At 42.9% G+C, this 57,671-nt stretch carries 57 protein-coding genes and 2 tRNA genes (1 of these 59 running past the window's edge); 12 read left to right on the top strand and 47 right to left on the bottom strand.

What is annotated here, in order from left to right; all coding sequences use genetic code 11:
• On the top strand, positions 1–1,399 hold the 3' portion of the coding sequence (locus RWX26_RS01570) for a TrkH family potassium uptake protein (RefSeq protein ID WP_002931387.1). The gene continues 41 nt to the left of window position 1, outside the view; 1,399 of the gene's 1,440 nt are visible here — the last part of the coding sequence; the start codon falls outside the window, past its left edge; the stop codon is at positions 1,397–1,399.
• A 50-nt stretch (positions 1,400–1,449) separates the two neighbouring features.
• Here RWX26_RS01570 and yidD read toward each other — a convergent pair whose 3' ends face one another.
• The 14 genes from yidD to RWX26_RS01500 form a co-directional block, all read right to left on the bottom strand.
• Positions 1,450–1,704 carry a membrane protein insertion efficiency factor YidD gene (gene yidD, locus RWX26_RS01565; protein ID WP_080560800.1) on the bottom strand — a complete coding sequence of 85 codons (255 nt, stop codon included), beginning with the start codon at positions 1,702–1,704 and terminating at the stop codon, positions 1,450–1,452.
• Positions 1,701–2,429 carry a pseudouridine synthase gene (locus tag RWX26_RS01560; protein WP_002931389.1) on the bottom strand — a complete coding sequence of 243 codons (729 nt, stop codon included), beginning with the start codon at positions 2,427–2,429 and terminating at the stop codon, positions 1,701–1,703. Before RWX26_RS01560 ends, yidD begins: the two co-directional genes overlap by 4 nt.
• The gene (scpB, locus tag RWX26_RS01555; protein WP_002894610.1) at positions 2,416–2,985 is read right to left on the bottom strand and encodes an SMC-Scp complex subunit ScpB; all 570 of its coding nucleotides are present in this window, start codon (positions 2,983–2,985) and stop codon (positions 2,416–2,418) included. The genes RWX26_RS01560 and scpB overlap by 14 nt, the downstream gene beginning before the upstream one ends.
• The gene (locus RWX26_RS01550; protein ID WP_002931394.1) at positions 2,978–3,688 is read right to left on the bottom strand and encodes a segregation/condensation protein A; all 711 of its coding nucleotides are present in this window, start codon (positions 3,686–3,688) and stop codon (positions 2,978–2,980) included. Before RWX26_RS01550 ends, scpB begins: the two co-directional genes overlap by 8 nt.
• 2 nt (positions 3,689–3,690) lie before the next feature.
• On the bottom strand, positions 3,691–4,422 hold the full coding sequence (xerD, locus tag RWX26_RS01545) for a site-specific tyrosine recombinase XerD (RefSeq protein ID WP_002894607.1): 732 nt from the start codon (positions 4,420–4,422) through the stop codon (positions 3,691–3,693).
• A complete protein-coding gene (cbpB, locus tag RWX26_RS01540) occupies positions 4,419–4,880 on the bottom strand; it encodes a cyclic-di-AMP-binding protein CbpB (RefSeq protein ID WP_002894606.1) in 462 nt (153 codons plus the stop codon). The genes xerD and cbpB overlap by 4 nt, the downstream gene beginning before the upstream one ends.
• Entirely contained in the window at positions 4,877–5,398 is a 522-nt protein-coding gene (locus RWX26_RS01535; RefSeq protein WP_002923538.1) for a metallophosphoesterase, read from the bottom strand. Before RWX26_RS01535 ends, cbpB begins: the two co-directional genes overlap by 4 nt.
• Entirely contained in the window at positions 5,377–6,381 is a 1,005-nt protein-coding gene (locus tag RWX26_RS01530; protein WP_314578501.1) for a nucleoside-triphosphate diphosphatase, read from the bottom strand. The genes RWX26_RS01535 and RWX26_RS01530 overlap by 22 nt, the downstream gene beginning before the upstream one ends.
• Positions 6,378–7,172: a glutamate racemase gene (gene racE / locus RWX26_RS01525; RefSeq protein ID WP_002931399.1), complete on the bottom strand. Its 795-nt coding sequence runs from the start codon at positions 7,170–7,172 to the stop codon at positions 6,378–6,380. The genes RWX26_RS01530 and racE overlap by 4 nt, the downstream gene beginning before the upstream one ends.
• Before the next feature lie 98 nt (positions 7,173–7,270).
• The gene (locus tag RWX26_RS01520; protein WP_002918462.1) at positions 7,271–7,519 is read right to left on the bottom strand and encodes a YneF family protein; all 249 of its coding nucleotides are present in this window, start codon (positions 7,517–7,519) and stop codon (positions 7,271–7,273) included.
• Between the two features lie 56 nt (positions 7,520–7,575).
• A complete protein-coding gene (locus tag RWX26_RS01515; RefSeq protein ID WP_314578495.1) occupies positions 7,576–8,826 on the bottom strand; it encodes a diaminopimelate decarboxylase in 1,251 nt (416 codons plus the stop codon).
• A gap of 104 nt (positions 8,827–8,930) precedes the next feature.
• Complete coding sequence (locus RWX26_RS01510; RefSeq protein ID WP_002899730.1) at positions 8,931–9,614, bottom strand: Bax inhibitor-1/YccA family protein; 684 nt, start codon at positions 9,612–9,614, stop codon at positions 8,931–8,933.
• A gap of 25 nt (positions 9,615–9,639) precedes the next feature.
• The gene (locus tag RWX26_RS01505; RefSeq protein WP_125380073.1) at positions 9,640–10,131 is read right to left on the bottom strand and encodes an HD domain-containing protein; all 492 of its coding nucleotides are present in this window, start codon (positions 10,129–10,131) and stop codon (positions 9,640–9,642) included.
• A 44-nt stretch (positions 10,132–10,175) separates the two neighbouring features.
• Complete coding sequence (locus tag RWX26_RS01500) at positions 10,176–10,916, bottom strand: RNA methyltransferase (RefSeq protein WP_314578491.1); 741 nt, start codon at positions 10,914–10,916, stop codon at positions 10,176–10,178.
• Between the two features lie 84 nt (positions 10,917–11,000).
• On the opposite strand from RWX26_RS01500, the gene RWX26_RS01495 reads away from it, so the two are divergent.
• The gene (locus RWX26_RS01495; protein WP_002897016.1) at positions 11,001–11,279 is read left to right on the top strand and encodes an acylphosphatase; all 279 of its coding nucleotides are present in this window, start codon (positions 11,001–11,003) and stop codon (positions 11,277–11,279) included.
• Between the two features lie 81 nt (positions 11,280–11,360).
• Positions 11,361–12,284 carry a membrane protein insertase YidC gene (gene yidC, locus RWX26_RS01490; protein ID WP_023916600.1) on the top strand — a complete coding sequence of 308 codons (924 nt, stop codon included), beginning with the start codon at positions 11,361–11,363 and terminating at the stop codon, positions 12,282–12,284.
• A 116-nt stretch (positions 12,285–12,400) separates the two neighbouring features.
• Here yidC and RWX26_RS01485 read toward each other — a convergent pair whose 3' ends face one another.
• The 16 genes from RWX26_RS01485 to nrdR all read right to left on the bottom strand — a co-directional run bounded on the left by RWX26_RS01485 (position 12,401) and on the right by nrdR (position 29,046).
• Entirely contained in the window at positions 12,401–13,636 is a 1,236-nt protein-coding gene (locus RWX26_RS01485; RefSeq protein ID WP_009659138.1) for a cell wall metabolism sensor histidine kinase WalK, read from the bottom strand.
• A complete protein-coding gene (locus tag RWX26_RS01480) occupies positions 13,620–14,321 on the bottom strand; it encodes a response regulator transcription factor (protein WP_314578815.1) in 702 nt (233 codons plus the stop codon). The genes RWX26_RS01485 and RWX26_RS01480 overlap by 17 nt, the downstream gene beginning before the upstream one ends.
• 4 nt (positions 14,322–14,325) lie before the next feature.
• Positions 14,326–14,946, bottom strand: a complete 621-nt coding sequence (locus RWX26_RS01475; RefSeq protein WP_314578481.1) for a GTP pyrophosphokinase family protein — start codon at positions 14,944–14,946, stop codon at positions 14,326–14,328.
• Between the two features lie 153 nt (positions 14,947–15,099).
• Positions 15,100–15,582 (bottom strand): transcription elongation factor GreA, encoded by a 483-nt coding sequence (gene greA, locus RWX26_RS01470; RefSeq protein WP_002894584.1) that lies wholly within the window; start codon positions 15,580–15,582, stop codon positions 15,100–15,102.
• 145 nt (positions 15,583–15,727) lie between these two features.
• Positions 15,728–17,227, bottom strand: coding sequence for an endolytic transglycosylase MltG (gene mltG / locus RWX26_RS01465; RefSeq protein ID WP_314578479.1), 1,500 nt, complete (start codon positions 17,225–17,227; stop codon positions 15,728–15,730).
• 50 nt (positions 17,228–17,277) lie between these two features.
• Positions 17,278–17,793, bottom strand: coding sequence for a GNAT family N-acetyltransferase (locus tag RWX26_RS01460; RefSeq protein WP_314578478.1), 516 nt, complete (start codon positions 17,791–17,793; stop codon positions 17,278–17,280).
• On the bottom strand, positions 17,793–18,305 hold the full coding sequence (locus RWX26_RS01455; RefSeq protein ID WP_314578476.1) for a GNAT family N-acetyltransferase: 513 nt from the start codon (positions 18,303–18,305) through the stop codon (positions 17,793–17,795). Before RWX26_RS01455 ends, RWX26_RS01460 begins: the two co-directional genes overlap by 1 nt.
• An 11-nt stretch (positions 18,306–18,316) precedes the next feature.
• Entirely contained in the window at positions 18,317–19,651 is a 1,335-nt protein-coding gene (gene murC, locus RWX26_RS01450) for a UDP-N-acetylmuramate--L-alanine ligase (RefSeq protein WP_002894577.1), read from the bottom strand.
• A gap of 280 nt (positions 19,652–19,931) precedes the next feature.
• Complete coding sequence (locus RWX26_RS01445; protein ID WP_004193197.1) at positions 19,932–20,594, bottom strand: hypothetical protein; 663 nt, start codon at positions 20,592–20,594, stop codon at positions 19,932–19,934.
• 54 nt (positions 20,595–20,648) lie between these two features.
• Positions 20,649–23,750 carry a DEAD/DEAH box helicase gene (locus RWX26_RS01440; RefSeq protein WP_314578469.1) on the bottom strand — a complete coding sequence of 1,034 codons (3,102 nt, stop codon included), beginning with the start codon at positions 23,748–23,750 and terminating at the stop codon, positions 20,649–20,651.
• A 127-nt stretch (positions 23,751–23,877) separates the two neighbouring features.
• Positions 23,878–24,159 carry a hypothetical protein gene (locus tag RWX26_RS01435; RefSeq protein WP_061602871.1) on the bottom strand — a complete coding sequence of 94 codons (282 nt, stop codon included), beginning with the start codon at positions 24,157–24,159 and terminating at the stop codon, positions 23,878–23,880.
• Between the two features lie 292 nt (positions 24,160–24,451).
• Entirely contained in the window at positions 24,452–25,762 is a 1,311-nt protein-coding gene (gene der / locus RWX26_RS01430; RefSeq protein ID WP_125444581.1) for a ribosome biogenesis GTPase Der, read from the bottom strand.
• A gap of 42 nt (positions 25,763–25,804) precedes the next feature.
• A complete protein-coding gene (locus RWX26_RS01425) occupies positions 25,805–26,521 on the bottom strand; it encodes a nitroreductase family protein (RefSeq protein ID WP_314578466.1) in 717 nt (238 codons plus the stop codon).
• The gene (gene dnaI / locus RWX26_RS01420) at positions 26,518–27,417 is read right to left on the bottom strand and encodes a primosomal protein DnaI (protein ID WP_125434902.1); all 900 of its coding nucleotides are present in this window, start codon (positions 27,415–27,417) and stop codon (positions 26,518–26,520) included. The genes RWX26_RS01425 and dnaI overlap by 4 nt, the downstream gene beginning before the upstream one ends.
• Positions 27,418–28,572: a DnaD domain protein gene (locus tag RWX26_RS01415; RefSeq protein WP_314578462.1), complete on the bottom strand. Its 1,155-nt coding sequence runs from the start codon at positions 28,570–28,572 to the stop codon at positions 27,418–27,420.
• Positions 28,573–29,046 carry a transcriptional regulator NrdR gene (gene nrdR, locus RWX26_RS01410; protein WP_002894570.1) on the bottom strand — a complete coding sequence of 158 codons (474 nt, stop codon included), beginning with the start codon at positions 29,044–29,046 and terminating at the stop codon, positions 28,573–28,575.
• Positions 29,047–29,259: 213 nt separating this feature from the next.
• Between nrdR and RWX26_RS01405 the strand changes: the two genes are divergently transcribed.
• The gene (locus RWX26_RS01405; RefSeq protein ID WP_314578458.1) at positions 29,260–29,754 is read left to right on the top strand and encodes an excalibur calcium-binding domain-containing protein; all 495 of its coding nucleotides are present in this window, start codon (positions 29,260–29,262) and stop codon (positions 29,752–29,754) included.
• Between the two features lie 36 nt (positions 29,755–29,790).
• Here the strand turns inward: RWX26_RS01405 and RWX26_RS01400 are convergent, their stop codons facing one another.
• From RWX26_RS01400 to RWX26_RS01335, 14 genes are all read right to left on the bottom strand, one after another.
• Complete coding sequence (locus RWX26_RS01400) at positions 29,791–30,606, bottom strand: endonuclease/exonuclease/phosphatase family protein (RefSeq protein WP_314578456.1); 816 nt, start codon at positions 30,604–30,606, stop codon at positions 29,791–29,793.
• 17 nt (positions 30,607–30,623) lie between these two features.
• Positions 30,624–32,816 (bottom strand): PTS transporter subunit IIBC, encoded by a 2,193-nt coding sequence (locus tag RWX26_RS01395; protein ID WP_314578454.1) that lies wholly within the window; start codon positions 32,814–32,816, stop codon positions 30,624–30,626.
• Positions 32,817–33,102: 286 nt separating this feature from the next.
• Complete coding sequence (locus RWX26_RS01390) at positions 33,103–33,792, bottom strand: response regulator transcription factor (RefSeq protein ID WP_314578452.1); 690 nt, start codon at positions 33,790–33,792, stop codon at positions 33,103–33,105.
• Between the two features lie 9 nt (positions 33,793–33,801).
• Entirely contained in the window at positions 33,802–35,226 is a 1,425-nt protein-coding gene (gene gndA / locus RWX26_RS01385; RefSeq protein ID WP_314578450.1) for an NADP-dependent phosphogluconate dehydrogenase, read from the bottom strand.
• A 470-nt stretch (positions 35,227–35,696) separates the two neighbouring features.
• On the bottom strand, positions 35,697–36,305 hold the full coding sequence (locus RWX26_RS01380) for an HNH endonuclease (RefSeq protein ID WP_314578448.1): 609 nt from the start codon (positions 36,303–36,305) through the stop codon (positions 35,697–35,699).
• A complete protein-coding gene (locus RWX26_RS01375) occupies positions 36,305–36,940 on the bottom strand; it encodes a hypothetical protein (RefSeq protein ID WP_314578446.1) in 636 nt (211 codons plus the stop codon). The genes RWX26_RS01380 and RWX26_RS01375 overlap by 1 nt, the downstream gene beginning before the upstream one ends.
• A 1-nt stretch (position 36,941) precedes the next feature.
• Positions 36,942–39,341, bottom strand: a complete 2,400-nt coding sequence (locus RWX26_RS01370; RefSeq protein ID WP_314578443.1) for an ATP-binding protein — start codon at positions 39,339–39,341, stop codon at positions 36,942–36,944.
• 10 nt (positions 39,342–39,351) lie between these two features.
• Positions 39,352–40,734, bottom strand: coding sequence for an Eco57I restriction-modification methylase domain-containing protein (locus RWX26_RS01365; RefSeq protein WP_314578440.1), 1,383 nt, complete (start codon positions 40,732–40,734; stop codon positions 39,352–39,354).
• Positions 40,735–40,811: 77 nt separating this feature from the next.
• Positions 40,812–43,463 (bottom strand): valine--tRNA ligase, encoded by a 2,652-nt coding sequence (locus tag RWX26_RS01360; RefSeq protein ID WP_314578437.1) that lies wholly within the window; start codon positions 43,461–43,463, stop codon positions 40,812–40,814.
• The gene (locus RWX26_RS01355; RefSeq protein ID WP_314578435.1) at positions 43,456–44,034 is read right to left on the bottom strand and encodes an AAA family ATPase; all 579 of its coding nucleotides are present in this window, start codon (positions 44,032–44,034) and stop codon (positions 43,456–43,458) included. The genes RWX26_RS01360 and RWX26_RS01355 overlap by 8 nt, the downstream gene beginning before the upstream one ends.
• The gene (locus RWX26_RS01350; protein ID WP_314578433.1) at positions 44,034–44,594 is read right to left on the bottom strand and encodes a GNAT family protein; all 561 of its coding nucleotides are present in this window, start codon (positions 44,592–44,594) and stop codon (positions 44,034–44,036) included. The genes RWX26_RS01355 and RWX26_RS01350 overlap by 1 nt, the downstream gene beginning before the upstream one ends.
• A 342-nt stretch (positions 44,595–44,936) precedes the next feature.
• Positions 44,937–45,191, bottom strand: coding sequence for a DUF1912 family protein (locus RWX26_RS01345; RefSeq protein ID WP_002899692.1), 255 nt, complete (start codon positions 45,189–45,191; stop codon positions 44,937–44,939).
• A 26-nt stretch (positions 45,192–45,217) separates the two neighbouring features.
• The gene (locus RWX26_RS01340) at positions 45,218–46,576 is read right to left on the bottom strand and encodes a DUF438 domain-containing protein (protein ID WP_314578431.1); all 1,359 of its coding nucleotides are present in this window, start codon (positions 46,574–46,576) and stop codon (positions 45,218–45,220) included.
• A 2-nt stretch (positions 46,577–46,578) separates the two neighbouring features.
• Positions 46,579–46,809, bottom strand: coding sequence for a DUF1858 domain-containing protein (locus RWX26_RS01335; RefSeq protein WP_002894544.1), 231 nt, complete (start codon positions 46,807–46,809; stop codon positions 46,579–46,581).
• Between the two features lie 253 nt (positions 46,810–47,062).
• Between RWX26_RS01335 and RWX26_RS01330 the strand changes: the two genes are divergently transcribed.
• From RWX26_RS01330 to RWX26_RS01315, 4 genes are all read left to right on the top strand, one after another.
• Positions 47,063–48,490: a helix-turn-helix domain-containing protein gene (locus tag RWX26_RS01330; protein ID WP_314578430.1), complete on the top strand. Its 1,428-nt coding sequence runs from the start codon at positions 47,063–47,065 to the stop codon at positions 48,488–48,490.
• 157 nt (positions 48,491–48,647) lie between these two features.
• Entirely contained in the window at positions 48,648–50,156 is a 1,509-nt protein-coding gene (gene glpK, locus RWX26_RS01325) for a glycerol kinase GlpK (RefSeq protein WP_002920521.1), read from the top strand.
• A 67-nt stretch (positions 50,157–50,223) separates the two neighbouring features.
• Positions 50,224–52,050, top strand: a complete 1,827-nt coding sequence (gene glpO / locus RWX26_RS01320; RefSeq protein ID WP_314578426.1) for a type 1 glycerol-3-phosphate oxidase — start codon at positions 50,224–50,226, stop codon at positions 52,048–52,050.
• Positions 52,051–52,117: 67 nt separating this feature from the next.
• Entirely contained in the window at positions 52,118–52,822 is a 705-nt protein-coding gene (locus tag RWX26_RS01315) for an MIP/aquaporin family protein (RefSeq protein ID WP_048772879.1), read from the top strand.
• A gap of 198 nt (positions 52,823–53,020) precedes the next feature.
• Here RWX26_RS01315 and rlmD read toward each other — a convergent pair whose 3' ends face one another.
• Positions 53,021–54,391: a 23S rRNA (uracil(1939)-C(5))-methyltransferase RlmD gene (gene rlmD, locus RWX26_RS01310; protein WP_314578425.1), complete on the bottom strand. Its 1,371-nt coding sequence runs from the start codon at positions 54,389–54,391 to the stop codon at positions 53,021–53,023.
• A 55-nt stretch (positions 54,392–54,446) separates the two neighbouring features.
• Here rlmD and RWX26_RS01305 point away from each other — a divergent pair, with 55 nt between their 5' ends.
• From RWX26_RS01305 to RWX26_RS01290, 4 genes are all read left to right on the top strand, one after another.
• Positions 54,447–55,223: an aminoglycoside 3'-phosphotransferase gene (locus RWX26_RS01305; RefSeq protein ID WP_314578424.1), complete on the top strand. Its 777-nt coding sequence runs from the start codon at positions 54,447–54,449 to the stop codon at positions 55,221–55,223.
• 26 nt (positions 55,224–55,249) lie between these two features.
• Entirely contained in the window at positions 55,250–56,026 is a 777-nt protein-coding gene (gene recX, locus RWX26_RS01300; RefSeq protein WP_314578423.1) for a recombination regulator RecX, read from the top strand.
• A gap of 86 nt (positions 56,027–56,112) precedes the next feature.
• Complete coding sequence (locus tag RWX26_RS01295; protein ID WP_002896978.1) at positions 56,113–56,646, top strand: DUF402 domain-containing protein; 534 nt, start codon at positions 56,113–56,115, stop codon at positions 56,644–56,646.
• Positions 56,647–56,773: 127 nt separating this feature from the next.
• On the top strand, positions 56,774–57,091 hold the full coding sequence (locus RWX26_RS01290; protein WP_227963884.1) for a DUF960 domain-containing protein: 318 nt from the start codon (positions 56,774–56,776) through the stop codon (positions 57,089–57,091).
• A 279-nt stretch (positions 57,092–57,370) separates the two neighbouring features.
• Here RWX26_RS01290 and RWX26_RS01285 read toward each other — a convergent pair.
• Together RWX26_RS01285 and RWX26_RS01280 are read right to left on the bottom strand one after the other, a co-directional pair.
• A tRNA-Pro gene (locus tag RWX26_RS01285) sits at positions 57,371–57,444 on the bottom strand.
• A 46-nt stretch (positions 57,445–57,490) separates the two neighbouring features.
• A tRNA-Arg gene (locus tag RWX26_RS01280) sits at positions 57,491–57,564 on the bottom strand.
• Positions 57,565–57,671 lie beyond the last annotated feature (107 nt).

Raw genomic sequence — 57,671 nt, 5'->3', positions numbered from 1 at the left:
GCTGATTGAGGCGGCACTGCTGATTGTGCCCATTATCGTAGCTCTAATCTACGGTGAGCCTTTAAAGGTCTTTCTCTCTATCGGGGCAACCATGGCCATCCTGCTAGTTTTAGGTGGCATAGGCTCTTATTTCAAGCCCAAGGACCTACATATCTACGCCAAGGAAGGTGTCCTGATTGTAGCCCTGTGCTGGATTCTCTGGTCCTTCTTCGGAGCTCTGCCCTTTGTTTTTTCCGGGCAGATTCCAGACGTTATTGATGCTTTCTTTGAGATCAGCTCCGGCTTCACCACCACGGGAGCGACTATCCTTAACGATGTCGGCGTTCTCTCCCATTCTCTGCTCTTCTGGCGCAGCTTTACTCACTTAATCGGAGGGATGGGAGTGCTGGTCTTTGCCTTAGCTATTATGGACAATGCTAAAAATGGCCACTTGGAGGTTATGAAAGCAGAGGTACCTGGACCAGTCTTTGGCAAGGTCGTGTCCAAGCTCAGGAGTACGGCTCAGATTCTTTACATCATCTATCTGGCTCTCTTTGCTATCTTTGCTCTGCTTTATTTCCTAGCGGGCATGCCGCTCTTTGACAGTCTCGTCATTGCCATGGGAACTGCTGGCACAGGAGGATTCACCGTTTATAATGACGGTATCGCCCACTATAACAGCTCGCTGATTACTTATCTAGTCAGCTTTGGAGTTTTAGCTTTCGGGGTCAACTTCAATCTCTACTATTACTTGCTGATTCGTAAGTTTAAAACTTGCTTTGAAGATGAGGAGCTCAAGGGCTATCTCTGGATTGTATTTCTTTCCACAGCCTTGATTGCCTTTAATGTCTTCCACCTCTATCAAGGCTTTGCCAAGAGCGTGGAGATTTCCTTCTTCCAGGTAGCCAATGTCATCACAACAACTGGATTTGGCTATGGCGATACAGTCAAATGGCCGCTCTTTTCTCAGGTTATCCTGCTCTTGCTCATGTGTATCGGGGGCTCAGCTGGATCAACAGCTGGGGGATTTAAGGTCATTCGGGGGATTATCATTTCCCGTATTGCTAAAAATCAGATTCTATCTACCTTATCACCTAATCGCGTCCTGACCTTGCATGTCAATGGTGCGGTCATTGACAAGGATACCCAGCACAAGGTACTGAAATACTTAGCTGTTTATATCTTGATTGTTCTAGCTCTCATTTTCATTGTCAGCTTGGATAATGATAATTTCATGACGGTTGTCAGCGGGGTTCTCTCTTGCTTCAACAATATCGGCCCCATGATTGGGACGACAGATACTTTTTCTATCTTTAGTCCTTTTTCCAAACTGCTGCTAGCCTTTGCTATGATTGGCGGTCGTTTGGAAATCTACCCGATTCTCCTGCTCTTCCTGCCTAAGACTTGGTCTAGAAGATAGGAAATATTCGGAGAATATAGATATATATAAAAGTCACACTAGATACTTATCTAGTGTGACTTTTTTCTTGAATTATTTCTTCTCAGGCTGAAATGGTCTGGTACAGAATCCTCTCCTGGCTGAGACCAGGGATGACAGCGGAGAATGCGCGCCAAGCCCATTAAAACTCCTTTAGCACCATGCTTCTGGATAGCCTCTATCATATAGTTAGAGCAGGTGGGCCGAAAGCGGCAAGATGGAGGGAAAGCAGGCGATATGAAGCGTTGATAAAAGCGGACAGGAGCAATAAGCAGTTTCTTTATCATTTCTTGGTCTTGGTTACAGCCAGTGTATGCAGCTGGCTGACTTCTTTTTTATTGAGCTTACGATACTCACCAGGCTTGAGGCCAGTTAAGTCCAAATGACCAAATCGAGTCCGTGAAAGCTTATCCACTTGCAATCCGACCGCCTGAAACATCTTCTTGACCTGATGGTTACGGCCTTCGTGGATTGTCAGCTGAACGACCGAGCGATTTTTCGCCGGATCAACCTTGATAATCTCATAAACCGCTGGCTTGGTTTTGCGCCCCTCTATCTCAATACCGCGAGTCAGAGGACGAAGAACTTCTTTATTGGCCAATCCTTTGACACGGGCCACATAGACCTTGTCAATCTCATTGCGGGGATGAATCATCTCGTCGGTAAAATCTCCGTCATTGGTCAGAATGAGAATACCAGAAGTATCCCAGTCCAAACGACCGACCGGATAAATTCGCTCCTTGACCTGAGGCAAGAGCTCCACGACCGTCTTACGTCCCTTGTCATCACTGACAGAGGAAATGACCCCGCGCGGCTTATTGAGGAGGTAATAAACCTTCTCTTCATTGTAGATAGGTTGGCCTTCTATTTCCACACGATCGCCAGACTTGACGTTTGTCGCCAGTTCTCGTACCACTTGGCCATTTATACTGACCTTCCCCTGCCTGATTAGCTCTTCTGCCTTACGACGACTGGCTATCCCAGCATGAGCGATGTATTTATTGATTCTCATCGATATCTGTCCTTTCAATAAAGAGCTGGCTTTCTTCAGCAACTAGCTCTGTTTCTTCGACAATCGGCAGCTCATCTAGGTGATTGATTCCCATATAGTCTAAGAAATAATCCGTTGTCACATAGAGATTTGGCCGACCAATGACTTCCTTTTTGCCATCTTCTCGAACCAGTTCAAAAGCTAAGAGCTTGGCCAATGCACCACTGGAATTAACCCCGCGGATGTCATCTATTTCTACCCTTGTAATCGGCTGCTTATAGGCAATGATAGATAAGGTCTCCAGTGCTGCCCGCGACAGACTTTGATTGATTGGCGCCCGTGAATAGGCCCGAAGAATCTCAGCAAACTCTGGCTTTGTGACCAGCTTGTATGTCTTTGAAGTTTCCAGCAGGGTCAGGCTAGAGTCTGGATTGGCTTCATATTGCTCAGCCAACTTCTCCAAACTCTGAATAACCCCGGTCGGCGGCAAAGATAAGATTTCTGCCAATTGATGAACCTTGAGTCCATCTTCTCCCGCCACAAAAAGCAGGGCTTCAATCTCTGCTAACTTACTCATTTCCTCTTCCTACTAAATAAATATTTCCAAAATTTTCTTCCTGAATGACTTGCACTTCCTGCACCTTGACCAATTCCAATGTCGCCAGAAAGAGAGTGATAATTTCATTCATATCCTTGGTCTCTGCAAAAATCTCCTGCAGAGCCAGACGGCTCTTACCAGCACAACGCTGACGCACCACTTCCATCATGTCCTCAATCTTGTACTCGTCTCGCACAATGGTTGTATGGCTCTTAGAAAACTCCTCTTGCTTCTTGGCTATAACCTTGGAAAAAGCCAAGAAAAGATCAATCGTTGACTTGTCATGCAGGAGCTCAGCATCCTCATAAACCAGCTCTAGCTTAGGCTTAGAATAATAAAGCGCCCGGTCATCATGCTGGAGCGACATTTTCTCACCCAAGAGCTTGAACCTGCGGTATTCCTCGATCTGGCTCAAGAGGTCTTGCTCCAAATCATCTTCCAGCTCAGCATTATCCGCCACCTTAGGCAGGAGCTTGCGGCTCTTAATCAGCATGAGCTGGCTTGCCATGACCATGTACTCGCCCGTCACTTCCAGCTTCATGGTCTGCAAAGTAGCCACATAAGCCAGATACTGCTCGATGACCTCCGTAATGGGAACATCATAAATATCCACCTGGTACTTAGATACAAGGTGGAGCAGCAGGTCCAACGGGCCTTCAAAATCTTTTAGTTTGATATCCATTTTTATCTGTATTTTTCTAGTGTAATCATGGTTTTCAAGCCCAAGTCTTGGGCAATATCATAGAGGCCAATCCCCTTCTCCCGCTGGCGCAAAATAAACTGCTCACGCAGGCTTTGGGCAGATAGACTGGCTTGTCCCTGCTCAATCAAGAAGGCCTCTAGCTGACGGAAGCCCCATTGACGAGAATAGGATTTGCCGTTTTTCTCAAATAAATATGTCCCTGTCAGATAGTCTTCTAACTCACCCGTCAGGCTCTCAGGAATCTTGATGACCCGCTTCTGACCGGCCTTTTCAATCTTCAAAACCTGAAAATCAAGATTGACATCTGCCACTCTGACCTGCAAAATCTCGCTGGGCAGCAATCCCATTTCCAAGATAAGAAGAGCCATCAGCCGCCCCCTGGGAACGCTTGATTCCTGCCAAAAAGCAGACAGATCCAGCAGTTCATTTTCCTGCTCCTTCGATATGGAAACCTTGGGCAGGACCAAGCGGTGGAACTCCTCAATAAGCTGCTGCTGATAAAGGAAGTAAAGAAATTGATTGACTGCTGAGAGTTTCCGCTTCTGAACAGCTGCCTTAAAATCCTTGATGGAGGCCTGATAAATCCGCAGATTGGTCTCGGTAATCCGGCCATGTACTTCCTCGATAAACTGCTCCAAATCATAAGAATAGGCAATTTTAGAATTTTCTGAGATGTTTTTTTGATTTAAAAACGGTCTAATGTATTCTTTCATTTTTTGCGAATTTCGTACTTCTTGCTAAAGCCGTGCAACAAAGAATTGACAGCTTTCAAAATGGACTTTCTAGTAATAATTCCGTAAAAATGCTGATCCTCGCCCACAACCGGCAGGAATGACTCGTCGACCAGCTTATGAAGTACATCTGATACAGTATAATCTGGCCCAACTGTCAAGTCGTCCATTTTAGTCATGTGGACGATATCGGTCATCATGAATTCCTCTTCTGGCAAATCATGGCGCATGCGATAGGACATGATGTCGGTCAGGGAAATCGTACCAACAAACTTTTTATCTGCTGTCACGACTGGTACACGTGAGTATGTCATCTGGCTCAATAGTAGGATAGCATGATCCACATTGTGGGTGTCAATCATAACCGCCAAATTTTCCCCAGGCGTCAAAAAAGTTTCTTCATGTTCCAGCAGATAGTCTTCAAATTCCTTAGCAATCATCGGCTAAACTCCTTGGACAAGCTTGGATAAAGTTCATGATTTCGCGTATAGAAATCAACTTTAAAGCGGTCATCATCAATCTCTACCTTAGCGTAGAGACGTTCGTTGATCAGGCCGCGTGGCTGGCTGATGGAGCCCGGATTCAGAAAGAGCGTTTTGCCCTCCATTCGAGCATCTGGGATATGCAGGTGACCATAAAGGCAGATGTCTGCATTAACCTCTTGCGCCCACAAATCCAGCTTTTGAAAAGAAAAGTTGATATGGAAGAGATGCCCGTGAGTCTGGGCAATAATGGTCCCCGCCAAATCTGTCACCAATCGTTCTGGATAGCCGTCGTAAAAGTCCATATTCCCTGCAACAACCTGAATCCCTTGCCATACCTCATCATCAGAAGGAAGCTCAGAGTCTCCGTTATGGAAAATCGCATCTACTTTTCCTATATAATGATTCCTAATCTCTTCAACAATAGCACGGTCGCCATGAGAATCACTCATGACTATAATAGTTTGCTTTGCCATGCTGGAAATACCTCCACTAATTTCTTAACTGCCTGAGCCCGGTGAGATTGCGCATTCTTTTCTTCCATCGTCAGCTCGGCAGACGTTTTTCCTGTTTCTCCCACTAAGAACAAGGGATCATAGCCAAATCCATTTTCCCCTTTTGGCTCATGGGCTATGTAGCCCGGCCAATCCGCTTCAACTACCAGAGACTCCCTGTTAGGACTAGCCACCACTAGGGTCGTATGAAAATGGGCAGAGCGGTCCTTGATATCAAACACCATAGCCAACTCATGCAGGAGCTTGATGTTGTTTTCATCATCTGTCGCGCCTACTCCAGAGAAGCGAGCCGACCAGACTCCTGGCAAGCCGCCTAAAACATCAACCTGCAGACCTGAGTCGTCAGCTAGCACCATTTTACCGGTCAGCTTACTGATTGTCTCTGCCTTGAGCCGCGCATTTTCCTCAAAGGTGGTTCCAGTCTCTTGCACTTCTGGCAAATCAGGATAATCATTGAGATTTTCAACCTTATAGCCCAGCTTCTCAAAGAGTTTGCGAAACTCTGCTGTCTTTCCTTCGTTGCGAGTCGCAATCAAGATGGTATCTCCGACAGCCATCTCAGACTCCTGACCCTGACCAAAAAAGTCGGTCATCTTAACCCCATCCTTGGACAGGAAGAAGACCTTGCGCAGCAAGTCCTTTTCTGTAATTAGAATAGCCCCCTTATGACTGGTCGCCTTAAACTCTCGCTCCTGACGGTCGTTAATCATATTGAGAACAAACTGGATATAGGACATGGGCGAGCCGTATTTGACCACAACTGTGGTAAAGGCATTGTATTCTTCATCCAAATCCCGCTCAATCAGCTCGCTCAACTCTGCATCTATATGCTCCAAGAGCCTGTAGGGGATGTCGTTGAAATGATAGCCAGCCTTGCGAAAGCGGGTCCATTCTCCGATATACCAATTGTTCTCGTCAATGTATTCATAAATTTTATTTGTCATAAGCTTACATGCTCCACATTCACTTTCAGACCCAGCCAGCTTTCGGCAATCTCCGAAAAGCTCTTAGCATTGGCAGTTGTGTAAAATTGGTGATTGAGCTCCTGTTTTTCCCGGCTGCGGTTGATTTCAAAGTAATTGAGCAGGACAGAAATATCCCGTACGCACTCTGCCCCGCTGTCAATCAGCTTCACATTTGGTCCCATCCTATTTTGAATAATAGGCCGGAGCAAGGGATAGTGGGTACAGCCTAAGACCAGAGTATCTACCCGGCCAACCAGAGGCTGCAGGGTTTCATAGACAACTTTTTTGGTAAGACTGGAATGGAGTTCATTGGACTCTACCAAAGGTACAAACTTAGGACAGGCCAAACTTTCCACCTGCATTTCCGGCGAGAGCGCTTCAATCTTCTGACGATAAATATCAGAAGAAACAGTCATTGGCGTTCCAATAACACCGATGCGGCCACTGGCAGTTGACTTAATAGCTGCACTAGCCCCCGGCAGAATCACGCCCAGTACTGGAATATCCAGCTTTTCCTTCACTTCTTCCCAGACAACAGCAGTCGCTGTATTGCAGGCAATGACAATCATCTTAACATCCTTGGTCAGGAGAAAGTTAACCAATTGCCAAGTATAAGCGCGAATCTGCTCAGCAGGCCTAGGACCGTAAGGAGCCCGCGCTGAATCTCCGATATAAATGACCTCTTCGTGGGGGAGCTGCCGCATGAGCTCACGGACTACAGTCAAACCGCCCACTCCTGAGTCTAAAAAACCGATTGGTCGATTATCCATAAGGTCTTCTTTCTAAAACAAGGGACTGGAAGCCGATTCCAAATCCCCATTTTTTTATAGATTTTCTCTACTGGTATTAAAAGCCAGTCACTAGAAAATTATTTTTTCTTTTTGCTCTTAGCAAGCGCAGCTTTCTGCTGGCTGATAATTTGACGGTAGACTTGCTGCACTTTCGCTTCATTTGGCCGTTGACCGCTTGCGCTAAGCAAGGTCCGAACTGCTTCTACATTCAGACGTGGATTTTCTGCAAATTCCTTCTCCACTTGCCGACGAAGCAGATACATACCCAAGATCACGCCTCCAGCAAATGCCGCTAAAATCAAGATAATCTCTAAAAATACATTCATATCAAGAACTCCTCTATTTCAATTTTTACATTGCTCTTCATTATATCAAATTTTCTTTATTTTTCAAAATCAAAGCCATACAGTGTCGCAAAATAATCTTCTGGTTTTTCTGCCCGACGAATCATGCGAACATTGCCATCTTGTTCCAAGAGAATTTCGCTGGAGCGGAGCTTGGCATTGTACTGATAACCCATAGAAAAACCATGAGCACCCGTATCGTGAATCACTAGTGTATCGCCAATTTGACTGACGGGCAGCGAGCGATTAATGGCGAATTTATCGTTATTCTCACAGAGACTGCCGACAACATCCACAATCTCTGTCTCATCCTCAGGTCGATCTATATTGGTAATGTGGTGATAAGAACCGTACATAGCTGGACGCAGCAGATTGACTGCAGAAGCATCCACTCCCAGATAGGTTCGGTAGGTCTGCTTCTTATGGGTAACTTTAGTGACAAGTAAGCCATAAGGTGCCAACATAAAGCGGCCCAGCTCCGTATAAATCTTTACCTGTCCCAGACCAGCAGGCGTCAGAATAGCTTCATAGGCCTGACGAACTCCTTGACCGATGACCGCAATGTCATTTTCCTCACCTTCAGGCTGATAATTAATGCCGACACCACCAGAGAGATTGATAAAGTCCAACTCAACTCCTGTCTCAGCCACTACTTCCACAGCCAGCTCAAAAAGCTGGCGAGCTAGTTCGGGATAGTAGTCATTACTGACAGTATTAGAGGCCAAGAGGGCATGAATCCCAAACTTCTCAGCTCCCAAATCCTTGAGCTCTTTGAAAGCTTGAATCAGCTGGTCCTTAGTCATACCAAACTTGGCTTCTTCAGGATTATCCATAATGCTGGTTCCCAGCTCAAAGACACCGCCAGGGTTGTAACGGCAGGAAATGACCTTGGGAATACCAGCAGCTTCCTTTAGAAAAGCTACATCTTCATAGGCATCCAGATTGATAGTCGCTCCAAGGTCACGCGCAAACTGAAATTCCTCAGCTGGTGTGTTATTGGACGAAAACATGATATCCTGTCCAGCAAAGCCCAGCTTTTGGCTCATGAGCAGCTCAACGTAGCTAGCACAGTCCACTCCACAGCCTTCTTCTTTGAGGATTTTTAAAATAGCAGGATTGGGAGTAGCCTTGACAGCAAAATACTCTTTAAAGCCTAGATTCCAAGAAAAGGCCTTATGCAAGGCACGCGCTCTTTCCCGAATTCCCTTCTCATCATAAAGATGGAAAGGTGTTGGAAACTGCGACGTAATCTCAGCTAGCTTTTCACGACTGACAAAAGGAGTTTTCATACTATTCTCGCTTTCTATTTGCTGGGTTTATTATACCATAAATCCATAGGAGAAACAAAAAGCACTGGAGCAAACGTCCAATGCTTTAGTCTTATTTAGCTTAGTTATTTGTTTCTTCCAAAAATACGCAGCAAGCTGAGGAAGAGATTAATGAAGTCCAGATATAGGTGCAGAGCCAGCGAAATTGCCCATCCATTTCCTGGATTGCCATTGGTCTGCTCATAGACGTAGCGGATCTTCTGATTGTCCCAAGCGATGAGTCCTGAGAAAATAAGGACACCAACGATACTGATGATAAAGTCCAAGCCACTGCTTCTCAAGAAGATATTAAGGACGCTAGCAGCGATAATACCAATCAAACCGGCCATACAAGCTCTGCCCATTCCAGAAAGATCCTTCTTGGTCACCTTGCCGATGAAGCCCATGGCAAAGAACATAACGGTCGTTGTCAGAAAGGCTAAGAGAACAGTTGACTGAAGATACAGCGCCATGATAATACTTAAGGTAAAACCATTGATGGCTGAATAAGCTAAAAACATAGGCAACGCCGCTGGGCTATTGCTCCGAGCAGTTCCAGATGCTACCAACACAAGGATAAACTCAACTGCAATAGCTGCATAGAAAATCCAAGTGGAGCCTGTCAGAACAGAGATAATAATGTCCTGAAAGAAATTCAGCATCAAGAGAGAGACGATTGCTGAGATTCCAATACCGACTCCAACGATAGAATAAATCTTGGCATAGAAAGAATTAATATCTGATTGATCTTGAATAATAGAATGATTCATAGTTACTCCTTTTATAATTAAACATTTACGGTTTCAGCATCTTTCGATGAAAGAGCTTGCGATTACCGCCCTTGCGTCTCCAAGGTGCCGTCGCTTCTTTGACGGCCCAATACTTGTCCACCATCGTCACAACGAATGATTCTTTGTAGCGAGGCGGTGCCAAAGTCAGGCCCCACATATGCTTGACGATAATGTCCTCTTCGACTTTATTAAGCTTGGTAATCTTACGAGCATTGCGAACTGCCAGCCTCGGATGAACCCAAGCATGACTCTTCTTAAACTTGGTCACACGCCAGTCATAGTAGAATAAGTCATGAAGTAAGGCACCGCGTGCCGTGCTGCGGGCATTCCAGCCAAATTTTTTGGCAATTCTGTAACTAGTATAACTCACATTGATGGAATGTTCAAGTCTATTGGAATGAATATGATGGGGAATTTCTTTCAGGCGCTGCACACTAGGCATTTCAATCAGGTGCCCAACATAGGCCATAAATTCCTCGTCCTTTTTGTAAGGCATAGAATCACCTCCCTTGCCAACTATTATATCTCTTTTTCTGATTTTTAGCTTAAATGAAAGATTAAAATACCAGCAGCGACAGCAACATTAAGACTTTCTGCCTGCCCCTTCATGGAAATATGGACCAGAATATCAGCTGCTGCCGTCATTTCTGGACTAATTCCCTGACCTTCATTGCCCATGATTAGGGCAAAGCTCTCTTTGCTGTCCACCTTTCTGTAATCGATAGATATTGACGACAAGGTCGACGCTAGAATTGGCAGGCGGGAAGAACGAGCCAGCCTAATAAAATCAGCTGTATCCATCCGATAAACTGGCAGGTGAAAATGACTCCCCTGCATAGAGCGCAGCGTTTTTAGGCTATAGATATCTGCCGACAAACGAGAGATGAAGACTCCATCAAAACCAGCTGCATCAGCTGTCCGAATGATGGTACCGACATTACCTGGATCCTGAACGTCCTCCAAGAAAAGATAGCGTCCACTTAACTCCAATGGTATTTCTTTCCTTTCAAAAGCCACTTCCGCGACAATGCCCTGTGGCGTCTTACTATCAGCTAAATCTGCTAAAATCTCCGAACTGACAAAGATTACCTGAGAAAAATCAGCTAATCGCTCTGCGTATTCCGCTAAAGCAAAAATCCGAATCAGCTCTGCCCCGCTGCTGACAGCTTCCTCAAATAAATGCCAGCCCTCGATCAAATAAGAATCCTTGCGGTATTTTTTGTGATGAAGTTTTTTAGCTTTTTTTACCACATTATTGGCTTTTGAGGTTATAATATTCATAAGAACATTATACCACAATTTAGCAGACTTGCACTCATACTGAGGGCTTAAATCCCCTCGGTCCGCTCACTAAAGGAGGACGCCATGCAGAAAGTAAAAATGATAGCCCAAGGACGAGTACAAGGGGTCGGATTCCGCTGGGGAGTTTATTCTCTAGCGCTGGAAATCGGAGGTATTACCGGCCGGGTCTGGAACAATGATGACGGTACTGTTGGCATTCTGGCTCAGGCTGATGACCCAGCTCTGATGGCCAAATTTATCCAAGAAATCCGCAAGGGACCGACACCTTTTTCTAAGGTCAGCTATTTGGATGTGACCATGGCTAATTTTGACTCCTATCCTGACTTTAAAATTTCAAATTAGGTCTGCAGAACTATTGTATATTTTGCAAAAAAACAGTAGAATAGATAGGTATTATTTTTTAGAAACAAAGGATATGAACTCGTGAAACATTTCAAACGCTTTTTATTCTCCGGTATGGGACTGGCTGCGCTTCTTTTCCTGTCTGGCTGTGTGGGTCGCGACAAGGCCGGTAATCCTTCTGGTCTGATCTGGGATGTGATTGGTCAGCCTATGGCGGATGGTATCCAATTCTTTGCCAAGAATTCAGGTCTGGGTTATGGTCTGGCGATTATCATCGTTACGCTCATCGTGCGGATTATCATTCTGCCGCTGGGAATCTATCAGTCTTGGAAGGCAACGCTTCAGTCTGAAAAGATGAACTACTTCAAGCCAATTTTTGCCCCAATCCAAGAGCGAATCAAAAATGCTGAGACTCAGGAAGAGAAAATGCAGGCTCAGCAAGAACTGATGGCTGCTCAAAAAGAGAATGGACTCAGCATGTTTGGCGGTATAGGCTGTCTGCCTCTGCTTATCCAAATGCCTTTCTTCTCAGCCCTCTTCTTTGCCGCTCAGTATACTCAAGGAGTTGCAGGCAGTTCCTTCCTCTGGATTAAAGACCTGGCCAAAAGCGACTTGGCTTTGACTGCCATTGTCGGTATCCTCTACTATATCCAGTCGGTGCTCTCTCTGCATGGTATTGAAGATGAAACTCAAAGAAACAGCATGAAACAGGCTTCTTATATGAGCCCTATCATGATTGTTGGTTTCTCTTTCTTCTCCCCTGCCGCAGTCACTCTCTACTGGGTAGTCGGTGGATTTATCCAAATCATCCAGCAATTTATCATCAACTACATCATCCGACCTCGCCTGAGAAAACAGGTGGCAGAGGAATTTGAAAAAAATCCTCCTAAAGGCTTGAAAAAAGCGAGTCGAGCTAAAGATGTTACTCCAAAAGCTCAGCAGGCTATTGAGCAAAAGAACAAAAAGAAAAAGAACCGCAATGCTGGTAAGCAACGGTCAAGATAAAGAAAAATTCTTCTAGCTAACACTAGAAGATTTTTTTTAATCTCGAGTAAGAATCGGCGTAACCGATACCAAAAACTCAGCAAAGAAAGCAATAACTGATGAACGAGGTGACGCTATCATAGTAAAACGGTAAAGCCAATCAAGCCTTTCTTATATGAAACCCAAATCCTGCCCTTAAAAATCCGCACCAGACTTTCTGCCATGGATAGGCCAATCCCGTAGCCAGGCTGCTTCTGATTGTGCGATTCGTCTTCGCGATAGAAACGATCAAAGAAACGGCTGTAATCAACATTTTTACCGTCCGCGTAACTATTGGCTACCGTCAAACGAGCTCGTTTCCCACGCTTGGCCTTGGTCAGGGTGACAAAAATTTGCCCATCTTCATCACAATACTTGCAGGCATTGTCAATCAGGATACTAACCAATTCATAAAGTTCATCTTCAGTTGCCTTGACATGAATGTCTTCCTGCAGCTTGATCTCGTACTTCTTGCCTGCCTTCTCGATGACAGACTTGAAGTTTCCTGCTACTTTTTTGACAACTTCTGAGAAATTCACATCTACCAAGGTAACATCTGGCTGCTCTTCCAGACGGGCCAGAACGACCATTTGATTGATTAGGTTGCTGAGCCGCTTGACCTGGTCCTTGGTGCTTTCTGTCCATTCATTTTCGCCAGTCATCAGTTCTTGCAGCTCCGTATTGGCTGAGATGATGGCCAATGGCGTCTTCAGTTCATGTCCAGCATTGGTAATGAAACGCTTTTGGTTTTCGTAGTTTTTGATATAGGGACGGATGGCAAAGTTGGAAAATCCAGACACGACTAAGACAAAGAAAATAAAGCTATAGAAGCACAACTGGATAGACAGCCAGAAAAAGTCATTGCGGCTTTCGAGATAATTAGTCGAATCTAAGACCACCAGTAAATAGCGCTTACTCTTGGAATCCTGCGTTATCTGGTAGGAATAAAATTGACTGCCTACCTTAAAAACCCCACTGCTGCGGCTGTTCTTAATCACTTTGTTAGCGTAGCTAAGCGCCTGCTCCTTAGATAGATTGGAAAGATGGTCTAAGTTGGTGGAGTAAAGTGTTTTGTCTTCCTTATAGACCACGCTGAAATAGCGGTATTGGTAGATCGTGTCAATGGTGATACGGTCGTTTTGCAAGCTCTCTGCTGTTTCTTCTACGCTGGGAAAATCTCCATTATTGGCAGATAGAATATTGAGAACGGCTTGGATTTCTCCGTTGGTCTGCAGAAAGCGAACGGAGTTTAAGACAGCAATCATGGTCAGCAAAATACAAACAATTGCCGCCGAAGCCAGCAGAATGAACCGAATTTTAAGCTTCCGAAACATGGCTATCTCCTTCCAGCGGCACCAGAGTGAAATTGCCGCCTTCCTCACCCAAGATAGCAAGGTCAGCATGAATAGCCTTCAGCTTCTGACGCAAATAGGAAATATAAATCCAGACGAAGCCTTCGTCCAAATCCTCATCCTCGTCTTTGGACCAAACATGACGGAAGATTTCCTGAGTGGAAAGACTCTTCTGGACATTAAGCATAAGAAATTCCATCATTTTAGATTCCTTGCCGGCTAGTCGAATAGAGTTGGAGCTAATGAGCTCATGTTCTCCGACATTGAGGCTGGTTTGGCCAATCTGCAGCAAATTGGGGGTGAACGTCGCTACCCGTCTGGACATAGAGCGCAGGCGAGCCAGAAGCTCTTTCAGAGAGAAGGGCTTGGTCAGATAATCATCTGCACCGGCATCCAGCCCTGTGACCTTGTCATCCACCTCTGACATAGCTGTCAGCATGATGACGTGGGTCGTATTGCCGGTTTGGCGGATTTCTTTCAGCGCTTCAATGCCTGTCTTGACCGGCATCATGATATCCAGAATCATCAAATCATAGGCATTTTCCTTGGCCAAGTCCACAGCCTCCTGCCCATCAAAGGCTGTATCAACCTGATAGCCTTCATGGGTCATCGCTGTTTCCAAGACACGAGACAGCTGCTGCTCATCTTCAGCTAATAAAATCTTCATCATCTCACTCACTTTCTCGAATCAAATTGCGGATGGTCTGCATGGTCACATCACAGGAAGCCAGCTCATCTGCACAGCGTTTCAGCTCGCGGACAATCCGCTTGCTGTCTTTAATCTCATGCTTGTACTTCATCTGATGCTCTAAGCTGGCCCAAGAATCCATAGCAATGGTCCGAAGCTGGATTTCTACAAAATAGCGGCCGGGATTTTGACCATGACAGTCCTCATAAGGAGTCTCCACCTCTAATATCAAGTGGTAGGAGCGATACCCATTAGGCTTGGCAGCTCGGATATAGTCCTTTTCCAGAACAATCTCACAGCCCTCTAGCTGACGAAGCACCTCAATAGTCTGATAGATGTCCTCAATAAAACCGCAAACAATCCGAATCCCAATCGCATCACGAATTTCTTTCAGGGCAGACTCTGGCGCCCTAGGCAAATTCTTGCGTTGACATTTCTCTTCCATACTGGCTGCCTGCTTGACCCGTGCATTAAAATGCTCAAAAAGCTTCTGCCCCGTTTCCTGCTTGACTCGATCATTAGCCTCTTGAATACGCTGACTAAGAGCTTCTAAAATCTTGGGCAGGTAGACGCCGTATTCCCCATAAATATCTTGCTCTTGCATACAGTTCTCCTACTTTTCTAGCTTATTCTCATTATAGCATAAGCATCTGTCTTTTCTCTATTTTTCCCCTGCTCTTCTTATCTAGCCTACACTCTCTGTCTTAAAAGAAACGAAAAAAGAACCAGTCTTCTAGCCAGTTCCTTTTGGTATTTATTAAACGGTTTTTTCAACCTTGAGAATTTTAACGTCGTAGCTACCAACCGGTGTTTCGACTGTTGCAGTATCGCCTGTTTTCTTGCCAATTAGAGCTTGACCAATCGGGCTTTCATTGGATACCTTGCCTGCGAAAGCATCTGCACCAGCAGAACCAACGATAATGTAGACTTCCTCTTCGCTTTCACCTACTTCTTGAATGGTAACTGTTTTGCCGATGGCTACCTCGTCCTTGGCTACAGCGTCACTGTTTACAATCTCAGCGTAGCGGATCTTGGTTTCCAGACTAGAAATCTGTCCTTCCACAAAAGCCTGTTCGTCCTTTGCAGCTTCGTATTCACTGTTTTCTGACAAATCGCCGTATGAGCGGGCAATCTTGATACGTTCTACCACTTCTGGACGACGCACCAATTTCAATTCTTCTAATTCTTTTTCTAGTTTTTCCTTTTCCTCTAGGGTCATAGGATAAGTTTTTTCAGCCATTTTTTCTCTTTTCTTTTATTTTCTTTTATTTTAAAACTAAAACAAGAGGCTGAGACAAATCTGTATCAGTCCCTTTTTTATATAGCAGGACTGAGAAAGCTAGAACTAAATGCACTAGCTTTCTCTCGTCTGCAATGACAGCAGTCTAATTAGAACTGCTGCTGGATTGAGTGAGCTTGCTATTGACATGCTCCTCAACATTTTTGGCGTGTTCCTCATAAGTATTGGCGAAGTAAACAGCGCCTGTTTCAACATTTGCCACAAAGTAGAGGTAGTCCGTCTTACTTGGGTTAATAGTAGCTTCCAAAGATGACAGGCTCGGACTATCAACTGGCCCAGGCATAAGCCCTTCTTTTTTATAGACATTGAAAGGCGAGTCAATATTGGTATCAATCTCAGCGTCCTCTTTCAGAGTCGTTTTCTTTCCTAGCTTGCCTTGAGCATAAAGGATAGCGATATTACTCTGAAGTGGCATCGCTTGATTGAGACGATTGTAAAATACACTGGCAATATCTTTACGGTCCTGGTCTGTCGAACCTTCTTTTTCCACCAGAGAAGCAAGAGTCAGAACTTCATTAACCGTCAAGTTCTTTGATTCAATAGTAGAGTAGTAAGAAGACAGATTGGTATTCATTGCGCCCAACATCTGGTCAATCAAGCTTTCCAGATCCGCATCCTCACCATAGTTATAAGTGGCAGGGAAGAGGTAACCTTCTAAGCGGTACTTGACTCCACTGTCCTTGCTTGGCAATGTGCCCAGCAGCTGTGGATATTTAGCCGCCATCTTGGAAATGAAAGCTTCATCCTGCGCCTTAGCTAGGAAATCGTCCTTACTAAAAGGTGTCTTACTAGTCTTTTTGGAAGTTGCAGCTGCATTAACCGTCACAGCCTCTGCAATCTGCTCCAGTGTATATCCTTCAGGAATAGTAACCTTACCAACAACTGGTGGTTGCGGCGTTTCTGTTCCACCTTCCTGAAGCTGCCGAGCAATGGTATCTAGATCCATACTCTTCTGGAGATTGTAATAGCCGGACTGGTAATTGTTAAAGCTTTTAATCTTAGAATAGAGACTAAAAACTTGGGCATTTTTAATCAGCCCCTTTTTCTCGAGGATTTCCCCAATTTGCTTAGAGCTTGAGCCTTCTGGCACTTCAACCGTCACATACTCTGTTGCGTTTGCATCAACAGGTTTAAGAGCTGAAGATACATAAGTGTAGCCGACAACTCCTGTGACCACAAGTCCCAGCAGGACAATCAGCAGAACCGTTGTCATAATCCTGCGGGCTAAGGTGTTTTGACGTTTTTTCTTGACCGTGTTGTTGGCCCGATTCGCCCGAGATAGGACCTCATTGGGCTTCTTATCTTCCTCATCCACTCGGCCATAGACCTGAGGGTGAGCCTTTTCATTCTCTGCAACCTTGTAGGAGACATCTACCGAAGCCGGTCTAGCTTCAAAGTCCTCCGTAGCTGCTGTTTCTTTTGCAGAAGCAGCGTCCGCTTCTGATTGGCTAGTTGAAGAGGGTGTTTGTTCTTCCTTTTCTCCAGCTAAGTCTTTCAAAATCTGCTCTTTAAAGCTCAGATTCTTCTCTTTGTCTTGTGATTTTTCAGTCAAAAATTTGACCTCCTTCATCATAATCCCTAACATTATATCTTAAAAGTCAGATAAATGCAATAAGAGTAGGATTTTCTAGCTTATTATTGATTTTTTTGCAGTTTGAGACTAGGATTTTCCCAGACCATATCAAACCAAGTAGCGCCTGCGTAAGTTGATTTTGACAAACCTTCATTTACAAAGGCATGCTTCTCGTAGTAAGCGGTGAGGTAGTCGTGGCAGGTCAGATTGATGCCGTGGCGTTCATCTGCTATAGCAATCTCTTTCATAGCTTCCAATAGCTTGCGGCCGACCCCCATCCCCTGAGCATCCTTCGAGATAGAAAGGCTGGTCAGAGAGATAAAGCCACCGTCCAGATGACCATAATCTTCAATCTCCTCTGTAAAGGAAATATCCTTTAAATAACGTTCTGGACGGACAGGTCCCTCCAGATAACCCAGAATTTTACCCTCCTTTTCTGCCACCAAAAAAGTCGAAGATAGGGTTTGGATATGAGCTGCTAGACTTTTGCGGCTAACAGCCTCTTCTGGACTGAAATTTTCCAATTCGATAGCATAAATGGCATCTAAGTCAGCCATTTGAGCTTGACGGATAATCATCACTTCTCCTTAAAATTGGGATTTTCCCACACCATATCAGACCAAACAGCCCCACCATGAGTTGAGTCAGAAATCCCTTCGTGGACGAAACCATTCATCTCATAATAAGGTATCAGCTCATCATGACAAGTTAGGCTAATGCCCTGTCGATTTTGCTGAACAGCTGTCTCCTTGAAAGCTGCAAGCAACAAGGTTCCGACTCCCTGCCTCTGAAAATCCGGATGGACGGACAGACTTTGGACAGCAATGAAGCCACCTTCTGGAGGATTAGCACCCACCTTGCTAAAGAGATCATCTGTCAGATATCGCGTCTGAATAGCTGGTCCAACAATATAGCCCGCCAGCTGACCATGCAGCTCTGCTAGCAAAAAAGTATCAGCAATCTGCTCAATCCGCTCTTTGAGAACTTCTGCACCGGCCGCTTCTGCTGCTGGAAAATTCAGCTGCTCAATTGCAAGAATTTCTTCCCAGTCGCTCAAGTCGGCCTGTCTGATTCGAATCGGTGCTTCCATCAAGTCTCCTCCTACTGAACGTTGCTAGTCAGATTGGACAGGAGACGTTCAAAGGAATATTCATAGGTCTGGATGTCACCAGCTCCCATAAAGACATAAACGGCATTATCGTGGTCAAGAAGCGGAGAAACATTATCCACGTCAATAACCTTGGCCCGCTTCACAATCTTTTCAGCCAGATCTTCAACCTTGACATCGCCCTTGTCCACCTCACGCGCAGATCCGTAAATCTGAGCTAGATAGACTGAGTCAGCCTGATTGAGAGCTTCCGCAAATTCGTCCAAGAGAGCAATGGTCCGAGTGAAGGTATGCGGTTGGAAAATTGCCACGATTTCCTTGCTTGGATACTTCTGACGTGCTGCATCCAGAGTCGCAATAATTTCCGTCGGATGGTGAGCAAAGTCATCAATAATAACTGTTTCGTTAACAATCTTTTCAGTAAAGCGGCGCTTAACTCCACCAAAGGTCTTGAGGTGCTCCCGAACTAGATTCAAATCAAGACCTGCAGTATACAAGAGACCGATTACTGCAGTCGCATTCATAATGTTGTGGCGGCCAAAGCTTGGAATCTGGAACTCACCCAGCTCTTGCCCGCGGAAAGAAACTTTAAAGCCTGAACCGCTGGTAGATCGCAAGAGATCGTGAGCGACAAAGTCATTGCCCTCTTCCTTGAAGCCATAGTAGTAAATCGGAGCCTTGGATGTAATCCGGCGCAGCTGCTCATCTTCTCCATAAATGAAGAGTCCTTTGGTAATCTGCTTGGCATAGTCATTGAAAGCATTAAAGACATCTTCCAGACTCGTGAAATAATCCGGATGGTCAAAGTCGATATTGGTAATGATCGAATATTCTGGATGATAAGGCATGAAATGACGCTCGTACTCGTCCGACTCAAAGACAAAGTACTTGGCATTGGCAGAACCGCGGCCAGTACCGTCACCAATTAGATAGCTAGTATCCGTGATATTGGACAGAACATGGGAGAGAATACCCGTTGTAGAGGTCTTCCCGTGGGCACCAGCCACTCCCAAGCTGACAAAGTCACGCATAAAGCCACCTAAAAACTCATGGTAGCGTTTATAGCTGATGCCGTTTGCGTCTGCATAGGCAATTTCTACATTGTTATCTGGACGAAAGGCATTACCGGCAATGATTTCGAAGTCTGGCTGGATATTCTTTTCATCAAAAGGCAGGATGGAAATGCCAGCCTGCTCCAGACCGCGCTGAGTGAAATAATATTTATCAACATCACTGCCCTGAACCTTATGGCCCATCTGGTGCAGCATCAAAGCCAAAGCGCTCATACCAGAGCCCTTAATCCCGATAAAATGATAGGTTTTCGTCATGATTACTCCTTAAGATACAAGGCCATAAAAGCAAGTCCAAAGAGGAAAATCTCCGCAGATCCTCATCAGCCCGCAAGGATTTCCTTTCTTTACAAACTTTTAGGCACCACCAAAACACCAAAGAAGCCGGACCAATCAGTAAGTCCCAGCTTCTAGCATCGGTCTTCTTCAACCGATGATGGATGTTATATGCAGATAGATTTTACATTTACATAATCAAACAGCAATTTCCTTTATACACCAGAAAATTGCAGGCAGAAAAGGATCAAGCAAGCCAGCTTTATTCGCTGTCCAAGCCTGTCAAATTCAGCTCTTGAGCCTTGGAATGTTTCAACTGCTCCTCCTTAGCCCTATCCTGATTATAGATCTGACTGGTTTTTAAAAAATCATAATTGTTCTTCTTAGGCTTTTCTTCCGGCTCCTGTGGCTGAGGGCTGCTATACTCAGGCTGAATATCTGCCAAAATATAGTTTTCCTGCCGAAGCCTGTCGCCAAACTTCGTAAATTCGCCCGATGTACTCTTTTGAAAAGGGGCTGTTGGCTTCGGTCTTTCCGTATTAGAAGCTGTCGGAAGCTTTCTGTTGCGGACCTTAGTCGGAAGGTCGCTGGTCAGATAAGACGCTGAGCGCTTTTTTTTCAAATCTGCCCGAGCTTCCTCGCGTGCCTGCTCAGCATAACGAATGGCCGGATCTTTCTTATCAATCGGCTTTTTAAAATCTTTGAAAGCAGACTGCTTTTGCAGCGGTCTTCTGATAGCCTGACTGGCAGCGATGGGAGCATGCCTGCTGGAGTCCACGATCGGCATCCATTCCAAATAATTACGGTCTGTATAGTCTCCGGTAATGTTGCTAATGAGATCCAGTTCGTCATAAAGATTCATATGCGGCATTTCTGTCAGCATGATTTCATCATCTGACACCAGAGGAAATTGTTTATCAGTCATATCTTTTTCCTTTCAACCCTTCATTATTATAAACTATTCAGGCTATTTTTCAAGCTATTCTGCCGAAATTCCTAGAATTTCTCGAATTTCCTCCACAGAGAGACTGGATTTGGCTTCTGCTCCGTCAAGAATAGTCGAAACCAGATTGCGCTTGCTCTCCTGCAGCTCCTGTATTTTCTCCTCAATCGTACCCCGTGTAATCATCCGATAGACTTCGACATTGCGCTCCTGACCGATACGGTGGGCACGGCCAATGGCCTGGGCCTCAACCGCTGGATTCCACCAGAGATCGACCAAGATGACTGTGTCTGCACCAGTCAGATTGAGACCGACACCTCCAGCCTTTAGAGAAATCAGAAAGGCTGATCGCTGGCCGTCATTGAAGGCAGTTGTCATGTCCTGACGCTCCTTGGCTGGAGTAGAGCCTGTAATCTTAAAGGACTCCATGCCCATCTTGTCCAGCTCACTCTCGATAATATCCAGCATACCACGAAATTGTGAAAATATGAGGACACGACGATTACCATCTTGTATCTGTTCAAGTAATTCCCGCAAACTTTCCAGCTTACCGCTCTCGCCCTCGTAATCTTCCATAAACAGCTTCGGAGTATCACAGATCTGACGGAGACGCATAAGACCTGACAGAATCTCTATCTTGCTGCGGTTGATTTCATCTTCTGTCGCATAGATAATTCTGTCCTGCATTTGTTTGAGCAGAGCCAGATAAATAGTCTTCTGGCTATCTGCCAATTCATTGCGATAGGCAACTTCAATCAAATCAGGCAGTTCCTGCAGCACATCTTCTTTCTTGCGCCGCATGACAAATGGTTTGATATAGCGAGCGACTTTCTCAGCCGGCAGTTTTAAAAATTCCTTTTTGCTTGGCAAAAGTCCTGGCATGACAATCTGGAAAATAGACCAAAGTTCTCCCAGATTATTCTCAATCGGCGTCCCAGAAAGGGCATAGGTATGCTCCACTTCAAAATCCCGCAAATACTGGGCAATCTTGGTCTGGTCATTCTTCATGACCTGAGCCTCATCCAAAATCAGATACTGGAAGTGGTTATCCTTGTATTCTTCCACATCCTGCCTGAAAGAAGCATAGCTGGTAATGGTAATCTGATGTTTCTCCGCGATCAGATCATCACGAACATTTTTCAGACCATACACCACCGCCACATCCAAATGCGGAGCAAATTTAGCAAACTCATCGCTCCAGTTGTAAATCAGGCTGGATGGCGCCAAGATTAAGACTTTCTTAGAGTCATCTATACGCGAACTCAGAAAAGAAATCGTCTGCAGGGTTTTCCCTAGTCCCATATCGTCAGCCAAAATGCCACCGAAGCCATACTTATCCAGCATGGATAGCCACTTGACACCCGTCTCTTGGTAATCCCGAAGGTCAGCCTTGACTTGTAGCTGGAGAAGAGGAAATTCCTCAGGGTGAGTCAAATCAAAGGCTAGCTGTTGCACATCTTTTGAAAACTGTACCCTATCCTTGCCCTTAAAAAACTCTGCCAGTTGATAAGCTGCCAGACTGCTGGTCTGAATGAAGCCATTTTTAGTCCGCTTACTCCGCAGCTGCTGCAAAGTCCGACTCATCTCCTTGGTCTCTTCATCGAAAATCAAGACTTGCCCGAACTTACTGATAAAGAAGTCCTGCTCCTTAAAGAGCGAATCAAGAACTGCGTCAATCTCTGACTGCGCAATGCCAGCAAAATCGAAACTAATATCTAAAAGACCACCATTAAGTTGAACTGAAACATCTGGCTTTGTAGAAGCTCCTATCTCCTGCAATTGATCAGATAACCAAACCTTACCCAATTTTCTAAATGACGGAATAACTTCAGAAAAGAAATGATAAATCTCCTCCGATTTCAGAGGTAACCGTCGACTGACAAAATTGTCAGAAAAACCATTAGATAGCATCGTTTTAAAAATGTTTTGCTCATGAGTAAAATCACTAGCATAAGGTAATTTTTCTAGTTCTTCTCTACACCTTATCTTTCTATCCTCAAATTCAAAAAGGAGTGTTAAAACGATTTCCCGATTTTCCGCTATGTCAAAACTAAAGTGAGGCGTAAATTCGTGTATCATTAGTGATTTCGGTGCTACAACTCGGCCTACTTCACTAAACATTGACAAACTACCTGCCAGTTTAGCTTTCTCAGCACCATCAAACTGTAAATGCTTTTCCCCGTCTTGAGCTATAGGTAAATCTCTTAATGCTTTTATTAAAATGATTTGTTTATGATTTAATTGGTAAAGGGTATTGCCAGATAAAATATACTGACCATCATATAACATTTTATAGTTCTTTTCTGAAACCGTTAATTCAAAGTAATCGGCATTTTCTTCAACCTTAAACTGATAAATCCCAGCATCCTCATGAAAATCCTGAAACATAACTTCTCTATAACTATAGAAGCCACATTCCAACTGGAATGAAGTGAGATTCATTAATAGATTGACGCCTTCTTCAAATAGACTTGCAGGAAAAAATAAATTACGTCCTGTATTTGGAAAAATTAAATTGGATTCTTTTCCTTGGCAATCCTTTACTAACCCCTGTAAAAAAATGAGGAGTTCCTGACTAGCCTCATCAAATTCTTCAAAGCTAATTGATTCATAATAGCTTTTTCCAATTTGATAATATCCTTTTTTTACCATGGTCCTCAAAAAAGATAAAATATCTCGAATGACATAAGAACGTTCATCTGGCAAACGCGAAATTCTCAGAGTCCAAAGAATATGTCCAAGGTAATCATCTTCTTGACCAAAAGCAGATAATTCATATCGAATATCCTCTTTAGATTTTTCAGAAAAGATTTTATCTAGAAATAAACTTCCGAAAGATACTAATTTTTGTGTTTCCTGCTGTGAAGTTTCTTTTTTCTCCATATTTTCCAAAAAAGTCTTACCATCTATATCATTTTTTAGAAAATATTCTAAACCAGCTAAATGAGCACAGTATTTTTTCTTTTTAAAAAAATCGCAGGAACAAAAAATAGCATCATCATTTAAACTATACCGTAAATTTTGTTCATCAATCCGAGTGTATAAAAAAGAATCCTTGGCTTCTATAATTTCAATTTTTCCAGCTTCGGCTAAGTTTATTCCTTCTGTCCGAATCTTACCAGGAATTAATTTTGCCATAATTACCACCTTACATTTATCTCACCATTATACCATACTTTCGACATAAAAAAAGAAAAGCAAGCTCTTATGCTTACTTTCATTTTTACATATAAACGTATGTTTGTCAAATTGCTGTTTTCAAACTCTACTTCCGCTTCCTTGCAATCAAGTGAATTGGGGTCCCTTCAAAGACAAAAGCCTTGCGGATTTGATTTTCCAAGAAACGCAGGTAAGAAAAATGCATGAGTTCTTCTTCGTTGACAAAGATGACAAAAGTTGGCGGTTTGGTTGCTACCTGAGTCGCATAGAAAATCTTGAGACGCTTGCCCTTGTTTAAGCCACTGTGCTTTGAGATGAATTTTTCACTAAGAACATACCAATTGTAACATACAGTGATATTACAAGAATAAGCTTGAACAAATACCATAGCATAAGCAAAAAAACAATAGTCTTCTCATAAAAACTATAATAAGTTTCACTCAAATAGTGACCTTGCACTTGTACTTCAACTCCACTGAAAAAAAGTTGCCAAAGCAGAAGAAAGAAAGCCAGTAAATAAATAGTTGCAAGTATCCAAAACACTATATTATTCCCTAGATATCTCCTTAATGCCCAAACTACAAGCAGAAATACAGACAAGAAAGTTATTATAAATAATTCAAAATATGACACTTTCTATCTCCTCATAGTAAAAGTAGAAATCCCCAAACTTCCAGCTTCTACTTCCGCTTCCTTGCAATCAAGTGAATCGGGGTTCCTTCAAAAATAAAGGCCTTGCGGATTTGATTTTCCAAGAAACGCAGGTAAGAGAAATGCATGAGTTCTTCTTCGTTGACAAAGATGACAAAAGTTGGCGGTTTGGTCGCTACCTGAGTCGCATAAAAAATCTTGAGACGCTTGCCCTTGTCAGTCGGTGTCGGATTAATCGCGATAGCATCCATGATAACATCATTGAGGACCGCAGAGGGAATACGGGTATTCTGACTCTGACTGATTTGCTTAATCATGTCCGGCAGCTTATGGAGACGCTGCTTGGTCAGGGCAGAAACAAAGATAATTGGCGCATAAGACAAATACTGGAACTGGTCTCGGATATCTTCTTCCCAGTCTTTCATGGTATGGTTGTCTTTTTCCAGTGTGTCCCACTTATTAACAACGATAACAATACCTTTTCCTGCTTCATGGGCAAAGCCGGCGATTCGCTTGTCGTACTCACGAATTCCTTCTTCAGCATTAAGCACCATCAGAACGACATCTGAGCGGTCAATCGCCCGCATGGCCCGCATGACAGAGTATTTCTCCGTATTTTCATAGACCTTGCCAGACTTGCGCATACCAGCCGTGTCGATCATGGTAAATTCCTGACCTTCACTGTCCGTAAAGACCGTATCAATGGCGTCACGCGTTGTACCAGCCACAGGACTGGCAATAACCCGCTCCTCACCCAAGATGGCATTGATCAAGCTAGACTTGCCAACATTAGGGCGGCCAATCAAGCTAAACTTAATCATATCAGGATTTTCGGCCACTTCTTCATTTGGCAGGTTTTCAACAATAGCGTCAAGAACATCTCCTGTACCAATCCCATGGACTGAGGAAACCGGGAATGGATCACCCAAGCCCAGCGCATAGAAATCAAAAATCTCATTGCGCATTTCAGGGTTGTCCACCTTATTGACCGCTAAAATAATCGGCTTATGAGTCTTATAGAGCATGCGAGCCACATACTCGTCCGCATCTGTAATACCTTCCTTGCCAGACACGACAAAAACTATAACATCTGCTTCGTCCATGGCGATCTCAGCCTGGTGTTTGATTTGCTCCATAAAAGGCGCGTCAACATCGTCAATTCCGCCCGTATCAATAATACTAAACTTACGATTGAGCCAGCTTGCCGTCGCATAAATTCGGTCGCGGGTCACCCCTTCAACATCTTCCACAATGGAAATCCGCTCACCGGCAATCCGATTAAAGAGCGTTGACTTGCCGACATTGGGCCGGCCGACAATGGCAATAGTTGGTAAGGCCATGTTTTTCCTCTTTCATTCTTTAGCACAGAGCCAAACTCCGTCCTATTTTTCTAATTTCTTTTCTTTGAATAGTTGGTCAATAGCCTGATTTGGCTCCTGACCAAATTGGGCAGCTAGGCGCTGACTCCAGGTTTCTTTAGCTCGCTCGCCGGCATATTCAGTCTGAACGCGGTCATAGGCTTGGATAGTTGAACGATCCTGTTCACGATATTCTTCCTCAAAGACCACTGCTTCATAAGGCAGACGTGGCTTGACTGCATGGTTCTGGTTGGGAGTTCCCAGAGCAATCCCAAAGACTGGATAAGTGTAGTCTGGTAGCTTGAAAAGCTCTGCTATTTGACTGACAGCATATCGAACCAGTCCAATGATTACTCCGCTATAACCCAAACTTTCAGCTGCTAAAAGGGTATTTTGTCCCGCTAAAGCAGCATCTACTGAGCTAATCAGGAGATTCTCCGGCCCCTTAGGATAAAAGTCTTCCGTATGCATGTGAACGCCTTTTTGGGCACGATTGAGGTCTCCAACAAAAAGCAGGAAGGCTGAAGACTGCCGAATGGCTTCTTGGGGCACCAGGTCAAAGAGGGCTTCTTTTTTCTCTTTGCTTCGCACCACAATGATAGAGTAAGACTGGAAATTCTTCCAGCTGGACGCTGCTCGCCCAGCATCAATGATGGCACGTAATTCCTTATCCGAAATCTGCTCCTCCGTAAAGCGGCGAACAGACGTATGAGCATTCATCAAGTTAATTGTTTCATTCATCGGCGGTTCTCTCCTTCTAGGCGTACCTCCTGAGCCAGAAATTTAATCCGCTCCATAACTCGCTTGGCTTGCCAAGTCTCATCGCCATTCTTAGAGCTGGCAAAGTGACGCTCTAAATCCGCAAAACTAAAGTTAGAAGTAAAGAAAGTTGGCAGATTTTCCTGCATGCGGTGCTGGAGAATGACCTGCAAAATCTCATCTCGCATCCAGGGGCTAGACTGCTCTGCACCGATATCGTCCAAAATCAGCACTTGAGCTGTCTTGACCTGGTCAATCTTTTCCTTGACCAAGCCGGAACTGATCGCATTCTTCACATCCAAAACAAAGCTCGGATAGTGGAGCAGAGTCGTTGAAACACCGCGTTTTTCTGACAAATCATGCGCCAGAGCAGCCATCATGTAGCTCTTCCCGACCCCAAAATCCCCGTAGAGATAAACAGACTTCTGATAATTCGGAAACTCAGCAACGAAGTTGGTCAAAAATTCAAAAGCCTTGTAGCGGCCAACATCGTCCAGATCCACCTGAGCCAGACTAGCCTCCTTGAGACTGGCTGGTAGGCTGATGAGATTGAGACGGCTTCTAATAGCCTCCTGTCTCTCCTGCTCAATCAACTCAGGCGTCTCTTCATAGGCAACATCCGCATAGCCTTCATTTTTCACCAAGATTGGCTTATAGCCCTTAGCAATATAGGTCTCGTCCCCCAGCAAAAAACGGTTGCGCTCCGTAATATACTGGTTAAACTTGGAGACACTGCGCTGAATTTCAGCTTGGGTCAGCTTTTCCTGCTGGATAAAGGCCGCGACATCTGGGTCCGCCATAATCTGCTTGACCAGCTCCTGATAGTCAAACTGCCGCACCCTATTCATATGAGGCATATTCTGTCCTATTTTCTCCATTTATTCGCCTCCTCCTTCAAGTTTGGCTAAGAGCCGACGTTTCTGCTCTTCTAGCTCGGCCTGCTTCTCTGCACTCGTTTCGTTTTTATAATCCGGCTGACTCCAGTCAGGTACATTGCTCTTGGTAGAGCCTTGTCCAGATTTAGCTGGACGGTTCTGGGGCTGCTGGTTGCGCTCACGGATTTTCAAGACTGCTTCCTCAGCTGTCGTCACCTTTTGATAAGAAAAATCATTAGCTACCTTGAGGGCATACTTTTCATTGAGGTTGGCTGAATCCACCTTATTAAAGGTCAAGAGCAAGATTACGTTGATAACCTCGTCCAAAAGGCCTAATTCAGCTAAATCTAGCAAAAGCTTTCTCTCCGTCCGCGTAATAGCAGCCTGACGGATTTTTTTGATTTCTGCCAGGAAGACCATTGGTGATGTTCGTTTCGCTTCTTGGATAATAGACTGCTCCTGCTTAGAAAACTGACCTTCTGCTGGCTTCTGAGCTAGCTTTTGCTTCATCCGCTTGGTAGAAATGACCTGAGAAACAGCAGTTTCTCTAGCCAAAACGTAGGTCTCATACCAAGTCCACTTTTTCTGCTCAGCAATTGCAAACAATTCTAGCACATCTTCCTTTTCATTGGCAAAACGAAGATTGTCCTGAGCCATCCGTTGCTTGAAATACTCCAAGTCAAAATCATTGGCTTTTCGCACTGCCCTTGCTTGCTCATCTTCCATACCAAACACCTGCATAAAAGGCTTGATCAATTTATCTCCGCTAGGATTTTCTGGTCGCAGGGCATCAGCAGCAGCTTCGCCGATTTTCTTTTCCAAGAGCCGACTGTACACATTATGGCTGAAAAATTCCTCCGCAGTTAAGGTTGGGTGGAGTTGAACCAGATAATAGTCATCTGTTTGATAAAGATCCACTAGCTTAATCGCCGCCAAACGCTCAAAACTTTCTTCTAAAATATTAAGTCCAAAATCTAAATGATTGAGAATCTGACTGAAGAGGTGCTGCTTTTGCCCATTATCTCCAAAAGACAGCAGATAAAGATAAAGTGCTACCGCTTCTCTCCCCAAAATCGGCAAATAGAGCTTGGTCAAGATAGCAATATCTGAACTGACTGCATTATTGCGCAAGAAAGAAAACTGATGGTTTGGTTTCATTTATTTGTCCTTTTTCTTCTTGGACCCCTTAGTAATCTGCTTGAGCAGGCTTTCTAGCTCTCCCACATCCTTGAAACTCCGGTAAACACTGGCGAAACGAACGTAGGTGATTTCATCCAGCTCTGCCAGTTCATCCATGACTAAGGATCCAATATATTCACTATTGATTTCATTATCGCTCTGACTGCGGACCTTTTGCTCGATTCGGTTGACAATCTCTTCTATTTCGTCACTAGATACTGGCCGCTTTTGAGCGGAGCGAATAATACCGTTAAAAATCTTATCCCGAGAAAATTGCTCGCGTGTCCCGTCCTTCTTGACAACAACTAGGGTTCTCTCTTCAACTCGCTCGTAGGTCGTGAAGCGGTGCTGACATTCTTCACACTCACGGCGACGGCGGATCGTATTTCCATCTTCTGCCTGTCTGCTATCAACTACACTTGATTTATTCCCACCACATTTCGGACAACGCATACCATTTCCTCCTAGAATCCTAATACTTCATTATAACACGTTTTCAAGAATAACAAAAGACAGCCGTTTGAGGTAATAACAGTTGAGAAAATCTTTTTTGTTAATTTTTTTGATAGAAATTAGACAATAAATACCAATCTGTTATTCTTTTTCTATATAAATTTTTATACAATATATTTGAAAACGTTATCATTTTGCTTAAAGGAGATTATTATGATATTAACAAATAAGAAAATAATCGCTTACTCTTGCATCTTGCTAGCTTGCACATCTCTTGCCGCTTGCTCTTCAGACACAGATAATACAGAGGCTCTTCCTAGTCTCTCGTCATCCTCTTTAAATATTAGCTCATCAAGTAGTAGTTCATCTACACAAAATGATTCAGAAAAAAAAGTTAAAGCAGAAAAAGCTAAGACTGAACAAGAAGAAAAAGAAGCTGCTGCAAAAGCTGAACAGGAAAGAATAGCGCAAGAGGAAGCTCAAAAGGCTGCGGAAGTTCAAAGACAACAAGAAGAAGCTGCCGCTGAGGCTCAAAAGCAACAAGAGGAAGCAGACGCTCAAGTAGCTCAAGAACAGCCTCAAGCTAATGTTTATTACAAAAATTGCTCCGAAGCAAGAGCAGCTGGTGCTGCACCCGTTTACCAAGGACAACCTGGATATGGTCGTCACCTTGATAGAGATGGTGATGGTATCGGATGTGAGAAATAATTAAAAGCAGTTCAAATTGAACTGCTTTTAATTATACTAACATGCCACTTGCACTTCTAAACCAAAGTGGTCACTTACAACAGGGGTTTCTTTCCCGTCAAAAACGACAGCGGAGCGCTCAATGCTCATCCCTTGACTAGTGAAAACATAGTCTATCTTCAGAGCATGCTTATTATCATCCCAGCCTGCGATGGTCCCTTCTACAGTTGCCTCTCCGCTAACTTCTTTTGCAGCAGTATGACTATCCTGCAGCTTCAGTGGACTGGCTAAGATAGTCTGGTAGCCTTGCTGGCCGACTGGATTGTTGAAATCGCCCATGAGGACCAGAGGAGTTTTAACCTTGAGAAGCTCTTCTTCAAGCTTAGCCCATTCTCCCTGGAAACCTTTGTCCCACCAAGACAGATGGCAGGAGGCAATTGTCAACAATTGACCATCTACCTCAGTCTCGGCTAGCAAGACCTTGCGGGTATGGTAATCCCTAGGATCATTAACCTCTGATACCAGAACTTCTCTAGGAGTCAGCGGCTTTCTGGACAGAATTGCCACTCCTTCGTTATAAATATCAAACCCAATATGATTATAGGCCCAGGACCAATGATAGTCCAGTCCTGCTTCAGCCAATTTTTCTACCAGACATAGAGCAAAATGGTCTTGATGGATCTCAATTGCGCCCTCAACCGCCTGATAGAAAGGAGCCTGAACAACCTGTTCAGACTCCGTTAATTGATTGACTTCCTGCAGGCAAATGACATCATATTTTTCTTGAAGAATGCGTTCTGCAAGCTCATTAAGCTTGGTTTCTTGCTCTTCTTCCATCCAACTATGAGTATTTAATGTCAGGAATTTTGCCATGATTTCTCTTTTCTATATTACAATTCAACCTTAGCAACAACTGTCTTAGCAGATGCTTGACCAAGTTTTTCTACTGTCACAGACTTGATGGCTGCTGCATTGGTGAAGACTACGATTGTTGAAGTTTCACGTCCTGCTTTCTTGATTGCTTCCAAGTCAGCCGTTACAAGAAGATCTCCAGCTGCAACTTTTTGACCTTCTGAAACATGAACTTCGAATGGTTTACCTTCAAGGCTAACAGTTTCCAAGCCAATGTGTACCAAGACTTCCAGGCCATTATCTGTCACAAGACCGATAGCATGCTTGCTAGGGAAGACGCTAGTTACTGTACCAGCAACTGGTGAATAAATCTTACCATTTTCAGGCTCAACTGCAAATCCATCACCCATCATCTTTTGTGAGAAGACTGGATCTTTAACATCTGCCAAGTCAATGACTTGACCGTCCGCAACAGTTTCAACTTCCTCAGTCACACCTTTGTAAGTAACTTCGGCAGCTGCTGATTCTGCTTTTTGGCTAGGAAGTGTTTCAGGAATCACTTCACCAGAATCCAACAAGTCTTGAATATCAGATTTGAGAACGTCAGCTTTTGGTCCGTAGATAGCTTGAACGCCTTGACCTTTCATAACCAAGCCCATAGCGCCTTCAGCTTTCCACTGTTCTTCTGTTCCAACTTTTTCAGCATCTTTGACAGTCACACGCAGACGAGTCATACATGCATCTACATCTACGATATTAGCGCGACCACCCAGAAGGTTGATAACATTTACTGCTTGAGATGCTTCAGCAACTTTACCACCAGTTGACTCTGATGAAGATGCTTCGTCTGAACCATCTGCTGTTTCATAGTTACCGTTACGTCCTGGAGTTGCATAGTTGAACTTCTTGATCATAAAGTTAGAAATAAGGTACATCACAACACCAAAGAGGATAGTTACCCAAATGAAGTTGATGATATCCATTCCCAAGCCAGCATTGATAGCCATAGGAGTACGGGTCAAGAATTCGATAGAACCAAATGAGTGCACACGAAGGTTTACGATGTCAGCCATTGCAAACGCAGCACCTTGTACAAATGCATAGATGATATACAGCGGTGTTGCAACGAACATGAACATGTACTCGATTGGTTCAGTAACCCCTGTTAAGAAGGTTGCCAAAGCAGTCGCAATCATCATACCTTTGTATTTGTGCTTCTTATCAGCATCTACATTGTGATAGATAGCTGCCGCTACCCCCATAAGGATACCGAATGAACCAATCATCTGACCAACCTTGAATCGAGCTGGATGAACTGTATCAAGCAAGTGTTGGTAAGTAGAAGGATCAGCTGATTTCGTACCAACCAAGTCAGTTACCCAAGCCAACCATAGTGGATCTTGACCAGCTACAGTTGTTCCCGCACCAGAACCAGTAATAACGTGATAAACACCACCTAATTCTGTGTAGTTCATCGGAATGGTCAACATGTGGTGCAAACCAAATGGAAGCAAGAGACGTTCCAAAGTACCATAGATGAATGGTGCTAAAACTGGTGCAGTATCTTGTGAGTTAGCAATCCAAATACCAAAGCTGTTGATACCTGATTGAACAACTGGCCATACGAATGACAAAACAATTGCTACGATTACTGAGCGCAAGATAACAACGAAAGGTACAAAACGCTTACCATTGAAGAATGACAAGGCATCTGGCAATTTACGGAAATTATAGTATTTGTTATAAGCTGTCGCTCCGACAAAACCAGCGATAATTCCGACAAAGACACCCATGTTCAGAGCTGGTGACTCTAGAACGCTGATGAAATAATCAGAAACCTTAATAGATGCGCCAAACATTGTTTTAACTACAGCTGCCTTATCTGAGAGCATATCGCTGGTAACGCCAAACATAACACCAGTAATACGGTTAATCAGGATAAAGGACAGACCTGCTGCGAAGGCACCGCCTGCGCGTTCTTTTGCCCAGCTTCCACCAATAGCCAAAGCAAAGAGGATATGCAGGTTACCGATAACCCCCCAACCAATCTGCTCTAAAACACCACCGGTAGTGACTAAAACACCTAGATTTGGATTAATCATCGGGATAGACTTACCGATACTAATCATCAGTCCTGCTGCCGGCATAACAGCAACGACCACCATCAAAGCTTTACCGAATTTTTGCCAAAATTCAAAGCTAAAAATGTTCTTGAATGAATCTTTCATCATTCAGACCTCCTTATATTTTTTGCAAACCACTCCTTTTTGTGAAATCGTTTGCATGTCGATACATCTATTATAGCACGATTTTTTATTTTGTAAAGGCTTTTATAAAAAATTTTTCTCTTTTTTTGCACCTAAAATACTGTGTTTTCTCTTCAAGAGTTATATTTTTGCTATATTTCAACGAAAACGATTGCATAAAATAGTTAGAAAAATCCCATTAGTTCTCCTATCTTTACTATAACAAGAGCAAAAAAACTCCGTCTCTCAAGGAGAACAGAGTTTTAATTTTTTATTCTTGCATGGCATAACCAACACCGCGAACGGTTTTGATATAGCTTGGCTGCCCTTCCACATCAATTTTACTGCGCAGATAACGAATATAAACATCTACAACGTTGGTCTCCGTTGCACTCTCGTACTTCCAGACACGCTCCAGCAGCTGCTCACGGCTCATGACCTTATTGCTGCCCATCAGGGTTACCAGCAGATCGTACTCCCGCCGCGTCAGCGCAATAACTTCCTCGCCACGGTAAACTGTGTGATTTTTAATATCCACTCGCAGATTCCTGTAAGAGGTCGGAATTTTTAAGAGGCTGCAGTGCTGGTCGATAAAGTCACGACCGCGGAAAATGATGGAGACACGCTCCACTAAATCACTGATAATGAAAGGCTTGACTACGTAGGAAACAGCAAAATGCTGGATTGCTTCCCGCTGATCTGCAATCTCTTCGCGACTAGCCAGAACGATAATGACGGACGCTGGCTTAATCAAGCTCAGCTGCTGAGCAAAATCGCTGGCAGTCATATCTTGAAGATCATAGTTGAGCAAGAGCAAGTCATAATCCACATCTTTAGCCAAAGCCAGTCCCTCTTGACCAGTCTCAGACAAATCTACAAGAAAGCTTTCCTTTTGCAGTTCCAAACTCACAAATCGGGCAAGATTTTTTTCATTTTCTACTAGTAAAATTCGCTTTGCCATAGGCCTATCCTATTTTTCGTCGTACCAAGAATAGTGGTAGGTACCTTCTTTGTCTTTACGGTTGTATGTATGAGCACCAAAGTAATCACGCTGCGCCTGAATCAGATTCGCCGGCAGATTTTCTGCACGGTAGCTATCAAAGTAAGCAATGGCACTGGAGAAGGTTGGTACTGGTACACCTGCTTGCACAGCCAAGCTGACAACATCACGAACTGCCTGCTGATACTTAGCCGTAATATCCATGAAGTATTCATCCAAGAGCAGGTTGGCTAGATCAGCATCACGGCCATAAGCATCTGTAATTTTCTGAAGGAAGCGGGCACGGATGATACAACCAGCACGCCAGATAGAAGCAATCTCACCAAACGGCAGATTCCAGTTATTTTCCTTAGAAGCCACACGCAATTGAGCAAAACCTTGAGCATATGACATGATTTTTGAGAAGTAAAGAGCCTGGCGGATCTTTTCAATCAACTCTGCCTTGTCTCCCTCAAAGGTGAAAGCAGCTGGTTTTGGCAATACCTTGCTGGCAGCCACACGCTCATCTTTGTAGGTAGAAATGTAACGCGCAAAGACTGACTCTGTAATCAACGGCAGTGGCACACCTAGATCCAGTGAAGATTGACTGGTCCACTTACCAGTTCCCTTATTGCCAGCCGCATCCAGAATGTAGTCAACGATTGGGCCAGCTTGACCTTCATCGTCCTTGCGTGTCAAGATATCCGCTGTAATCTCAATCAGATAGCTGTCTAGCTCGCCTTTATTCCACTCTGTGAAGATGTCAGCCATTTCACTAGCTGAAAGGCCCAGTAAGTGCTGCATAAGGTCATAACTTTCAGCGATAAGCTGCATATCTCCATATTCAATCCCGTTATGGACCATTTTTACATAGTGACCAGCGCCATCAGGACCGATATAAGTCACACACGGTGCACCGTCTTCAGGAGCTTTAGCAGAGATTTCTTCCAAGACATCCACTACCAACTCATAAGCTTCTTTTTGACCACCCGGCATGATAGATGGCCCTTCCAATGCGCCCTTTTCACCACCAGAAACACCTGTACCGATGAAATTGATACCAGAGTTAGCCAACTCTTCATTACGGCGAATAGTATCCTTGTAGAAAGTATTCCCGCCGTCAATCAGAATATCGCCCTTATCCAAGTGAGGAAGCAAGGCCTGAATAGTCGCATCTGTACCAGGACCAGCTTGAACCATCAGCATAATCCGACGTGGCTTTTCGATAGAGTTCACAAAAGACTCTACATCATAGCTTGGCACAAAGTTCTTCTCAGGATGAGAGGCAATGACGTCCTCTGTCTTGTTTGCTGAGCGATTATAAATGGCAACTGTGTAGCCACGAGATTCGATATTTAGGGCAAGGTTACGGCCCATAACAGCCATACCAACAACACCAAAATTTGCTTTAGTCATTATGTTCTCCTATAGTTTGTTTGTCTTATTTTATCATTTTTAGGGCTTAAAAGAAAGTATTAAGTCGGTGACGGATTGTGAGGGTGGATGAATAGAAAAACCAAGCTCAGATGAAACTGAACTTGGTTGAGGGAATTTACAGTAAAGTAGAGACTTTCATAATAATCCCCAAATACCTAGCTGGAAATGCCTTCTTACTGAACATCGTGAATATCACGGCCATCCAGATGAGTGTATAGGTGATTTAACTTATAAGACTGACGTGCATACTAATAAGCTAATTGATTTACATCATTGGGAACTTGTTAGTCTGTTCAAATCTTAACTCAATTCGCCCGAAAAGTCTGAAAGGAAGGCTGCAATGTTTTACTTCTCAGGACGGTTTGGACTTGCAGGATTTGGCATGTAATAAGCTGCTTTCTAAAAACTTAAAATTTGCTGTGAAACAATCATCTCAATTCATTTTGATATCACAATTTCAGTTGACTATTTCGAAAATAATTATCATCTATAAAGTCTAATATATCTGAAATACTACAAATTAATGATTCATTTTTTGGTTTCGATTGATTAGACTTACGTTTAATAATGTTAAGTGAAGAATAGATATAGTCTAACTTATATAATTCTTTTGATAGACCTAAAGTTTTTATATATTCCTCTGATAAATTTCTTTCTCCTTCTGTTATGGTATTATTTGGTACAATTGCACCTCTATTATTTCTATAAAATAATTTTTTATAGTCTTCCCCCAAAGGATCTAAATCAGAAGGGAGGGATTTTTTATTTTTTGTAGTATTACATATTGGGCAAGATAAAGCTAAATTACTATATTCATCTATCAAATCTTTATTGCCATTTTGACTTTTTATATGTTCAATATGAAAACTAGCTGCACCGTATCTTTTACAATTCCATCCACAATATATGCACATTCCGCCAAAATCCTCTACTAGATACTCTTTTAACAAATCTCTTTGACTTTTGATAGAATATTTTTCACTAACGTTTTTTCTTCTGCTCGGTGGAGACTCAAAACCTCTATAGTCTTGTTTGAATAGTTGCCTAATATAATTCACTACATCTCTCCTGCCTCATCAATAATTTGATAAGCTTTCGCAATTAAATCATCTAATTGGTCAGCAATATCATCATTTAAAAGTCTAGGTTGTTTAATAGAAAACTGATGTTCTATTTTAGTTTCGTTAATTGCTACTTCTGTAGAAAAAGAATTAGATTTCTTTAAACCTTGATTTACTCTCTCCAGCGTATTGATATTTTCTATTCCTAACTTAACTTGCTCATCAATATATTTTAACATACTATCAATTTCATCTTCCTTAGTAAATACCTGTCCATCCAGTGAGTATCCATCTTTAGAAAATTTCTTCTCTACTGAAGAATCAATTTGAACATCATCACTGTGAGAAGTATAAATACAAACTGGAAAGAAAGGATTTTGTTTCTTAATAGTTTGCCATAATTCAATTGCATCCCCATAAATTTCACTCATAGATAAATCATAATCTAAAATAATTCCATATTTTTCTTTTGAATATAATGTTTTTAAAAATTCTTCCTTTGATTCTTCATCTTTTATTCCTAGAAACTGGACATCATATCCTTTGTTTAAAAAAATTTCTTTCAGATCTTTTAATGTATAAATAGCATCTTCATCATCATCAATATAATAAATTACTTTTTTTTCAGACATTTTATTCAACTCCACCTTTTAAAGTGATTCTAATTTTAAATCCTGGCTCACCAGGATTCGATAACAATTCCTTATCACCTCTTAAATTAGATATAACTGAAGCTAAAATTGTCATCCCTAGACCAGTTCCACCTTTAGTATACGACTTGTAAGCTTCAAAAATTATATCTGAATTTTTAATGTTCTTATTTAGACCATTACCGTTATCTTCATAAGTTATCTTAATCAAGTCACAATCTACAACTTCTAGCTCAATGTTAATTATTCTGTGTTTAATTTTATTTGGATATTTAAAATTTTTATAAGAATTAGTTATTAAGTTTAGAAAAATGCTATCTAATTGAGTTTCGCTGGCATAAATATAAATATTTTTAATCTGCTCATGTAAAGATTCTCTAGATGATTTACCATTAACTAAATAATCATATGAATAAAAATTATCTTTAACCGAATTATCCCACCAAGAATAAATTTTAAATAAATAGGAGGATAAATTAATTTTCTCTTTTTTATCTCTTATTGGATTATTAACGCTACTCTCCAAAAATCCAAGTATATTAGTTGTTTTTCTTCCAACCGCCTTTGCAAAATCATATAAATTGTACGGTTGTTCAATTTCATGAAAATCCGAATTAAAATGCTCCGAATAATAATCCCCAGTATCTATTAGATTTTGGGGTATCTGCTGAAAGAATTTCTTATCATTCTTAATTTGATGCGCAAAAGTTGACATAACAATACCTTGAGTCGCCATAGTTCGTAATGTATCACTCTCGCTAACAAGTGAACTATTTTCTTCAGCCGTGGTATCCTGTAATGAATACATTTCAAATAACGATTGTGGATTAGAGACCAATGCTTCATATTCTGGATCTTGATATAATTCTTTTAAGTTGCCTTGGTGTTTATTAACAAGACTGTCTAATTTTTTCTTTGTTTTTTTCCCTTCTTCACTAAAATGTTGTACATTTGCTTGCTCTTTTAAAAAATCATTATACAAAATAATAATTTCTGAACGTATTGAAGAAAAATCTTTTACAATTCTAAAAATAATACTTTCAAGATATTCAAATTCTGCACTATTTTTTAAACCTTCGCGATTGGCTTGATCTTCGAAACCACCATTCTTTTCCTTAGTGATATTTACATAACCACTTAATTGATTGGCTTGCATAATATAACCACTACGAGCAACCCCAGCTGGGTTTTTTGCACGCTCATTTTCAATTCCTAGCCAATCAAATCCTATAGTATCAATCTCTCCGTATGGTCTAATCCTAAAACCATCTCGATACAATAGAATTCCAGGTTCAATATCAACAGTATTTGTTCCCATTGCTGGTTTCTTTAAAAAAGGATATTTATTAGAACCTGTTTTCTTTGTAAAATAGAGAACTCCATCAAAATCGCCTATAGGATTATTGGGCATATTATCAGTAACATACTCTGAAATTTTGAATTCTCTTTCAAAATGATATCTATTTCTCTTTCTACCATTATTATCTTGAATGTAGTCTTTTAATTTATCAAATTTCGCATTTACAAAATCTGGTGGTAACTGATTAATATCAATTTCATCAAAATATCCATCTAAAACTAACATATCACTATCATGTGAAAAGGCAAAAGAAACCTCCGCATCTGTTGAAACATCGGATAAAGATGGCTCTATTTCTTCCTTGTCTCCAAAGTAATCTAATATAATTCTAAAATCTCCTGTTTTTTCTAATTTAAGCGGATTTTTTAATTTATTTAAAGTAAGTTTTAGTAAAGAATAATTTGTTCCCACTTGACTTTTATCAGATAGAAGCCATTCATCATTTAATTTGCTAGCTACTAAAATTGTCCCTGTGCACTTTTTATTATCTAGTCCTCTATTGGTATACTCTGAAGCAAACTCATCCATGGATAACTGTTCAATATTTACCTTTACAGTATCTAAAGATTCACCCGTCATAAAACTATCCCAATTTATAATAAATCTGTAGGCATTCTCACCATCTGAAGTAATGACAAGGCTTTTACTGCCCAATCTTCCAAGTGATAATCTACCAATTCCCATAGAGCCATTCATTACACGCTCAGACTCTTGGTATTTTATTGAAGTAGTATAAGTCTTATCATCAGTTCCTAATGTAAAAAAGACATTAATGATTTTATCCAAACTCATCCCTTGACCGTAGTCAATTATTTCTATAGAAGTAGCTTTTTTATCTTTTTTTTTGTTAATAGTTATATCTTTTCCTATTATTCGAATATTTACTTGATTCGAAAATGCATCGTAACTATTTTTTACTAATTCTAATATCGCACTTCTATAATCTAGTACATTATCTCTCCCTAAAAGGTTTACCGTTCTTGTTGTTGATTTAAAACTTACTTCTTTCACTTTTTCCGCCATTGTTCATTCCTCATACTCTTATTGGATAATTTTTTACATCATTCACGGATATACGAATTGATTTTCCACTCGCATTAATTGCTCTAGTTTCTATATAATCATAGAAATCTTCTGATTCAAGAATTTTTTTTGCATAATCAAGACCTTTTTCTGCTAATGGAATAATATAAAATCCCGAATATGGTATTGTTTGAGAATCTAACTCGTATACATTTACTTTCTCAGTAATTACCGATGAAATCATTAATTTTTCCTGATTCATAAATTTCAAACCTTGTGAGCGACCATACTCAAACCATTCCCCATCAGATTTTCTGTTATCTAAAATATCTTTCCATTCTCGAAGATATCTAGTTGCTTTAGGAAAAACTCTTTCAAACTCTTCTCTGGAATATCTTATAAGTTCATTATTTACAAACTTATATGGAAAAATAATTTTATCTACAATATTTTTCGATAACTTTCTTGGACTAGCCGCAGGTTTTAAAATTTCATCCTCTAAGTCCAAATCTTCTTGCTCAGGGATTATAAATACCTTATTAGATAATGTAGCTACGCTATTTGAGACTTTAAACAACTCTCCAAAGGTTAACTGATTAGCTTTAAATTCGATATTTTCAGTAAAATACCATTTTGACCCTAAATCTTCTTTTCTTATAAAAAAAGACTTATTAAAATCACTATCAATATATTCTAAGTAATTACATACTCTAGAATTATCAATGACCATAATCGCTGATGATGTTAGAATTCTCCCAAAAATATGCGTATGTCTGTAATCAATTAATTGTAAAATATTTTTTTTAAATATTTCTCTTAGATTTTCAGCAAAAACATTTTTAAATATGCTATTAGGGATTAGATAACACATTTTTCCTGTCGTTTTTTTCAAATCTAGTAAACTCTTTTCGATGAAAGCATAACAATAATCAAATTTGCCTTTTTTACAAGAAGTAAAATTGTTTTTCAAAAAACTTCTGTCCATAGTATTGAGTTCTTGATACGTGATATATGGAGGATTACCAACAATAAAATCAAATCTCATTTTAAGATTGTATCTTAAATAATCATCAGAAATAATTTGCCAGTTTACCTTTTGAATTCCGTATCCTAAAGCAATATTGTCTAAGTTTCTTAAACAATTTTCCTTTAATTGAGGGTCAATTTCAAATGCAACGAAGTAGTTTTCTAAATCAGATTTTATGGATGAAATGGAATATCCGTGCTTTAGTGCCACTTCAATATATCTTTTAATTGCTACACACAAAATATTCCCCTCACCTACAGAATTCTCTAAAAAATATTTTTTTAGTATATTTTCCCCATCATATTTTACCTTATCAAGCATAAAATGAACATACTCTTCAGGGGTAAAAACTTGGAACTTTTCCATATTCGTTATTTATAAATCGCTTTCTAACATTTTATTTATTATACCAAAAACCCCAGCAAATTGCCGAGGTTTATCGCTTATTTAACTAATTTCCTCATCTCCTCAATCCGCGCCACTGTTGCATCGTACTTGGCTTGGTAGTCGGCTTGTTTGTCGCGTTCTTTTTGGACGACTTCTGGTTTGGCATTGGCTACGAAGCGCTCGTTAGAGAGTTTCTTGCCGACCATATCCAGTTCTTTCTGCCACTTAGCTAGTTCTTTTTCGAGACGAGCCAGCTCTTCCTCGATATTGAGGAGGTCTGCTAGCGGCAGGTAGATTTCTGCTCCTGTGATGATGCTAGACATGACCAGCTCTGGTACAGCAAGGTCTGCCGCGATTTCCAAATGCTCAGGATTGGTAAAGCGTTTGATGTAGTTGACATTATCCTTGAAGAAGGTTTCCAGCGCACTATCTGTCGTCTTAATTAAGATGGTGATTGGCTTGCTTGGCGCCACATTGACCTCAGCTCTGCTATTGCGCACCGAACGGATCAGGTCCTTGAGGGCTTCCACGCCAGCTGCTGCCTCGGTATTTTCAAACTCTGGACGAACCACTGGATAGGCCGCTGTCACAATGGTGCCTTCTGAGATTTGACCAAAGATTTCCTCGGTCACGAAAGGCATGATTGGGTGAAGCAGGCGCAAGATTTGGTCCAGCGTGTAAAGGAGGACAGAGCGAGTGATGACTTTCTCGTCTTCATTATCGCTGTAAAGCACTTCCTTAGTCAGCTCCACATACCAATCGGCAAATTCATCCCAGATGAAATTGTAGAGGATATGACCAGCCACACCAAACTCAAACTTGTCGAAGTTTTCAGTGACCTTGCCAATAGTTTCGTTGAGGTTGTGGAGAATCCAGCGATCGGTGACATTGCCTGCCTGACCAGCCGCCACCTGAGCGATATTCTCACGCGCCGCATCCAGCGTCAAGCCTTCATTGTTCATGAGGATGTAGCGGGAAATGTTCCAGATCTTGTTAATGAAGTTCCAAGAAGCATCCATCTTTTCATAGCTGAAGCGCACGTCTTGACCAGGGGCAGAGCCGTTTGATAGGAACCAACGCAGGCTATCTGTTCCGTACTTATCAATAACATCCATCGGATCAATCCCATTACCGAGAGATTTCGACATCTTACGACCTTCCTCATCCCGAATGAGACCATGAATCAAGGCATTTTTGAATGGCGACTTGCCAGTAAATTCCAAACCTTGGAAAATCATCCGAGATACCCAGAATGGGATAATATCATAACCAGTCACCAAGGTTGATGTTGGATAATATCGCTTGAAGTCTTCTGAGTCTACATCAGGCCAGCCCATGGTTGAGAATGGCCAAAGGGCAGAACTGAACCAAGTATCCAAGACGTCTTCGTCCTGAGTCCATCCGTCACCTTCTGGTGCTTCTTCACCAACGTACATTTCACCCTCAGCATTGTACCAAGCAGGGATTTGGTGACCCCACCAGAGCTGACGAGAGATTACCCAGTCGTGGACATTTTCCATCCATTGGAGGAAGGTATCGTTGAAACGAGGTGGGTAGAATTCTACCTTATCGTCTGTGTCTTGATTGGCAATAGCGTTCTTAGCCAATTGGTCCATCTTAACGAACCATTGAGTAGACAAGCGTGGCTCAACCACGACACCTGTACGTTCTGAGTGCCCAACACTGTGGACACGTTTTTCGATTTTAACGAGGGCACCGATTTCTTCCAACTTAGCAACGACTGCCTTACGAGCTTCAAAACGGTCCATACCTGCAAATTCGAAGGCCAAGTCGTTCATGGTTCCGTCATCGTTCATGACGTTGACTTGTGGCAAGTTATGGCGTTGACCAACCAAGAAGTCGTTTGGATCGTGGGCAGGTGTTATTTTCACGACACCAGTACCAAACTCAGGATCCGCGTGCTCATCTCCAACGATTGGGATGAGTTTATTAGCGATTGGAAGGATGACGTTTTTACCAATCAAGTCCTTGTAGCGTGGGTCTTCTGGATTGACCGCAACGGCAACGTCTCCAAACATAGTCTCAGGACGAGTTGTCGCAACTTCAAGGGCGCGTGAGCCATCTTCCAACATGTAATTCATGTGGTAGAAGGCACCTTCGACATCCTTGTGAATCACCTCAATATCTGAAAGGGCTGTGCGGGCTGCTGGGTCCCAGTTGATAATAAACTCACCACGGTAGATCCAGCCTTTCTTGTATAGGTCCACAAAGACCTTGCGAACAGCTTTTGACAAGCCTTCGTCAAGCGTGAAACGCTCGCGAGAGTAGTCTACAGAGAGACCCATCTTTCCCCATTGTTCCTTGATGGTAGTCGCATATTCGTCTTTCCATTCCCAGACTTTATCTAGGAATTTCTCACGACCAAGGTCATAACGGCTAATGCCCTCACCACGCAAGCGCTCCTCAACCTTGGCCTGAGTCGCAATCCCAGCGTGGTCCATACCAGGAAGCCAAAGCGTATCAAAACCTTGCATACGTTTTTGACGGATGATGATATCTTGCAGAGTCGTATCCCAAGCGTGACCAAGGTGGAGTTTACCAGTCACGTTTGGTGGCGGAATGACGATTGAATAAGGCTTAGCCTTTTGATCGCCTGAAGGCTTGAAAACATCGGCATCAAGCCATTTTTGGTAACGACCAGCCTCAACCTCGGCTGGATTGTATTTAGGTGAAAGTTCTTTAGACATGTGTTTGTCCTTTCTCTATTGTATTCATTTTATCTTGAATCTGCTTAGCAGCTTCTTCTGCAGACAGATTCGTATTATTTATTTTAAGGTAGTGGTGCAACTCATTCGGTTGATGTTGGGAATTTAATTGAAGTATTTCATTGGTCTCTAAAATTTCTCTTTCAGATACCTCAACATGTCGTTTTAAGGGTTTGTGCTCTAACCGGTTCTCCGTTCGATTTCGACGTAAACACTCCTCAAGGCTTGTTTCCAACTCAACAAACAGAATCTCTTGATGGTAGTCATCCAACAAATCCTGAATTTGCTTCAAATACAGCAGTTGGTACTGATTTGAAAAATCAATTACGTCTGTTAAAATCACAGATCGATGATTCCTAGCTCTTGCTCCAAGGAAAGAAAAGGTAATTCCACGAACAAATTCCCACATTTCCTCTGTAAAATCCTGATAGATTTCTAGCGCAAAATCGATGGCTTGATGGTTGTAAAAGAGGGTAGAATCCGTCAGTCGAGATAACTCTTGACCAATCGTCATTTTCCCTGAAGCTGGAGCACCAATGATGAAAAGATGCATCAAATCACCTCCCACTCACTCCTAAGCAAGCCATATCTCAAATCGTCACAGCGATTGCCTTGGGCATCTTTGCGGTCTCGGATGCGAGCTTCGAGGATGAAGCCAAGCTTCTCAGCGACTCGTTTACTTTGAAGATTATAGCCAAAGCAAGACAATTCAATTTTATGTAGATTCAATTCTTTAAAAGCTAGGTCAATCAAGGCACGCACTGCTTCTGGGACATAGCCTCGTCCCCAATAGTCTGGGTGCAAGGTATAACCAATCTCAAGCACATCATCTTCGTGGCGATGATTGAAGTCAACAGAGCCGATGACTTTATCAGTTCCTTTAACAACAATCCCGTAGCCTGCTGGGAGATTTTCCTTTTGATTACGTTCAGGAAGGATATGCTCCAGATAATAAATCTCGTCATCCAAGGTCTTGACGGGCGGAAAACCTGCTGGGTAGGAGACTTCTGGCCGACCGGCATAGTCAAAGATATCCACTGCATCAGCCACGGTGCGGACTCGTAAGACTAGACGTTCTGTTTCTAATCGATCGGGTAATCGTTCTTGCTCCATCTTCCTCCCTCGCTTTCTATAAAAAATCGCCCCTGCCATATCCATGACAGGGACGAATGTGTTTATCCGCGGTACCACCCAATTTCGGGCAGATGCCCGCAACTTTTCTCTTCTTCTTTCTCTTTCATGATGACGTTAGCTCGCTTTGGCATACGCTAGTATAGCCTACAGCTCCTTGCCTAGTCCTAAAAGGAAACAAAAAGACACTTTTATTTCAATTTTTCATCTCATCAGCAACCAGTTTTGACACATTTGTGGACTTCTCAGCATCACCACTTTCTGTAAAATGCTTGACTCAAAACACCTCTGATGAACCTATTCTATCACCTTTCAAGCGAAAAATCAATAATTTCTCTCACCCAAAAGTCCATCTGGCAGATCGTGAAATCCTTTGCCCGCCTGATAGTTGGCAAATTTCCCTAAAAGGAACTGGTAGGCATCTAGACGACTTTCATAACGAATGGCCGCTTCCTTGGCCCGCTCATCCTGGTCCGCCTCGTAGACCGCCTGACTCTCCTTTAGGGCCATCTCGTTAATCATGACCTGGGTCTTGACCCAAGCTTCAAACTCCTGTAAAAATTCCTGTTCGTAACTCATTTTTCTCACTTTCTAACTGCAAATACCTAGTCCAAATCCCGGTAAAAATCACTGTCAATATCGCGGAAGGGCTGAATATCCTGAACGTATTCCAACACCCCTTGAAAATCACCAGCCTCATCCCGCACCGCTGCATAGGTCACATGAACAAACTTGCCACGTGATTCCGACTTGAACCACATCTCAAACTTGTCCCGCTCTCCCTCACGCAGAGCCTTGAAAATCCGCCGCACCTTGTCCAAAAACTTGGGCGGGTGACAGAGCTCGACATTGCGTCCTATCTGGGACGGCGTCCGCTTGAAAATCATCTCGTCCGCTGGCACGCTGTCATTATAATACTGGAAAATATCGTCCTTATTGACAAAGGTAATCTCCATGGGCAGATGGTCCAAAATCAGATTGGCCTCCGCCACCGACAGATAGCCATGACCAAAAGGCTGCTGGGAGTCCCGATTAAAGTCTTGCTCCTTCTTTTCCTTGGGCTTAAAGGAGATAGTGACCTGACCATCCGGCGTATCAATAACCTGCTCAAACCTGCCATCACTAGTCTGCTCTGTGCTTGCTGGCGCTTCGCTTCCTTCATCAGCAGCATCCCCAGCTTCCTCCGAGAATGAGTGACGCGCAGGAATCCATTTCTCCGTTGGCTTGATGATGGCATAACCATAAGCATCACTCTCCTCAGCAATCTTGAGCCAGTCATCCTGATGAAAGGACTCGAGGAGAATCATCAGTAAAATGGACTCTTCCTTGAAAATCATAGCTTCAAACTCAGCCGCAAAAGCCTCAAACTTGTCCTTGACTTCTTCAATCGAAGTATCCGGCAGCTGCTCTGCAGCAATCTTAGACTCTTGGAAGAGGTCTCGAATCTGGTCATCTACCCCCCACATGACCTTGGGAGGCGAATCGTGGCCGTAGCTCTCCATGATAGGAAACATGAGCTCTTCCTTGCGCTGATAGTGGATATCAAACTGCCCCACCAAACTCAGCTGGCGCTGGAGTCCCTTACGGATTTCTGGAAGAAGCTCCTCATCTTCTGTACTTTCATAGGTAGATAGGAGCCTACGAACCCGCATGAGGGCAGCCCGCAAGGCTAGATTTTCCTGCTTAAAGATCTGAACCGGATGGCCTGGATAGTCAGTATCCGCCACCTCTACATTCTGAATGGCCCCTTTAAAGAGGTTGGCATGGACATTGCAGAGGGACATGACATCTTCAAAGGTCACTCCCGTATCTGAGTTCATTAGCTCATGCTCCATCAGACTGATCTCAATAGCGGACACACCAGCAAAATGCTCATTGAAAAGCTCCTGAACGGACTCTGCAGAAGCTCCGTTATGTAGATCCAGCAAGATAGACTTGAGGACTTCAATGCGTTCAGTAGCCATGCCTAAATCCCCACCACTTCATAGCCATTTAATTCCAGAGTTTGCTTGATTTTATTAAGGTCAATGCCATTCATACCAGCACCTTTTTTGATAGAAACCACGCGCCCGACTGTATTGCGCATAACGGGATTGGCCAGAGGCGTAAAGCCCAACTCGACCAAAACATCCAAAACTTCAGGCTGCTTCTCAATCACTTCTGCCACTGGGATAGACAAATCAATCACATTATCCATAGCTGCTCCCTCGTCGTCATTTTTCTACAATTATACCATAAAAAAGCTATCAGACTCAAAGCAAAAAAGTGTGAGTATCTGCTCCTCTTATACTTGTTCAAAAGAAATGGAATAGCGAATTAAGATAGACATGATGACAGATTGTTTCAGTGTATTATTTCCTTAGACAACGATAAGAAAATATAAAGCACATTGCTTCTTCTTTTTCCTTTTTTATGTTAAGCTAAGACTAGTGAAGTGAAAGGGTTTTCGTATGTATCTTGCAGACTTAATGGAAAAGAGTGAAGCGGGGCAGTTTATTGTCCTGTCTTATTTACAGCAGCATTCTACATCCAGTTTGAAGGACGTTATGTCTGAAACCGGCTTCTCGAAAGCAACCTTGACCAAGTACATTAGCTTGATTAACGACAAGGCAGCGGACCATCATGCAGCCCTATCCATCCAGCTTCAGGACGAAACACTCAGCCTGTCCATCGGACCGGATACCAAGGGACGGGACATTCACAGACTCTTTTTGGACAATGCCGTCAAATACCAGATTCTAAACTACTTGCTCTATCATCAGCAGTTTTTGGCTCACCAGTTAGCTCAAGAGCTGATGATCAGTGAAGCAACACTCGGCCGCCATATATCTGGGCTAAATCAGATTTTATCAGAGTTTGAGCTATCTATCCAAAATGGCCGCTTGAAAGGGCCTGAGCACCAAATCCGCTATTTTTATTTCTGCCTCTTTCGCAAGGTCTGGTCCAGCCAAGATTGGGAAAAAGAACTTCAAAAACCAGAAAGAAGGCAGGAAGTTGCCGTCTTAGAAGAACTCTGCGGAGCCCAGCTCTCGCAAGGACAGCGATTGGATTTGGCTCTTTGGGCGCATATTACCCAACAGCGCTTACGAGTCAATGCCTGCCAATTCCAGAATATTGAGCAGAAAATGCGGGGCTATTTTGAGAATATCTTCTATCAACGCTTGCATCGCCGGACAAATGATTTCTTTGCCGGGCAGCACATCACTCTAAGTCAGGAAGATGGGGAAATGATGATTTTCTTTTCATTTCTGCTTTCCCATAGGATTTTACCCCTGCACACCATGGAGTATATACTGGGCTTTGGCGGTGAAATTGCCAGTCTGATTACGCAACTCATTCAAGAGATGAAGGGACAGGACTTGCTTGGTGACTACATCGAAGATCAAGTGACCTACGAACTCAGTCAGCTCTGCGCCCATGTCTTTCTTTTCCGAGGCTATCTCTTGCAAGACAAATACAAGCATGATTTGGAATTGCGCCATCCTTACTTATGGAGCGAAGACGATTATCGACAAGTGGCAGACACTATTTTTAGCAAACTGCCTATTTTCCAGCAGGGAACATCTCTGGATAAAAAGGTGTTGTGGGAATGGCTCCAGCTGATGGAATACATTGCTGAAAACGACGGTCAAGTCATCAAGATAGGCATGGACTTGATAGATAGTTTTATCGTTGTTTCCAGGATGACTGCCATTTTAAGGCGATACTTAGAGTACAATCGCTTTATTGCGATTGAATCCTACGACCTTACCAGAAATTATGACCTCATCATCACCAACAATCCCATCCATCAGACCCAGCAAGTTCCCATCTATTATTTAAAAAATGACTTGGATTTGGAAGATTTGGCTCAAATCCGTCACATGATATTTCATTAAGAAACTTGGAGAAATCCAGGTTTCTTTGTGATTTTCGCACAATCTCCTCAGATTTTTTTAAAATTTAAAAAAAGTTGATAAAAAAGAAAGCGTTTTATTTTATATACTAGTTACTGTAGAGGAAACATCCTCAAGATTTTTACTAGGAGGACAGTTCATGTCACAAGAAAAATACATCATGGCCATCGACCAAGGAACTACTAGTTCCCGCGCCATCATCTTTAACAAAAAAGGAGAAAAAGTTAGCTCCAGTCAAAAAGAATTTACTCAGATTTTCCCTCAAGCTGGATGGGTTGAGCACAATGCCAATGAAATTTGGAACTCTGTGCAGTCCGTTATCGCCGGCGCCTTCATCGAAAGTGGAGTCAAACCTAACCAAATAGAAGCCATCGGAATCACCAACCAGCGTGAAACAACTGTCGTCTGGGATAAAAATACAGGTCTTCCTATCTATAATGCTATCGTTTGGCAGTCTCGTCAGACTGCTCCTCTGGCTGAGCAACTAAAAAGCCAAGGCTATGTGGAAAAATTCCACGAAAAGACTGGTTTGATTATTGACGCTTACTTCTCTGCTACCAAGGTTCGCTGGATTTTGGACCATGTAGAGGGAGCGCAAGAAAGAGCTGAAAAGGGCGAATTGCTCTTTGGTACCATCGATACCTGGCTAGTTTGGAAATTGACTGACGGAGCTTCTCACGTGACTGACTACTCAAATGCAGCCCGTACCATGCTCTATAACATCAAGGAGCTTAAATGGGATGATGAGATTTTGGAAATCCTCAACATTCCAAAGGCTATGCTTCCAGAAGTTCGTTCTAACTCAGAAATCTATGGTAAGACTGCTCCATTCCATTTCTACGGCGGAGAAGTTCCAATTTCTGGTATGGCTGGTGACCAGCAGGCAGCTCTCTTTGGACAGTTAGCTTTTGAGCCTGGCATGGTCAAGAATACTTACGGAACTGGTTCTTTCATCATCATGAACACTGGTGAAGAGATGCAGCTGTCTGAAAACAACCTCTTGACAACCATTGGCTATGGAATTAATGGCAAGGTTTACTATGCTTTAGAAGGTTCTATCTTCATTGCAGGAAGTGCTATTCAATGGCTACGCGATGGTCTTCGGATGGTTGAAAATTCACCAGAATCTGAAAAATATGCCCTTGATTCTCACAACAATGACGAAGTCTATGTCGTACCTGCCTTTACAGGACTGGGCGCTCCGTATTGGGATCAAAATGCCCGCGGATCTGTCTTTGGTTTGACCCGCGGAACCAGCAAGGAAGACTTTATCAAGGCTACTCTGCAATCCATTGCGTACCAAGTACGCGACATCATCGATACCATGCAGGTGGATGCCAAGACTGCTATTCAAGTCCTCAAAGTCGATGGCGGTGCTGCTATGAACAATTTCCTCATGCAGTTCCAGGCTGACATTTTGGGAATCGATATTGCCCGCGCTAAAAACTTAGAAACAACTGCTCTCGGTGCAGCCTTCTTGGCAGGACTATCAGTAGGCTACTGGAAAGACTTAGATGAACTCCGCACTCTCAATGAAACAGGAGAACTCTTTGAGCCGTCTATGAATGAATCCCGCAAGGAACAACTCTACAAAGGATGGAAAAAAGCCGTTAAGGCAACCCAAGTCTTTGCAGAAATTGACGACTGATACTGATTTATTTTTGATAAAAAAGTCAGTAGAAGCAGGAAATGACTAAGTTAGAAAGTGTGTAATTATGGAATTTTCAAAGAAAACACGTGAATTATCGATAAAAAAAATGCAGGAACGCACCTTGGACCTCCTGATTATTGGTGGTGGGATTACCGGTGCTGGAGTAGCCTTGCAAGCTGCAGCTAGTGGCCTGGAGACCGGTCTGATTGAAATGCAGGACTTTGCAGAAGGAACTTCTAGCCGCTCTACCAAATTGGTCCATGGTGGCCTTCGTTACCTCAAGCAATTCGACGTAGAGGTGGTCTCAGATACAGTTTCTGAGCGTGCTGTGGTACAGCAAATCGCGCCTCATATTCCAAAACCAGATCCTATGCTCCTTCCAGTCTATGAAGAAGAGGGTGCTACTTTCAGTCTCTTCCGTCTCAAAGTGGCTATGGACCTCTATGACCTCTTGGCCGGTGTTAACAACACTCCTGCTGCCAACAAGGTCTTGAGCAAGGAAGAAGTCCTAGAACGGGAACCTGAACTCAAGAAGGAAGGCCTGGTCGGCGGTGGTGTCTATCTTGACTTCCGCAACAACGATGCACGCCTTGTGATTGAAAATATCAAACGCGCCAACCAAGACGGCGCACTGATTGCCAACCATGTGAAGGCAGAAGGCTTCCTCTTTGATGAATCTGGAAAGATTACTGGCGTTGTTGCGCGTGACCTCTTGACGGATGAAGTCTTTGAAATCAAGGCTCGCTTGGTCATCAACACAACTGGACCTTGGAGCGACAAGGTGCGCAATCTGTCAAATGATGGTGAGCAATACTCACAAATGCGTCCAACCAAGGGTGTTCACTTGGTAGTTGACTCTAGCAAGATCAAGGTTTCTCAGCCAGTCTACTTTGACACAGGCTTAGGAGACGGCCGGATGGTCTTTGTTCTTCCACGTGAAAATAAAACCTACTTTGGTACGACTGACACTGACTACACTGGTGACCTGGAGCATCCAAAAGTAACACAAGAAGATGTAGATTACCTCTTGGGCATTGTCAACAATCGCTTCCCAGAAGCAAAAATCACAATTGACGACATCGAAAGCAGCTGGGCTGGTCTGCGTCCTCTGATTGCAGGAAACAGTGCTTCTGACTACAATGGCGGAAACAACGGTACCATTAGCGACGAAAGTTTCAATGCACTGATTGCGACCGTTGAAAGCTATTTGGCTAAAGAAAAATCCCGTGAGGATGTTGAGGCGGCTGTTACTCAACTCGAAAGCAGCACTTCTGAAAAACACTTGGATCCATCTGCTGTGTCCCGCGGTTCCAGCTTAGAACGTGATAACAATGGCCTCTTGACCCTTGCTGGCGGTAAAATCACAGACTATCGTAAGATGGCGGAAGGTGCTATGGAGCGCGTGGTTGACATCCTCAAAGCAGAATTCGACCGTAGCTTCAAGCTCATCAACTCGAAGACCTACCCTGTTTCAGGCGGAGAGCTCAATCCAGCAAATGTGGATTCCGAAATCGAAGCTTTTGCGCAACTCGGTGTATCACGTGGCTTAGACAGCAAAGAAGCCTTCTATCTTGCAAACCTTTACGGTTCAAATGCTCCTAAAGTCTTTGCCCTCGCTCACAGCATCGAGCAAGCACCAGGTCTCAGCCTGGCAGATACCTTGTCACTGCACTATGCAATGCGCAATGAGTTGGCTCTAAGCCCAGTTGACTTCTTGCTTCGCCGGACAAATCACATGCTCTTTATGCGGGATAGCTTAGATGCTATTGTAGAGCCTGTTCTGGATGAAATGGGACAATTCTACGACTGGACAGAAGATGAAAAAGCAGCTTATCGAAATGATGTTCAAGCTGCCCTTGCAAATAACGATTTAGAAGAATTAAAAAAATAGAAAATATGAGAAGAGGCGGTAGACTAACAACTGTCTGCCACCCCTTCTTTTAAATGGAGTAATATAGATGATGAAAGAAATATTTGGCGAATTTTTAGGAACACTGCTCTTGCTCCTTCTGGGAAATGGCGTCGTTGCAGGTGTGGTTCTTCCCAAAACCAAGAGTCACAATTCAGGTTGGATTGTGATTACCATGGGATGGGGGATTGCTGTTGCCATCGCTGCTTTTGTATCTGGTAACCTTGGCCCAGCCCATCTGAATCCTGCCCTAACTATCGGAGTAGCTCTGAAAGGTGATTTGCCTTGGGCGTCTGTTCTTCCTTACATCCTTGCTCAGTTTGCAGGTGCTATGGTCGGACAGTTCCTTGTCTTCCTACAGTTCAAACCTCACTATTTGGCTGAAGAAAATCCGGCTAACGTTTTGGGTACATTCAGCACAGGCCCAGCTATCAAAGATACCTTCTCTAACCTGATTAGCGAAATCCTTGGAACCTTTGTTCTTGTGCTGACTATCTTCGCTCTTGGACTTTATAAGCTGCAAGCAGGCATTGGCACTTTTGCAGTCGGAACATTGATTGTCGGAATTGGTCTATCACTTGGTGGAACAACTGGCTATGCTCTCAACCCGGCTCGTGACTTAGGACCTCGCATCATGCACAGTCTCCTTCCGATTCCAAATAAAGGAAATGGCGATTGGAGCTATGCTTGGATTCCAGTTGTCGGACCAATCATTGGTGCCGTCCTTGCAGTCCTAGTCTTCGGTTTATTCTAATATAACTGATTGCCATTGGAGAACACTTGACGAGTGTTCTCTTTTTTTGACTAATTGATTAGGTGGAGACTAACCTTCCTAGCTTATGCTTAAGATAAAACCATTGCAATCTTGACAAAAGAAAAGGCTTAGCCCTGTATCACAGAAAACTAAGTTCTTTTTAAAATGATTTTGTCAACTCTAGCGACCCGTTTCCGATTAACTCAAACGAGAGCTTTCCCTCTTGGACAATTTCACCACTGCCTCGGTCCGAGCAGTATGCGGAAACATATCAACCGACTGGATGTAGTGGACATCGTAGACCTTACTGAGTTTGACCAAATCCCGAGCCAGAGTTGAAACATTGCAGGAAACGTAGACCATCTTCTCAGGTGCATAGCGGACAATCGTCTCCAGCAGCTTATCGTCCAGACCTGTTCGAGGCGGATCGACAATCAAGGCATCCGCCCGATAGCCCTCAGCGTACCAGCGAGGAATAATCTCCTCTGCCGTTCCGGCTTCGTAGAGTGTATTGTCAAATCCCATTCGTTTTGCATTACGCTTGGCGTCTTCAATGGCCTCAGGGATGATGTCCATGCCACGCAGAGACTTAACCCTTTTAGCAAAGGCAAAGCCGATGGTCCCCACTCCGCAATAGGCATCAATCAAATGATCTTCTTTCGTCACATCCAGCGCCTTAACCGCCTCCCCGTAGAGCACCTCTGTCTGCTCAGGATTGAGCTGATAGAAAGCTCGAGGCGACAAGGAGAACTCATAATCCAGCACTCCTTCTTGGATAGCCTCCTCGCCCCAGATAATCTCTGTCTTATCCCCATAAATCTCACTGGACTTGCTTGTATGATAATTGACTGCTACTGTCTCCAACTCAGGAAATTCAGCCACTAGGTCTCGAACGACTGGAGAAAAGTCCAGCTTACGCCCTGTCACAAAAATCATCTGCACCTGACCCGTCTTTCTGGCTCTGCGAATCATGACCGTGCGTACCCCAGCAGTCTTTCTCTCATCATAGATGGGCAGCCTATACTTGCCTAAAAGCCGAGCTACCTTATTTATGATCTTTTGCGTTACCTTGTCCTGAACCAGACAGTTTTTCAGCGAGACCAGATAGTGGGAATTCTGGGCATAGAGCCCAGCCTTAACCTCATCCTTAAATTTCCGAGTCTGAAACTGCAACTTAGCCCGATAATAGAGCGGCTCCTGCATACCAATGGTCGGACGAATCTCATAGTTCTCATAGCCAGCTGGCGCAAATTTTTTCAAGGCCTGACGCAGCAAATCTTCCTTAAACTCTAACTGCTTGTCATAGTGGAGGTGCATGATTTGACAGCCCCCGCAGCTATCATAAATCTCACAAGGCGCTTCCACCCGAAATTTCGACCGCTTGTTGATGGTCAAGAGCTTGGCCTCGATAAAATTACGCTGAACCCTAGTCACCTGACAGTAGACTTCCTCACCTTTCAAAGCCCCTGGCACAAAGACCAGCGTTTTCTTATAAAATCCAATCCCTTCACCATTAATCCCCATTTTCTTAATTTTCAAAGGGATTCTTTGTTTCACTTTCACATTCATGCTTCTATTATACCACGCTGCCTCGCATTAGTTGAGAATATGTTACAATAAAAGTATGAAAGCAGAAAAAATATCCCTTTCACTAGCCCAGTTGCCTAAGAAAATACGAACTTATCTAGAGGGAGCCAATTTTTACGACAGCTCCTCACATTCTGCAGCCAGTGTTTTCTATACTGATACAGGCTATTATTTGAAAATCGACCAAAAAGGCCAGTTAGCCCAAGAAGCCACACTTGCCAAATGGTTTGAAGAGCAAGGACTCGGTGTACCTGTCATTCACTACCTGACAGCAGATAAAGACTACCTGCTGACTAAAGAAGCCGAGGGCAAGGACGCCCTAGCCTTTCTCCAACAGCCAGAAGAACTTTGCCAAACGATGGCTGCCGCACTCAAAAGACTTCACAGCCTACAACCCCAGCATTTCCCAATCCAGCATCGCCTCCAACACTACAGAGAGCAAGCAGAGCATAATTATCGGAAAGGTTGCTTTTATCAAAAAGCCTTGCTGCCTCAATTTCACATCTCAAGTCGTGAGGAAACATACCAGCTTATCCAAGAGCAGGGAGAGCTACTGACAGTGGATGCCTTGATTCACGGAGATGCCTGCTTGCCTAATTTCATTCTGAAAGACGCAGCAACCTTCTCCTGCTTTATTGACGTTGGACTCGCTGGCCTTAGTGATCGTCACCTTGACCTTTACTGGGCAATCTGGTCTCTTACTTATAATTTATCTGACCCTCAATATGCAGAGCTCTTTCTTGACTACTATGGCAGGAAGGATGTTGATACAGACAAACTGCGCTTGATAGCTGCCTTTGAAGCATTTGGCTAAAAGAAAGGATTCTACCAAAATCTCTTATGAAAATCACAAAAATCGAAAAGAAAAAAAGACTCTACCTCTTGGAGTTGGACGACAGTGAAAAGCTCTATATTACAGAAGACACCATCGTTCGCTTCATGCTGTCCAAAGGAATGGAAATCACAGAGCAGGAGCTATCAGAAATTCAAGACTATGCCCAATTTTCTTACGGAAAAAATCTAGCCCTCTATCATCTCTCCTTCAAGCAAAGAACTGCTAAGGAAGTTAAAGACTACTTAACACAGCACGACATCCAACCAGAAATCACCAGCCAGGTCTTGGACAATCTAAAAAAGGATAATTGGATTAATGATAGAAAATATGCTCATTCTTTTATCCAATCCAACCTTCTCACTGGTGACAAAGGCGCTTTTGTTCTCAAGCAAAAACTCAGTCAAAAAGGGATTTCTAGCACTATCATAGAAGAAGAATTGAGCCAGTTTGATTTTACTGAACTAACAAACAAGGTTGCCGAAAAGCTGCTCAAAAAATACCAAGAAAAACTGCCCAGCAAGGCTTTACAAGATAAAATACTTCAATCCTTGATAAACAAAGGTTTTTCATACAGCCAAGCCAAAACTGCCTATCAGCATTTGGAAATCGAAGAAGACCAAGAAAACCAGCAAGAGCTTCTCTATAAAGAGCTAGACAAGCAATACCGCAAGTACTCAAAAAAGTACGACGGCTATGACTTAAAACAGCGGCTGACCCAAGCTCTCGCTCGCAAAGGCTATGATTTCTCCGACATCGCTAGCGCTCTGAGAGAATATCTTTAAGATTTTCTATGAAAACTTATGCATTTCTATGAAAATATGTTACAATAAAGAAGATAAACTTATAAATTGTAGAAAGTTGGTAAGTTATGAAACTTCCAAAAGAAGGCGACTTTATTACAATTCAAAGTTATAAGCATGATGGGAATCTTCACCGCACCTGGCGAGATACCATGGTACTAAAGACAACAGAAAACGCCATTATTGGCGTTAATGACCACACACTGGTAACAGAAAGTGATGGCCGACGTTGGGTAACACGTGAACCTGCCATTGTCTATTTTCATAAAAAATACTGGTTTAATATCATTGCCATGATTCGAGACAATGGAACTTCATACTACTGCAACCTAGCCAGCCCTTACTATCTGGATAATGAAGCTCTAAAATACATTGACTATGATTTAGACGTCAAAGTCTTTGCTGATGGTGAAAAACGCCTGTTGGATGTAGAAGAATATGAACGCCACAAAAAACAGATGCACTATTCTGATGATTTGGATTTCATTCTCAAAGAAAATGTCAAAATCCTAGTTGATTGGATTAACAACGGAAGAGGTCCATTTTCAGATGCTTATGTCAATATTTGGTACAAACGTTATGTTGAACTAAAGAATCGATAAAGTTGTCAAAGAGCGCAAGCTCTTTTTCTTTTGTCTAATTCAGACCTGCCAGAGGTCAAATTCTTGCAATCTCAAGCATTTTCGGGTATCATATAAGAAAATCCAGACTGTAAGAAAGGAGTCTCCCATGGCATTTACAAATACTCTCGGCCGATATGCCAGCTTTGGCATCATGACGAGCCTCCCTGAAGAAATTATCGACTCATTCTGGTACATCATTGATAACAATCTCAAAGGAGTCTTTGAACTTCGCCCAGTCCTCAAGTTCGAAATCATCAATAGCCAAGGAAGAGTATCTCTTCGCTTCTCACAAAAGAACTTCAACACCATTATTTCATTTGATTTAAACTACCAATTTGACCCTTTCTTTCCCAGAAAAGTCTACATCGTTGATAACAAGGGTAAAGAAACCATTATGCTATCTGACGAATACTCTTTGATGTAGTAAATCAAACTCAGCACATATAAAAACCTCTGAAAGCAACAAACACTGCTATCAGAGGTTTTTATCTTTAGAATTATTCATATCAAATGGAAAGTATATTTCAGCAGCCTGATACAGCCACAGCCTAAACTCCCAAAAAGATTGTATCTCTAATTAAATCCGGCTATAACTAAAAGAGCTTAACAACAACATATGTTAGCGAAGTCATAGATACTGAATACACAGTTTTATTGAAAAACAAAAAGATAGATCAGTATATCTATCTTTTATGTTATCTAGTCGGGAAGACAGGATTCGAACCTGCGACACCTTGGTCCCAAACCAAGTACTCTACCAAGCTGAGCTACTTCCCGGTGTTTAAACAATCTAAAAACGGAGCCCTAAGACTTCGCTTCCAAATGCACCCTAGAGGAGTCGAACCTCTAACCGCCTGATTCGTAGTCAGGTACTCTATCCAGTTGAGCTAAGGGTGCTCACTATTCATATTAAATTCATTATAGCAAAACTTAAGAAAAAATCAAACCATTTAATGCACCCTAGAGGAGTCGAACCTCTAACCGCCTGATTCGTAGTCAGGTAC

The sequence above is a fragment of the uncultured Streptococcus sp. genome (assembly GCF_963536705.1).
Classification (GTDB): Bacteria; Bacillota; Bacilli; order Lactobacillales; family Streptococcaceae; genus Streptococcus.
This window is presented reverse-complemented; position numbering and strand designations above follow the sequence as displayed.

Excerpts from the sequence above, each read along its gene's own strand:
- yidD (WP_080560800.1), bottom strand. The coding sequence starts at position 1,704 with ATGATAAAGAAACTGCTTATTGCTCCTGTCCGCTTTTATCAACGCTTC.
- RWX26_RS01560 (WP_002931389.1), bottom strand. The coding sequence starts at position 2,429 with ATGAGAATCAATAAATACATCGCTCATGCTGGGATAGCCAGTCGTCGT.
- scpB (WP_002894610.1), bottom strand. The coding sequence starts at position 2,985 with ATGAGTAAGTTAGCAGAGATTGAAGCCCTGCTTTTTGTGGCGGGAGAA.
- RWX26_RS01550 (WP_002931394.1), bottom strand. The coding sequence starts at position 3,688 with ATGGATATCAAACTAAAAGATTTTGAAGGCCCGTTGGACCTGCTGCTC.
- xerD (WP_002894607.1), bottom strand. The coding sequence starts at position 4,422 with ATGAAAGAATACATTAGACCGTTTTTAAATCAAAAAAACATCTCAGAA.
- cbpB (WP_002894606.1), bottom strand. The coding sequence starts at position 4,880 with ATGATTGCTAAGGAATTTGAAGACTATCTGCTGGAACATGAAGAAACT.
- RWX26_RS01535 (WP_002923538.1), bottom strand. The coding sequence starts at position 5,398 with ATGGCAAAGCAAACTATTATAGTCATGAGTGATTCTCATGGCGACCGT.
- RWX26_RS01530 (WP_314578501.1), bottom strand. The coding sequence starts at position 6,381 with ATGACAAATAAAATTTATGAATACATTGACGAGAACAATTGGTATATC.
- racE (WP_002931399.1), bottom strand. The coding sequence starts at position 7,172 with ATGGATAATCGACCAATCGGTTTTTTAGACTCAGGAGTGGGCGGTTTG.
- RWX26_RS01520 (WP_002918462.1), bottom strand. The coding sequence starts at position 7,519 with ATGAATGTATTTTTAGAGATTATCTTGATTTTAGCGGCATTTGCTGGA.
- RWX26_RS01515 (WP_314578495.1), bottom strand. The coding sequence starts at position 8,826 with ATGAAAACTCCTTTTGTCAGTCGTGAAAAGCTAGCTGAGATTACGTCG.
- RWX26_RS01510 (WP_002899730.1), bottom strand. The coding sequence starts at position 9,614 with ATGAATCATTCTATTATTCAAGATCAATCAGATATTAATTCTTTCTAT.
- RWX26_RS01505 (WP_125380073.1), bottom strand. The coding sequence starts at position 10,131 with ATGCCTTACAAAAAGGACGAGGAATTTATGGCCTATGTTGGGCACCTG.
- RWX26_RS01500 (WP_314578491.1), bottom strand. The coding sequence starts at position 10,916 with ATGAATATTATAACCTCAAAAGCCAATAATGTGGTAAAAAAAGCTAAA.
- RWX26_RS01495 (WP_002897016.1), top strand. The coding sequence starts at position 11,001 with ATGCAGAAAGTAAAAATGATAGCCCAAGGACGAGTACAAGGGGTCGGA.
- RWX26_RS01485 (WP_009659138.1), bottom strand. The coding sequence starts at position 13,636 with ATGTTTCGGAAGCTTAAAATTCGGTTCATTCTGCTGGCTTCGGCGGCA.
- RWX26_RS01480 (WP_314578815.1), bottom strand. The coding sequence starts at position 14,321 with ATGAAGATTTTATTAGCTGAAGATGAGCAGCAGCTGTCTCGTGTCTTG.
- RWX26_RS01475 (WP_314578481.1), bottom strand. The coding sequence starts at position 14,946 with ATGCAAGAGCAAGATATTTATGGGGAATACGGCGTCTACCTGCCCAAG.
- greA (WP_002894584.1), bottom strand. The coding sequence starts at position 15,582 with ATGGCTGAAAAAACTTATCCTATGACCCTAGAGGAAAAGGAAAAACTA.
- mltG (WP_314578479.1), bottom strand. The coding sequence starts at position 17,227 with ATGTTAGGGATTATGATGAAGGAGGTCAAATTTTTGACTGAAAAATCA.
- RWX26_RS01460 (WP_314578478.1), bottom strand. The coding sequence starts at position 17,793 with ATGATTATCCGTCAAGCTCAAATGGCTGACTTAGATGCCATTTATGCT.
- RWX26_RS01455 (WP_314578476.1), bottom strand. The coding sequence starts at position 18,305 with ATGGAAGCACCGATTCGAATCAGACAGGCCGACTTGAGCGACTGGGAA.
- murC (WP_002894577.1), bottom strand. The coding sequence starts at position 19,651 with ATGACGAAAACCTATCATTTTATCGGGATTAAGGGCTCTGGTATGAGC.
- RWX26_RS01445 (WP_004193197.1), bottom strand. The coding sequence starts at position 20,594 with ATGACTGATAAACAATTTCCTCTGGTGTCAGATGATGAAATCATGCTG.
- RWX26_RS01440 (WP_314578469.1), bottom strand. The coding sequence starts at position 23,750 with ATGGCAAAATTAATTCCTGGTAAGATTCGGACAGAAGGAATAAACTTA.
- RWX26_RS01435 (WP_061602871.1), bottom strand. The coding sequence starts at position 24,159 with ATGGTATTTGTTCAAGCTTATTCTTGTAATATCACTGTATGTTACAAT.
- der (WP_125444581.1), bottom strand. The coding sequence starts at position 25,762 with ATGGCCTTACCAACTATTGCCATTGTCGGCCGGCCCAATGTCGGCAAG.
- RWX26_RS01425 (WP_314578466.1), bottom strand. The coding sequence starts at position 26,521 with ATGAATGAAACAATTAACTTGATGAATGCTCATACGTCTGTTCGCCGC.
- dnaI (WP_125434902.1), bottom strand. The coding sequence starts at position 27,417 with ATGGAGAAAATAGGACAGAATATGCCTCATATGAATAGGGTGCGGCAG.
- RWX26_RS01415 (WP_314578462.1), bottom strand. The coding sequence starts at position 28,572 with ATGAAACCAAACCATCAGTTTTCTTTCTTGCGCAATAATGCAGTCAGT.
- nrdR (WP_002894570.1), bottom strand. The coding sequence starts at position 29,046 with ATGCGTTGTCCGAAATGTGGTGGGAATAAATCAAGTGTAGTTGATAGC.
- RWX26_RS01405 (WP_314578458.1), top strand. The coding sequence starts at position 29,260 with ATGATATTAACAAATAAGAAAATAATCGCTTACTCTTGCATCTTGCTA.
- RWX26_RS01400 (WP_314578456.1), bottom strand. The coding sequence starts at position 30,606 with ATGGCAAAATTCCTGACATTAAATACTCATAGTTGGATGGAAGAAGAG.
- RWX26_RS01395 (WP_314578454.1), bottom strand. The coding sequence starts at position 32,816 with ATGATGAAAGATTCATTCAAGAACATTTTTAGCTTTGAATTTTGGCAA.
- RWX26_RS01390 (WP_314578452.1), bottom strand. The coding sequence starts at position 33,792 with ATGGCAAAGCGAATTTTACTAGTAGAAAATGAAAAAAATCTTGCCCGA.
- gndA (WP_314578450.1), bottom strand. The coding sequence starts at position 35,226 with ATGACTAAAGCAAATTTTGGTGTTGTTGGTATGGCTGTTATGGGCCGT.
- RWX26_RS01375 (WP_314578446.1), bottom strand. The coding sequence starts at position 36,940 with ATGTCTGAAAAAAAAGTAATTTATTATATTGATGATGATGAAGATGCT.
- RWX26_RS01370 (WP_314578443.1), bottom strand. The coding sequence starts at position 39,341 with ATGGCGGAAAAAGTGAAAGAAGTAAGTTTTAAATCAACAACAAGAACG.
- RWX26_RS01365 (WP_314578440.1), bottom strand. The coding sequence starts at position 40,734 with ATGGAAAAGTTCCAAGTTTTTACCCCTGAAGAGTATGTTCATTTTATG.
- RWX26_RS01360 (WP_314578437.1), bottom strand. The coding sequence starts at position 43,463 with ATGTCTAAAGAACTTTCACCTAAATACAATCCAGCCGAGGTTGAGGCT.
- RWX26_RS01355 (WP_314578435.1), bottom strand. The coding sequence starts at position 44,034 with ATGCATCTTTTCATCATTGGTGCTCCAGCTTCAGGGAAAATGACGATT.
- RWX26_RS01350 (WP_314578433.1), bottom strand. The coding sequence starts at position 44,594 with ATGGAGCAAGAACGATTACCCGATCGATTAGAAACAGAACGTCTAGTC.
- RWX26_RS01345 (WP_002899692.1), bottom strand. The coding sequence starts at position 45,191 with ATGAGTTACGAACAGGAATTTTTACAGGAGTTTGAAGCTTGGGTCAAG.
- RWX26_RS01340 (WP_314578431.1), bottom strand. The coding sequence starts at position 46,576 with ATGGCTACTGAACGCATTGAAGTCCTCAAGTCTATCTTGCTGGATCTA.
- RWX26_RS01335 (WP_002894544.1), bottom strand. The coding sequence starts at position 46,809 with ATGGATAATGTGATTGATTTGTCTATCCCAGTGGCAGAAGTGATTGAG.
- RWX26_RS01330 (WP_314578430.1), top strand. The coding sequence starts at position 47,063 with ATGTATCTTGCAGACTTAATGGAAAAGAGTGAAGCGGGGCAGTTTATT.
- glpK (WP_002920521.1), top strand. The coding sequence starts at position 48,648 with ATGTCACAAGAAAAATACATCATGGCCATCGACCAAGGAACTACTAGT.
- glpO (WP_314578426.1), top strand. The coding sequence starts at position 50,224 with ATGGAATTTTCAAAGAAAACACGTGAATTATCGATAAAAAAAATGCAG.
- RWX26_RS01315 (WP_048772879.1), top strand. The coding sequence starts at position 52,118 with ATGATGAAAGAAATATTTGGCGAATTTTTAGGAACACTGCTCTTGCTC.
- rlmD (WP_314578425.1), bottom strand. The coding sequence starts at position 54,391 with ATGAATGTGAAAGTGAAACAAAGAATCCCTTTGAAAATTAAGAAAATG.
- RWX26_RS01305 (WP_314578424.1), top strand. The coding sequence starts at position 54,447 with ATGAAAGCAGAAAAAATATCCCTTTCACTAGCCCAGTTGCCTAAGAAA.
- recX (WP_314578423.1), top strand. The coding sequence starts at position 55,250 with ATGAAAATCACAAAAATCGAAAAGAAAAAAAGACTCTACCTCTTGGAG.
- RWX26_RS01295 (WP_002896978.1), top strand. The coding sequence starts at position 56,113 with ATGAAACTTCCAAAAGAAGGCGACTTTATTACAATTCAAAGTTATAAG.
- RWX26_RS01290 (WP_227963884.1), top strand. The coding sequence starts at position 56,774 with ATGGCATTTACAAATACTCTCGGCCGATATGCCAGCTTTGGCATCATG.